Source organism: Clostridioides sp. ES-S-0190-01 (genome assembly GCF_020658275.1).
Taxonomy (GTDB): Bacteria; Bacillota; Clostridia; order Peptostreptococcales; family Peptostreptococcaceae; genus Clostridioides.
The window spans coordinates 115343-173013 of sequence record NZ_JACVWA010000023.1 but is presented as its reverse complement, the minus strand read 5'-3'; the positions used below and the strand labels follow the sequence as shown (position 1 = coordinate 173013).

The 57671-nt window shown below is 27.4% G+C and carries 76 protein-coding genes and 1 pseudogene (1 of these 77 cut by a window edge); 66 read left to right on the top strand and 11 right to left on the bottom strand.

Features of this window, described 5'->3' with window-relative positions:
- Positions 1-8 precede the first annotated feature (8 nt).
- A complete protein-coding gene (locus IC214_RS08435; protein WP_227866488.1) occupies positions 9-2396 on the top strand; it encodes a cell wall-binding repeat-containing protein in 2388 nt (795 codons plus the stop codon).
- A gap of 223 nt (positions 2397-2619) precedes the next feature.
- Here the strand turns inward: IC214_RS08435 and IC214_RS08430 are convergent, their stop codons facing one another.
- A complete protein-coding gene (locus IC214_RS08430) occupies positions 2620-2853 on the bottom strand; it encodes an ATPase (RefSeq protein ID WP_227433254.1) in 234 nt (77 codons plus the stop codon).
- A 276-nt stretch (positions 2854-3129) separates the two neighbouring features.
- On the opposite strand from IC214_RS08430, the gene IC214_RS08425 reads away from it, so the two are divergent.
- Together IC214_RS08425 and IC214_RS08420 are read left to right on the top strand one after the other, a co-directional pair.
- The gene (locus tag IC214_RS08425; protein WP_227433255.1) at positions 3130-3720 is read left to right on the top strand and encodes a TetR/AcrR family transcriptional regulator; all 591 of its coding nucleotides are present in this window, start codon (positions 3130-3132) and stop codon (positions 3718-3720) included.
- 113 nt (positions 3721-3833) lie between these two features.
- Positions 3834-3974, top strand: coding sequence for a hypothetical protein (locus tag IC214_RS08420; RefSeq protein ID WP_413926652.1), 141 nt, complete (start codon positions 3834-3836; stop codon positions 3972-3974).
- Between the two features lie 4 nt (positions 3975-3978).
- On the opposite strand, the gene IC214_RS08415 is transcribed toward IC214_RS08420, so the two are convergent.
- The 9 genes from IC214_RS08415 to IC214_RS08375 all read right to left on the bottom strand — a co-directional run bounded on the left by IC214_RS08415 (position 3979) and on the right by IC214_RS08375 (position 10462).
- Positions 3979-5361, bottom strand: a complete 1383-nt coding sequence (locus tag IC214_RS08415; protein WP_227866487.1) for a recombinase family protein — start codon at positions 5359-5361, stop codon at positions 3979-3981.
- A gap of 64 nt (positions 5362-5425) precedes the next feature.
- Positions 5426-5830, bottom strand: a complete 405-nt coding sequence (locus IC214_RS08410; RefSeq protein ID WP_021366618.1) for a type II toxin-antitoxin system HicB family antitoxin — start codon at positions 5828-5830, stop codon at positions 5426-5428.
- A gap of 34 nt (positions 5831-5864) precedes the next feature.
- Positions 5865-6296 (bottom strand): hypothetical protein, encoded by a 432-nt coding sequence (locus tag IC214_RS08405; protein ID WP_054277937.1) that lies wholly within the window; start codon positions 6294-6296, stop codon positions 5865-5867.
- Positions 6278-7099: a nucleotidyl transferase AbiEii/AbiGii toxin family protein gene (locus IC214_RS08400; protein WP_227866486.1), complete on the bottom strand. Its 822-nt coding sequence runs from the start codon at positions 7097-7099 to the stop codon at positions 6278-6280. Before IC214_RS08400 ends, IC214_RS08405 begins: the two co-directional genes overlap by 19 nt.
- A gap of 96 nt (positions 7100-7195) precedes the next feature.
- Complete coding sequence (locus IC214_RS21155; RefSeq protein ID WP_227433315.1) at positions 7196-7639, bottom strand: ImmA/IrrE family metallo-endopeptidase; 444 nt, start codon at positions 7637-7639, stop codon at positions 7196-7198.
- Between the two features lie 162 nt (positions 7640-7801).
- Entirely contained in the window at positions 7802-8389 is a 588-nt protein-coding gene (locus IC214_RS08390; protein WP_227866485.1) for a helix-turn-helix domain-containing protein, read from the bottom strand.
- 35 nt (positions 8390-8424) lie between these two features.
- On the bottom strand, positions 8425-9144 hold the full coding sequence (locus IC214_RS08385) for a helix-turn-helix domain-containing protein (protein ID WP_227433260.1): 720 nt from the start codon (positions 9142-9144) through the stop codon (positions 8425-8427).
- Positions 9145-9146: 2 nt separating this feature from the next.
- Positions 9147-9914, bottom strand: a complete 768-nt coding sequence (locus tag IC214_RS08380; RefSeq protein WP_227433261.1) for a helix-turn-helix domain-containing protein — start codon at positions 9912-9914, stop codon at positions 9147-9149.
- A gap of 41 nt (positions 9915-9955) precedes the next feature.
- Complete coding sequence (locus IC214_RS08375) at positions 9956-10462, bottom strand: helix-turn-helix domain-containing protein (RefSeq protein ID WP_227433262.1); 507 nt, start codon at positions 10460-10462, stop codon at positions 9956-9958.
- A gap of 141 nt (positions 10463-10603) precedes the next feature.
- Here IC214_RS08375 and IC214_RS08370 point away from each other — a divergent pair, with 141 nt between their 5' ends.
- From IC214_RS08370 to IC214_RS08360, 3 genes are read left to right on the top strand one after another with little or no spacing between them, the layout of a single operon-like run.
- Positions 10604-10804 carry a hypothetical protein gene (locus IC214_RS08370; protein ID WP_227866484.1) on the top strand — a complete coding sequence of 67 codons (201 nt, stop codon included), beginning with the start codon at positions 10604-10606 and terminating at the stop codon, positions 10802-10804.
- 27 nt (positions 10805-10831) lie between these two features.
- Positions 10832-11014 (top strand): hypothetical protein, encoded by a 183-nt coding sequence (locus tag IC214_RS08365; protein WP_227866483.1) that lies wholly within the window; start codon positions 10832-10834, stop codon positions 11012-11014.
- Between the two features lie 36 nt (positions 11015-11050).
- On the top strand, positions 11051-11200 hold the full coding sequence (locus IC214_RS08360) for a hypothetical protein (RefSeq protein ID WP_227433265.1): 150 nt from the start codon (positions 11051-11053) through the stop codon (positions 11198-11200).
- A 198-nt stretch (positions 11201-11398) separates the two neighbouring features.
- On the opposite strand, the gene IC214_RS08355 is transcribed toward IC214_RS08360, so the two are convergent.
- Entirely contained in the window at positions 11399-11782 is a 384-nt protein-coding gene (locus tag IC214_RS08355) for a helix-turn-helix domain-containing protein (protein ID WP_227866482.1), read from the bottom strand.
- 95 nt (positions 11783-11877) lie between these two features.
- Here IC214_RS08355 and IC214_RS08350 point away from each other — a divergent pair, with 95 nt between their 5' ends.
- The 60 genes and pseudogenes from IC214_RS08350 to IC214_RS08055 form a co-directional block, all read left to right on the top strand.
- A complete protein-coding gene (locus tag IC214_RS08350; RefSeq protein WP_227866481.1) occupies positions 11878-12057 on the top strand; it encodes a hypothetical protein in 180 nt (59 codons plus the stop codon).
- An 80-nt stretch (positions 12058-12137) separates the two neighbouring features.
- Positions 12138-12287, top strand: a complete 150-nt coding sequence (locus IC214_RS08345; protein WP_227866480.1) for a hypothetical protein — start codon at positions 12138-12140, stop codon at positions 12285-12287.
- 14 nt (positions 12288-12301) lie between these two features.
- Positions 12302-12571: a hypothetical protein gene (locus tag IC214_RS08340; RefSeq protein WP_227866479.1), complete on the top strand. Its 270-nt coding sequence runs from the start codon at positions 12302-12304 to the stop codon at positions 12569-12571.
- A gap of 33 nt (positions 12572-12604) precedes the next feature.
- Complete coding sequence (locus IC214_RS08335; RefSeq protein ID WP_021393851.1) at positions 12605-12805, top strand: hypothetical protein; 201 nt, start codon at positions 12605-12607, stop codon at positions 12803-12805.
- Between the two features lie 271 nt (positions 12806-13076).
- Positions 13077-13859 carry a hypothetical protein gene (locus IC214_RS08330; RefSeq protein ID WP_227866478.1) on the top strand — a complete coding sequence of 261 codons (783 nt, stop codon included), beginning with the start codon at positions 13077-13079 and terminating at the stop codon, positions 13857-13859.
- Between the two features lie 82 nt (positions 13860-13941).
- A complete protein-coding gene (locus IC214_RS08325; RefSeq protein WP_227866477.1) occupies positions 13942-14967 on the top strand; it encodes a phosphoadenosine phosphosulfate reductase family protein in 1026 nt (341 codons plus the stop codon).
- A gap of 14 nt (positions 14968-14981) precedes the next feature.
- Positions 14982-15296, top strand: coding sequence for a hypothetical protein (locus tag IC214_RS08320; RefSeq protein WP_227866476.1), 315 nt, complete (start codon positions 14982-14984; stop codon positions 15294-15296).
- Complete coding sequence (locus IC214_RS08315; RefSeq protein ID WP_227866475.1) at positions 15289-15753, top strand: hypothetical protein; 465 nt, start codon at positions 15289-15291, stop codon at positions 15751-15753. Before IC214_RS08320 ends, IC214_RS08315 begins: the two co-directional genes overlap by 8 nt.
- Positions 15737-16213 carry a hypothetical protein gene (locus IC214_RS08310; RefSeq protein WP_227866474.1) on the top strand — a complete coding sequence of 159 codons (477 nt, stop codon included), beginning with the start codon at positions 15737-15739 and terminating at the stop codon, positions 16211-16213. Before IC214_RS08315 ends, IC214_RS08310 begins: the two co-directional genes overlap by 17 nt.
- Before the next feature lie 26 nt (positions 16214-16239).
- Positions 16240-16521: a hypothetical protein gene (locus IC214_RS08305; protein ID WP_095897439.1), complete on the top strand. Its 282-nt coding sequence runs from the start codon at positions 16240-16242 to the stop codon at positions 16519-16521.
- Positions 16522-16606: 85 nt separating this feature from the next.
- The gene (locus tag IC214_RS08300; protein WP_227866473.1) at positions 16607-17179 is read left to right on the top strand and encodes a Holliday junction resolvase RecU; all 573 of its coding nucleotides are present in this window, start codon (positions 16607-16609) and stop codon (positions 17177-17179) included.
- A 30-nt stretch (positions 17180-17209) separates the two neighbouring features.
- Positions 17210-17662 carry a hypothetical protein gene (locus IC214_RS08295; RefSeq protein WP_227866472.1) on the top strand — a complete coding sequence of 151 codons (453 nt, stop codon included), beginning with the start codon at positions 17210-17212 and terminating at the stop codon, positions 17660-17662.
- Positions 17663-17677: 15 nt separating this feature from the next.
- The gene (locus IC214_RS08290; protein WP_227866471.1) at positions 17678-17857 is read left to right on the top strand and encodes a hypothetical protein; all 180 of its coding nucleotides are present in this window, start codon (positions 17678-17680) and stop codon (positions 17855-17857) included.
- 4 nt (positions 17858-17861) lie between these two features.
- On the top strand, positions 17862-18287 hold the full coding sequence (locus IC214_RS08285) for a hypothetical protein (RefSeq protein ID WP_227866470.1): 426 nt from the start codon (positions 17862-17864) through the stop codon (positions 18285-18287).
- Positions 18288-18310: 23 nt separating this feature from the next.
- Positions 18311-19063: a ParA family protein gene (locus tag IC214_RS08280; RefSeq protein WP_227831033.1), complete on the top strand. Its 753-nt coding sequence runs from the start codon at positions 18311-18313 to the stop codon at positions 19061-19063.
- A 41-nt stretch (positions 19064-19104) separates the two neighbouring features.
- On the top strand, positions 19105-20112 hold the full coding sequence (locus tag IC214_RS08275) for a ParB/RepB/Spo0J family partition protein (RefSeq protein ID WP_227831032.1): 1008 nt from the start codon (positions 19105-19107) through the stop codon (positions 20110-20112).
- Positions 20067-20306: a hypothetical protein gene (locus IC214_RS08270; RefSeq protein ID WP_227831031.1), complete on the top strand. Its 240-nt coding sequence runs from the start codon at positions 20067-20069 to the stop codon at positions 20304-20306. Before IC214_RS08275 ends, IC214_RS08270 begins: the two co-directional genes overlap by 46 nt.
- Positions 20307-20349: 43 nt before the next feature.
- On the top strand, positions 20350-20937 hold the full coding sequence (locus IC214_RS08265; protein ID WP_227831030.1) for a hypothetical protein: 588 nt from the start codon (positions 20350-20352) through the stop codon (positions 20935-20937).
- 545 nt (positions 20938-21482) lie between these two features.
- Positions 21483-22184 (top strand): BRO family protein, encoded by a 702-nt coding sequence (locus IC214_RS08260; protein WP_227866469.1) that lies wholly within the window; start codon positions 21483-21485, stop codon positions 22182-22184.
- Between the two features lie 77 nt (positions 22185-22261).
- Positions 22262-22687, top strand: coding sequence for an HNH endonuclease (locus IC214_RS08255; protein ID WP_227866521.1), 426 nt, complete (start codon positions 22262-22264; stop codon positions 22685-22687).
- 168 nt (positions 22688-22855) lie between these two features.
- On the top strand, positions 22856-23293 hold the full coding sequence (locus tag IC214_RS08250) for a P27 family phage terminase small subunit (RefSeq protein ID WP_095897430.1): 438 nt from the start codon (positions 22856-22858) through the stop codon (positions 23291-23293).
- A 9-nt stretch (positions 23294-23302) separates the two neighbouring features.
- Complete coding sequence (locus IC214_RS08245; RefSeq protein ID WP_227866468.1) at positions 23303-24982, top strand: terminase TerL endonuclease subunit; 1680 nt, start codon at positions 23303-23305, stop codon at positions 24980-24982.
- Positions 24969-26222 carry a phage portal protein gene (locus tag IC214_RS08240; protein WP_227866467.1) on the top strand — a complete coding sequence of 418 codons (1254 nt, stop codon included), beginning with the start codon at positions 24969-24971 and terminating at the stop codon, positions 26220-26222. The genes IC214_RS08245 and IC214_RS08240 overlap by 14 nt, the downstream gene beginning before the upstream one ends.
- A complete protein-coding gene (locus IC214_RS08235; protein ID WP_095897428.1) occupies positions 26215-26922 on the top strand; it encodes a head maturation protease, ClpP-related in 708 nt (235 codons plus the stop codon). Before IC214_RS08240 ends, IC214_RS08235 begins: the two co-directional genes overlap by 8 nt.
- Positions 26923-26935: 13 nt before the next feature.
- Entirely contained in the window at positions 26936-28282 is a 1347-nt protein-coding gene (locus IC214_RS08230; protein ID WP_227866466.1) for a phage major capsid protein, read from the top strand.
- Positions 28282-28560, top strand: a complete 279-nt coding sequence (locus IC214_RS08225) for a head-tail connector protein (RefSeq protein WP_095897427.1) — start codon at positions 28282-28284, stop codon at positions 28558-28560. Before IC214_RS08230 ends, IC214_RS08225 begins: the two co-directional genes overlap by 1 nt.
- Positions 28560-28898, top strand: a complete 339-nt coding sequence (locus IC214_RS08220; protein ID WP_095897426.1) for a phage head closure protein — start codon at positions 28560-28562, stop codon at positions 28896-28898. The genes IC214_RS08225 and IC214_RS08220 overlap by 1 nt, the downstream gene beginning before the upstream one ends.
- Positions 28899-29282, top strand: coding sequence for an HK97-gp10 family putative phage morphogenesis protein (locus IC214_RS08215; RefSeq protein WP_095897425.1), 384 nt, complete (start codon positions 28899-28901; stop codon positions 29280-29282).
- Positions 29283-29291: 9 nt separating this feature from the next.
- Complete coding sequence (locus IC214_RS08210; protein WP_095897424.1) at positions 29292-29612, top strand: hypothetical protein; 321 nt, start codon at positions 29292-29294, stop codon at positions 29610-29612.
- 18 nt (positions 29613-29630) lie between these two features.
- Positions 29631-30236 carry a major tail protein gene (locus IC214_RS08205; RefSeq protein ID WP_227866465.1) on the top strand — a complete coding sequence of 202 codons (606 nt, stop codon included), beginning with the start codon at positions 29631-29633 and terminating at the stop codon, positions 30234-30236.
- A 67-nt stretch (positions 30237-30303) separates the two neighbouring features.
- Positions 30304-30831: a hypothetical protein gene (locus tag IC214_RS08200; protein ID WP_227866464.1), complete on the top strand. Its 528-nt coding sequence runs from the start codon at positions 30304-30306 to the stop codon at positions 30829-30831.
- A 12-nt stretch (positions 30832-30843) separates the two neighbouring features.
- On the top strand, positions 30844-32655 hold the full coding sequence (locus IC214_RS21150) for a phage tail tape measure protein (RefSeq protein WP_227866463.1): 1812 nt from the start codon (positions 30844-30846) through the stop codon (positions 32653-32655).
- 104 nt (positions 32656-32759) lie between these two features.
- On the top strand, positions 32760-32993 hold the full coding sequence (locus IC214_RS08190; protein ID WP_227866462.1) for a hypothetical protein: 234 nt from the start codon (positions 32760-32762) through the stop codon (positions 32991-32993).
- A gap of 200 nt (positions 32994-33193) precedes the next feature.
- Positions 33194-33892, top strand: a complete 699-nt coding sequence (locus IC214_RS08185) for a hypothetical protein (RefSeq protein WP_227866461.1) — start codon at positions 33194-33196, stop codon at positions 33890-33892.
- 223 nt (positions 33893-34115) lie between these two features.
- Positions 34116-38798, top strand: coding sequence for a phage tail tape measure protein (locus IC214_RS08180; RefSeq protein ID WP_227866460.1), 4683 nt, complete (start codon positions 34116-34118; stop codon positions 38796-38798).
- Positions 38798-39670 carry a phage tail family protein gene (locus tag IC214_RS08175; protein ID WP_227866459.1) on the top strand — a complete coding sequence of 291 codons (873 nt, stop codon included), beginning with the start codon at positions 38798-38800 and terminating at the stop codon, positions 39668-39670. The genes IC214_RS08180 and IC214_RS08175 overlap by 1 nt, the downstream gene beginning before the upstream one ends.
- A 13-nt stretch (positions 39671-39683) precedes the next feature.
- Positions 39684-40781 carry a siphovirus ReqiPepy6 Gp37-like family protein gene (locus tag IC214_RS08170; protein ID WP_227866458.1) on the top strand — a complete coding sequence of 366 codons (1098 nt, stop codon included), beginning with the start codon at positions 39684-39686 and terminating at the stop codon, positions 40779-40781.
- Positions 40782-40785: 4 nt separating this feature from the next.
- Complete coding sequence (locus tag IC214_RS08165; protein ID WP_227866457.1) at positions 40786-41724, top strand: hypothetical protein; 939 nt, start codon at positions 40786-40788, stop codon at positions 41722-41724.
- A 16-nt stretch (positions 41725-41740) separates the two neighbouring features.
- Positions 41741-42874 (top strand): kelch repeat-containing protein, encoded by a 1134-nt coding sequence (locus IC214_RS08160; RefSeq protein ID WP_227866456.1) that lies wholly within the window; start codon positions 41741-41743, stop codon positions 42872-42874.
- A gap of 19 nt (positions 42875-42893) precedes the next feature.
- Positions 42894-43259 (top strand): hypothetical protein, encoded by a 366-nt coding sequence (locus IC214_RS08155; protein ID WP_227836258.1) that lies wholly within the window; start codon positions 42894-42896, stop codon positions 43257-43259.
- A gap of 2 nt (positions 43260-43261) precedes the next feature.
- A complete protein-coding gene (locus IC214_RS08150; RefSeq protein ID WP_227836257.1) occupies positions 43262-43396 on the top strand; it encodes an XkdX family protein in 135 nt (44 codons plus the stop codon).
- Between the two features lie 211 nt (positions 43397-43607).
- Positions 43608-44288, top strand: coding sequence for a hypothetical protein (locus IC214_RS08145; protein WP_227866455.1), 681 nt, complete (start codon positions 43608-43610; stop codon positions 44286-44288).
- A 17-nt stretch (positions 44289-44305) separates the two neighbouring features.
- A complete protein-coding gene (locus IC214_RS08140; protein ID WP_227866454.1) occupies positions 44306-44596 on the top strand; it encodes a hypothetical protein in 291 nt (96 codons plus the stop codon).
- The gene (locus IC214_RS08135; RefSeq protein ID WP_227836255.1) at positions 44596-44754 is read left to right on the top strand and encodes a hypothetical protein; all 159 of its coding nucleotides are present in this window, start codon (positions 44596-44598) and stop codon (positions 44752-44754) included. The genes IC214_RS08140 and IC214_RS08135 overlap by 1 nt, the downstream gene beginning before the upstream one ends.
- Positions 44755-45069: 315 nt before the next feature.
- Positions 45070-45471, top strand: coding sequence for a phage holin family protein (locus tag IC214_RS08130; RefSeq protein ID WP_227866453.1), 402 nt, complete (start codon positions 45070-45072; stop codon positions 45469-45471).
- The gene (locus IC214_RS08125) at positions 45472-46281 is read left to right on the top strand and encodes an N-acetylmuramoyl-L-alanine amidase (RefSeq protein WP_227866452.1); all 810 of its coding nucleotides are present in this window, start codon (positions 45472-45474) and stop codon (positions 46279-46281) included. It abuts the gene before it with no gap.
- Positions 46282-46355: 74 nt separating this feature from the next.
- Entirely contained in the window at positions 46356-47102 is a 747-nt protein-coding gene (locus tag IC214_RS08120) for a DNA-methyltransferase (RefSeq protein ID WP_227866451.1), read from the top strand.
- A 172-nt stretch (positions 47103-47274) separates the two neighbouring features.
- A pseudogene (locus IC214_RS08115) lies at positions 47275-48018 on the top strand (ABC transporter ATP-binding protein); the annotation flags it as partial.
- Positions 48015-48698, top strand: coding sequence for an ABC transporter permease (locus tag IC214_RS08110; RefSeq protein ID WP_227483155.1), 684 nt, complete (start codon positions 48015-48017; stop codon positions 48696-48698). The pseudogene IC214_RS08115 and the gene IC214_RS08110, both read left to right, overlap by 4 nt.
- Complete coding sequence (locus IC214_RS08105; protein ID WP_227851049.1) at positions 48695-49411, top strand: ABC transporter permease; 717 nt, start codon at positions 48695-48697, stop codon at positions 49409-49411. The genes IC214_RS08110 and IC214_RS08105 overlap by 4 nt, the downstream gene beginning before the upstream one ends.
- Before the next feature lie 96 nt (positions 49412-49507).
- A complete protein-coding gene (locus tag IC214_RS08100) occupies positions 49508-49762 on the top strand; it encodes a helix-turn-helix transcriptional regulator (RefSeq protein ID WP_227483153.1) in 255 nt (84 codons plus the stop codon).
- A complete protein-coding gene (def, locus tag IC214_RS08095) occupies positions 49743-50198 on the top strand; it encodes a peptide deformylase (protein WP_227435871.1) in 456 nt (151 codons plus the stop codon). The genes IC214_RS08100 and def overlap by 20 nt, the downstream gene beginning before the upstream one ends.
- A gap of 51 nt (positions 50199-50249) precedes the next feature.
- A complete protein-coding gene (locus IC214_RS08090) occupies positions 50250-50711 on the top strand; it encodes a pyrimidine dimer DNA glycosylase/endonuclease V (protein ID WP_227435873.1) in 462 nt (153 codons plus the stop codon).
- Between the two features lie 49 nt (positions 50712-50760).
- Entirely contained in the window at positions 50761-51663 is a 903-nt protein-coding gene (locus IC214_RS08085) for a radical SAM protein (RefSeq protein WP_227483152.1), read from the top strand.
- Positions 51664-52014: 351 nt separating this feature from the next.
- Positions 52015-52845, top strand: coding sequence for a class I SAM-dependent methyltransferase (locus IC214_RS08080; protein WP_227483151.1), 831 nt, complete (start codon positions 52015-52017; stop codon positions 52843-52845).
- Between the two features lie 244 nt (positions 52846-53089).
- Positions 53090-54316, top strand: coding sequence for an RtcB family protein (locus IC214_RS08075; protein WP_227483150.1), 1227 nt, complete (start codon positions 53090-53092; stop codon positions 54314-54316).
- Between the two features lie 239 nt (positions 54317-54555).
- Positions 54556-55011, top strand: a complete 456-nt coding sequence (locus tag IC214_RS08070) for a MarR family winged helix-turn-helix transcriptional regulator (protein ID WP_227435888.1) — start codon at positions 54556-54558, stop codon at positions 55009-55011.
- A 106-nt stretch (positions 55012-55117) separates the two neighbouring features.
- The gene (locus IC214_RS08065) at positions 55118-56461 is read left to right on the top strand and encodes an MATE family efflux transporter (RefSeq protein ID WP_227866450.1); all 1344 of its coding nucleotides are present in this window, start codon (positions 55118-55120) and stop codon (positions 56459-56461) included.
- A gap of 213 nt (positions 56462-56674) precedes the next feature.
- Positions 56675-57460: a PhzF family phenazine biosynthesis protein gene (locus IC214_RS08060; RefSeq protein ID WP_413926656.1), complete on the top strand. Its 786-nt coding sequence runs from the start codon at positions 56675-56677 to the stop codon at positions 57458-57460.
- Between the two features lie 195 nt (positions 57461-57655).
- Positions 57656-57671, top strand: partial view of a YjdF family protein gene (locus IC214_RS08055; protein ID WP_227483147.1) — the 5' portion only. Its footprint extends 404 nt past the window's final position; the window shows 16 of its 420 coding nt (coding positions 1-16); the start codon lies at positions 57656-57658; the stop codon falls past the right edge of the window.

Sequence of the window (57671 nt, the reverse complement as noted above, 5' to 3'; positions counted from 1 at the left end):
GAGAAAGTATGAAAAAGTTTGCTTCAAGAAAAGTATCAAGGTTTATTGCATTATTTTTAATTTCTATTTTAGTAATGTCAACGATTCCTGTGTCAGCTGAAAATGGAAATACATTGAATCAGATAAAAAAAGCTGAATACAGTGAGACCTATAAACAATATCTAGAAGATGCTAAAAATGGACGTACAGAAAAATATAATGGTATTATACCAAATCCATATCAATTGGAAGGTACTAAAGTTCAAAGCAAAGGAAGAACAGCTCCAGCATCTTATGACCCAAGAAAGTTAGGATTAATGACATCAATAAAAAATCAAGAAAATCTTGGAATATGCTGGGATTTTGCAGCTATGGCAACTTTGGAAAGTTTCCTGAAATTGAAGAATTATGGAGACTATGATTTATCAGAAGAACATTTAAGATGGTGGGCTTCAGAAGGTGAATATGGATGGACTGTAAATGATATGGATGGTGCTTTAAATTATGAAGCTATGGGATACTTAACATCTTGGTCAGGTCCTAAATTGGAAAAAGATATTCCATATAATGGTAAAATATCTAAAGCACAAGGAGCAACAAAACCAGCTAATATGAATACAGCACCAACTGTCTTTAATGTAACAGATGCTGTATGTGTAAGTAATGATATGAACTCTACAAAAAATGCTATATTACAGTATGGAGCAGTAACATCAGGTTATTATGAAGATATTAGGTATCAAAGTGAAGACCAAAATTCATATTATTGTCCAACAAAAAGTTTTAACACTAACCATGCTATTTCAGTTGTAGGTTGGGATGACAATTATTCTAAGGATAACTTTAATTCAAGCAATAGACCATCAAAAAATGGTGCATGGCTAATAAAAAATAGTTGGGGAGATTATAATTCTGAACGTGGATACTTCTGGATATCTTATGAAGATAAGACTCTTATGTCTGATATAGATAATTTCTCAATCAGAGGAGGTCAAAAACCAAATGATGATGAAAAAATGTATCAACATGACTATGCAAGTATTGTTCCTTTAATTTCAAACAAGATAACAGCTGCAAATGTATTTGACTTTAATAGGGGAGATGAGACTCTAAAGTCTGTAATGTTTTTAACTGAGAGTATAGGAGCTAAGTATGAAATATATTATGCTCCAGTAGTAAATAGCATACCTCAAGAAAATAACATGAAAAAATTAAAAGAGGGCACTACACAATATTCGGGATACATAACAGTTCCAATCGATTCTTTTGATATACCAGAAGGAAAAGGTGCTATAGTAGTTAGCATAGAAGATAAAAGTGGAGAATCAACTATAGGTTCAGAATCAAATGTTCCAGGTTACGATACGTTTAAAGCAAAAGCAAACTTAGGAGAAAGTTACATTATAGATAGTACTGGAAAATTCTATGATATAAATAGAGATAGCAAGTTTTATCCATGTAACTTTACTATAAAAGCTGTTACAGAAAAATCTTCTGGGGAAAGTATTCCAAATGAATCTTTAATTGGTAGTGATAGATATGAAACTGCCATTAAAGTTAGTCAAAATGGCTTTAGTTCTTCAGAAAATGTAGTTTTAGTAAATGGAAGTTCAATAGTGGATGCATTGGCAGCAACTCCTTTTACATCTGCTATCAATTCACCAATACTATTAACACAAAAGGAAGCTTTGAATTCAAAAACTAAAGCTGAAATACAGAGATTAGGTGCAAAAAAAGTATACTTAATAGGTGGAGAAAATTCCATAAGTAAAGAAACTGAACAACAATTAAAAAACTTAAATATATCAACTGAAAGAATATCAGGAAGTGACAGATATAAGACAAGCTTGCTATTAGCTCAAAAACTAAATAGTATAAAAAATGTTTCTCAAATAGCTGTTGTAAATGGTGTAAAAGGTTTGGCTGATGCAATTAGTGTAGGTGCAGCCGCAGCAGAAAATAATATTCCAATTATACTTGCAAATGAAAAAAGCGAATTACAAGGAGCAGATGAATTTTTAAACTCACTAAATATAGAGAGGTCTTATATTATTGGTGGTACAGTATCTTTATCAACTAGTTTGGAAAGTAAACTTAAAAATCCCACTAGATTATCTGGTAGTAGCAGAGACGAAACGAATTCAAAGATAATAGATAATTTTTATAAAAAAGATACTTTGAAAAATGCATATGTAGTTAAAAATGGAATCAAGAGTCAAAATGATTTAATAGATGGATTAGCAGTTGGCCCTTTAGGAGCAAAAAATGCGTCACCAGTAATTTTGGTTGGTGATAAATTAGCTGATAGTCAAAAAGATGTTCTTAAAAATAAAACTTTAGAAAAAGCAACTCAAGTTGGTGGAGGTGCAAATCAAAACGCCTTTAAGGAGCTAGTAAAATTAAAAAGTGCTAAATAAGATAGATACTAGTAGATTAATATATTTCTAGTAGAGAGTGTCAAATGTAAGCTGTAAATAGTTATTTTAATTATTGATAACTGAAACAATCAATAATTATAAGATTCTATTTACAGCTTTAAATATATGTATTAATATTTTAAGTGTATAAATAGAAAAGGGTTATTTTTATATAGAAAGTCTTACATCCTATATAAAAATAACCTGTATTTAATTAACCTTTTTATATAGTTCTAATAGCTATTATAGAGCTAAGTGGTAAATATAGTGTGTAAGTCTCGTTTAAAGATGGATTAGATTCGTCTATATATCTTGAACAAAGTGTAATTGATAAGCTGTCTGCTTCTATAATTTCCCCATATAAAGGGCAACTGCTAAAATAAGAATTTACTTCAACATATTTATTTAAGTTTTCTTGAACAAAATCATAAAAACGATTTTTTGTAGTAGTAGTCATAAAATCAACTCCTTCATTTTTTATTAAAAATGGAACTTTTAAAAAGATAAATATGATTACTGCTATTAGAAACTAAGTTAAAAAATAAGCAAATAGATATGAAAATAGAATAATATATTATTTATACTTTAATTATAACATTATAGCATAAAAAAAGCTAGATAAAATTCAGAATTTTCGAAGATTTTTAATGGAATTAAGAAATTTATTGACATTAAAGTGGAAATGAATTATATTGACTGTAAAGATTAATTTAGTCAAATAGGAGGTGAAAGGATGCCTAAATCATATTCTGATAAAGAAAGAGAATACATAGTTAAAAGACTTAAAGAAGAAGCTAGTTTGTGCATTGAGCAATATGGTATTAGAAAAACTACTGTTGATGAGCTTGTAAGACGAGCAAATATTCCAAAAGGAACTTTTTATCTGTTTTTTCAATCTAAAGAATTACTTTTTTTTGAAGTATTGAGAGATATACATGATTCAATACAAAATCAAATGTTATATGAATTAGAAAAACTTGATGACAGTGTTACATATGAGCAGTTGACAGATATATTTATGAAATTTTATAAGTTAGTTGATGATACTTCAATTTTAAATCTGTTAATTAATGGAGAATTTGAAATACTAATGCGAAAATTACCAGATTCTATAATTGAAGAACATTTTAAACATGATGATTTTGAAATTAGTAAGATGATATCTTATATTCCAAATGCAAAAAATAAAAGTGTAGAAAACTTTAGTGGTGCGTTTAGAGCAGTATTTCTTACTATGTTATACAAACATGAAGTTGGTGAGAATTGCTTTGATGATGCTTTAAGATTGATGATAAGAGGTCTAGTTATACAACTTATGGAATAAATTTTTAAACTTGTTTGCTAATATTTTTACTAAAAAGTATTAACAAACAAAAAAATTGGTTTTTATTGACTATATAGTTAAAATAGTCAAATATATAAAAAGGCGGGATAAAAATGATTAAAGTTGATAATTTATCATTTAGTTATACAAATAAAAAATTTTTACAAAATATTAATTTTGAAGTAGGGAAAGGAGAAATACTAGGATTTTTAGGACCATCAGGTAATGTTGTGTTAGTACAAAAAATAAAATGAATTATTATAAAAAATTGATGGTAAGGTTCTTATTTTCATCAATAACTATAGTATCTATAATACTAGTCCATAAGGTTCTTTTTTCTTGGTCGCTTAAATCAGAGTATATTTTTTCGAAGTTAATTTCTAAAAAACTTCTTATGTTTTTTAAATTTATTATAGATTTTTTTTCTTCACTATTATCATTTTCTAATTTAATTAACTGTGTATTAAGTTTTTGATACTTAAGTTTGTAATCTTCTTTATCTATTAAGTCGTCAAAATATAAATCTTGAAGTTTATTTATTTGTTTTTTTATCTTATTCTTAAGTTGATTGTTATTATTTTTATTTTTACTTTTATTGTTATTAGATTCATATCCAAAAGCAATTTCTTCTAATTGTCTCCTTACATTTTTCAATAAAAAAGCTTCAAGTTTTTTTTCTGATAATCTCTTTGTATTGCTACATTTTTTAGTAGTCTGAGATACATGACATCTATAATATTTATAGATTTTTTTATCAGAGCTTAAACAATATGTACCACTCATTTTACGACCACATTTACATATTACCATACTAGAAAAAATGTACTGCATTCCTAAACTATTAAGATATTTATTATTATAAACTTTAGTATTTTTTGATAAAAGTTTCTGGACAGTATTAAATTGTTCAGAGCTTATAATTGCATTACAAAAGTTTTCTACAACTAAATCATTGTGAATATATGTACCTGTGTATATATTATTTTTTAATAATTTATAAATAAAATTATAAGAAAAATTAGCATCAAAAGAGTTGTTTATATGTTGTAAAACTTTTATCATAGAAGTTAATTTCTCATAAGAAATAAAACATTCTCTTACTATTTCAGCTTTTTCCTCATCAATTACTAAGTGTTTATCAACAATCTTATATCCAAAAGGTGTACTTCCACTAATAACTTCGCCACGTCTAATTTTATTATTAAAAACAAATTTTATTCTTTCACTTGTTTGTGAAGCTTCATTTTCAGCAACTGATAACATTATATTTATATGTAGTCTACCAGCAGCAGTTGAAGAGTCGTAGTTTTCTAAGATAGTTTTCCAGTCACATTTATGTTTTTCCAATGTTTCCATTATTTTATAGTAATTTTTGACGCCACGACTTAATCTGTCAATTTTAGTTATCATAACTAAATCTATTTTGTTGTTTTTCACATCTTCAATCATGCGTTGTAAATTAGGTCTTTTTAAGTTTGTTGCAGAAGAACCTTCATCTATGTATTTATCTACTATAATAAAATTATTATCTTTTGCGTATTGTTCTAAAGCTTCTGTTTGTGTTCTAATACTATCTCCATGCAATACTTGTTCTTCTGTACTAACACGTATATAAAGAGCAACACGTTTTATTTTATCCATTGTAAAACCCTCCCAACTTATGTCTAGTGCCTAGTGTAAATTCACTAGGCACAATTAAATAGAATTAATTAATATTAAGTTTATTTTTCAAAGCTTCTTGCAATAACTGAGAAAAATTTATATTATTTTTTTCAGCTTCTTTATTTAGCCACGAAGGTATAGATAAAGTTTTTTTAATTGACTTACTATCATATTCTTTTATTGTTTCTTTTAAATTAACTTTTACCAATATAGCAGTTTGATTTTCTTTAGTACTAATATTATTTAGTTGTGTAGGTTTTGGAATTTCTAAACCATCTGAATATAAATCAAATAGTTCCAGTTTTAAAGCATCCTCTGCCATAAGGAAAGCTTTTTCTAAGTTCTCACCACAAGTTATTATATTTGAAAAATCATAAAAATTAACTTCATAGTCACCTTTATCATGTTTTGCTATAACTGCTGGAAATATATATTCATTTTTATACATATTTTCACCGCCTTTATAAAATTAGTTACAAATATTAATTTTCTTCATAATAATCATGAGATTTTGCAAAACTTATAGCATCCAATACTTTTTGTTCTATATTGTAATATCTAGCTACATTAAGTACCTCATTATAATGTTCTTTTTCATTCTCATTATAGAAAATGTAATAGTCTAGAGCTTCTTGAATAAAACTATACTCGCTATCATACCTTATCATATCACAAATTGTTCTTGCAGGATTTGTTATCCAAACACCTTTTCTAACTTCTTCTACATAAGATAAATCTAACTTTTTAACAGGATACACTGTAAAATAATCTGTATCAATCTCTTTATCTATAAAAGCAGATTGAGCTATTATATGATTGTCTGGAAAATTAGTTATTCCTAATAAGCTTCCTGCATATTCTCCACATAGTACAACATTATTGAAAGAGTTTCTTATTACTCCTGTAAAGTCCACCTATCATTCCTCCAAACATAATTTTTATTTGATTTTGATGCTATAAATGTGTGTATTGGAACTATAAAATTGCTTACTCTTTTATAAACAGTTGCAAACTCAGGCTTAGATTCAATACCTCTTAATCTATTATATCCATGCTCTAAAGTATTAAAATTCTCTAATTGGAACATGTACATTTTTTCTGGTATATTTTTATATTTATCTATATACAATCTTACTAAATCATTGCTATTATATCCTTTTAAGTAACTTAGCGAGTATATATCAAATAAATCTTTTAACCTTCTATTAATTTGTTTACTCTCACAAGCATGTATTTTGTCAACCAATATTAATTCTGGTGTATATCCATTAATTGTAACTAATCCACCTAGTGAATATTTCTCTGAGTCTAAAGTAGACCACTTAAAATTCACATCTATACTGAATCTGGTTATTAATTCAGCAGCTCTATAAACACCTATGGTTACACTTTCATTTTTAGTAGCTTCACTTGTTGTTATTTCTTTTATAACTTTATATATTACTTCAAATCTACTATACTGAGAGCAAGATATTATATCTTTTTTGAAATTAATCCATTTATTATAATCAGTTCCGTGTATATCTATATCTTTTGTTAATCTTCTATTCCCATAATTATATTTTTTAAAAGCACATAATAATGTTATTCCACCTTTAAAAATCATATCATTAAAACTATTGCTATGACTCATACAATAGATAAAGTCCTCTATATAATCTAGTGTGCTATTATTATCATGAAAATTGTTACTATTACTCCACTTATTATTAATCAACAGTATCATTTCCTCCTTTCTCTAACTATATTTATATTATAACAAAAATATTAATACGTATCAATACGTATTAATATTTTAGGAATTTATTTTTATTTAGTAATAAGTGTCCTTTCTTCTATGCTTTAAATAATTTTTTATGAATTTATAAAATTGTTTTTTAATTAAATTTTCTATGTTAGTTATACAATTTGAAAGCTTTGTTTTTTTTATATAATGACTTTGTATTAAAGCTGTTTTTTTATCAACTCCGCATATATACATAATTTCATAAATATTTGTGATATTACAATATAACAAAATTATATCTGGACATAAAAGATATTGTGTAAAAATCTCGGCTTCTAATTCAAGTAATTTACTTCTAGAATTTAACTTTACAATACTTGCCTTTTTAGTGTGACCTAGTACTATATGGGCTATTTCATGTGTAAGTGTCCAATGAACAGAGTAAAAAGAGTAGTTGTTATTATAACAAATTATATGTTTATTATCTTTTTCACTCCAAAAAGCAAAGCCTTGACAGTCGTATTTCTCTATTATAAAATCAATATCTTTTTTTATTACTTTTGAGAATTCTATATATGTATAAACCTTGAAGTCATCAGAATTACTGATAATCTCAAGGGGACAAACTGGGTAAAGTCATTATCTTTTTATCTAAAATAAATTTGTAAGCCGATTGCCTTAAATAATCTTGCACTAATCCTTATTAACTGCTTTATCAGAGAAAGAAAAGAAATATTTTTTTATTACATTTCTTTCATCTTTTGATAGTTTTAAGTAATTTCTAAATATATCAATATCTGACTCATCTAGGTTATATTCTATTGCAACTTGTTGAAGTATGTCATCATGTTCTACAAACATGTTTCCTGTTCCAGTTCGCAACCATTCCTCATTAATATTAAATTCAAAACAAGTAATTTTAATAATTTTATCTGTTACATTTCTATAACCTTTTTCAATATTTGATAGATAATTTTGTGCTATTGTAAGTCTTGACCCAAAATCTTTTTGTGAAAGATTAAAATACAGTCGAACAAGCTTAAGTCTTTCATTTATATCTGTTTTTATAAACATATCACCAGAGCCAAATCTAATCCAATCTTCATTTACATTAAATTCAGAGCAAATTTTAGATATGTGAATATCTTTTGGAGTTCTTGTCCCAATTTCCCACATAGCTAAAGTAGAATGTCCAACTTCAATTTTTTCACTAAAATCTCTTTGACTTAAATTTAATTCATTTCTTAATAATTTAATTTGTTCATTAATTTTTTTATTCATTAAATTTATCCTTTCAGATAGGTGTTATTTTCTTATTAATCATTTGAGAAATGATGTGAGTCAGATAATTCTTGAAGGTTTTCTATATTTTCATTTCTGGTAATGAAAGATGTTGCACTATTTTCCACACAGTTGTCTCTGGAATCAGTATATAATTCTTTTGATTTGTTATTTTTTACTAAATTTCTAATAAATATTGAATCAACAATTTGATTGACAATTTCTTTTTCTGATGATGATAATATTCTATATTTTTTTAATAAAATTTTTTCTTCTTTAGATAAATAACTATGTTCATTTGATGGTTCAATGCTTTTATTTTCAATTCCCTTAGTAATCCAAATTGAGTTAACAGTAAGAGCTTTTGCAATTGATTCTAAAACAGGTAATTTTAACTGACTTATTTCTCCTTTTTCATATCTTTGTATAGTAGAAGTTGCAACACCTACACGGTCAGCTACATCTTTTAACGTTAGACCTATATTTTCTCTAGCATCTTTTATCCTTTTTCCAATATCTTTATTTTTGTTTAAATCTTCTGTTCTTTCTATTTCAACATCACAACCCATCAACCAGGCTTCATTTACATTAAGAGCTTTTGCTATTTTATATATATTATCTTGTTTAGGTTTGTATTTACCAGAAATATACGAACTTAATGCACTTTTTGGTATTCCCGATTTTTTAACCAAATCACTTTGTGTCATGTTTCTTAATTCTAATCCATTTTTTATTCTTTTTGATACAATATTCAATATTACACCTCTATAATATAATTATTTTTGAGAGAATTATCAGCATTATCATATAAATTTATTGTTTCTTCTATATTTTCAGTATTGCCATTTTGAGAAGCTGATTGTTGAGCATTTTCTTCGATATATTCACTTCTATAGTCTTGATACAATTCATCATCTTCTAATATTGTATCAACAAGTGAGTATACATATTTTTTTATTACTTTTTTTTGTTCTCCAGTTAAATTTAAATAACTTTCAAGTATTTTTACATCTAAATTATCGAGATTATATTTATTAGAAAGCTCAGATATTATTGTATTATCATTTTCTATAAAAATATCACCAATTCCATGTCTTAGCCATTTTTTATTTACATTATATTTTTCACATATTAAAGAAAAATTTCTATCAGTAAGATTTCGTACACCTGTTTCTATTTGACCAACTGTAGCTTGCTTTAAGCCTATTTTACTACCAAAATCTGATTGGTTTAAATTAAGATATTTTCTGAGTTCTCTAACTCTTGTGTTTGGATTCATTTTATCATCTTCAAATGAATTTTCTGATTCAATACTTTCATTTGGTGCTTTATCTTTTCCAACAAGAACATCCAATGACATATTAAGTGCATCAGCAATTAAAATAGCATTTGAAATAGCAGGACTTTTTTTACCTTTTATATAGTCTGACATTAATGATGTTTGTATGCCAGTCATTCGGCATAAGTCGGCTTGTTTAAGTTGTTTTTTTTCTAGTATGTTTCTCAAATTTGTGGAAAAATCCATGTTATCACCTCAAAACAATATTAACATTTCTAAAATATAAATTATTTTTTGTAAGTTTCTTCTGATGAATCATAAAGTTCAGTTAGTTCTGATATATTTTCAGTATTACCATTTCTTGCAGCAGACTGCTGTGCATTTTCTTCGATATTTTCACTTCTGTAATCTTGATACAATTCATCATCTTTTAGTATTGTGTCAACTAATGAGTATACATATTTTTTTATTGCTTTTCTTTGTTCTACAGAAAGATTTAGATAACTTTCAAGTATTTTTACATCTAAATTATCAAGTTTATATTTATTAGATAGTTCAGAAATTATTGTATTATCATTTTCTATAAAAATATCACCTTTTCCATGTCTTAACCAATTTTCATTAACTGAAAATTCCCTGCAAATATCTGATATAACTCTATCCGTTACTTTCACTCTATCTATTTCAAGACTTCCTAAATTAGAACGGGATATGTTAATTTTTTTTGAAAAGTCTTCTTGGGTCAATTTTAATACATCTTTTCTTAATTCCTTTATTCTTTTATAAATAGGCATTTATTTAGTCACCTCCTAGGAGGATTATAACATATAGAAAAAAGTGTGTAAAGCACAATGAGATGGTAAAAAATGGTTGACAAGCACAAAATATAGTTGTAAAATGTGATTAAAACACAAAACAAAGTGGAGGTGTTGAATATGAATAAAGTTATTGAAAATAAAACTCAAAAACTAATTGAAACAAAAGGAAGCTCAACAAATGAATTTATTAGTAAAAAAATTGATAGTGATGATTTAATGAAAGAAATTGTAAAAATGCCATACGAAGAAAGAGTAAAAATGTTTTACATAATAAAAGGTGCAAATATTACAAATGGTTCAGATGTATCAATCATGTAATGGAAATAAAGAATCGAGGTGATAGAAATGGATGAAAAAAAAATTGAAAATCAAACAAAAACAGATAAAGAAGTATTAGAAAGACTTATACAAGAAATGAGTATCTTAGAAGAAAAAGCTATTCCAAGTACAAAAGAAATTATTACTATGAAAATTGAACTTTCAAAAGAGATAAGAAGCTTAATAGAATTGCATAGAAAAATAAAATAATAATATAAAAAGAAATAAATTTATGGGGAGAAAAAGATGGAAGAGAAAAAAGAAGTAATAACTTTAAAAGTGAGTATAGAAATAGATGAGGAACTTCTAAATCAGAAAATGATTAAAATTAAAGGCTTGTATGAAGAACTTAAAAATGAATTGAACTCATTTTCTGATTTGATAAAAGCTAGATAAGAGGTGATAAAAATTGAAAAACTGTTTGTTACTGTTGCACAATCAAGACACTTAGGTACGATTATACCTTTGTGTCTAATTTTTACCTTCTAAGGCGAAAACAACTTGTGTAAGATAAACAATTTTGGGTTGTGGCAAAATTGTAAACAAGCAATGTAGGAATGCATACACATACATTGCTTGTTGGTATTGTGTGGATTATTTTTTATCATCCATACCTAGTGATTTTTTTACACTATCTAATGAATTGGCAAAAGCTAAAAGAGCAGCCACTTCATCATCTGGCATCTTTTGAATTTTTTTAAGAAACTCTATTTTAGCAGCAGAAAGTGATGGTGTGGAATTTTTCTCGCCTTCTCCAGTTATTATCCACTGTACAGAGTATCCATAAGTTTCTTCTATGAGTTTGGCTAATGTATCTGAGATATTTAATTTTTTTTCATTTACTAACTGATTAACATAGTTTGCACTTACACCTAAAGTTGATGCAAAATCTACCTGTTTAATATTCCGTTCAGATAATATAATTTTTATTCGTTCACCTAGTGTCATTGCTTTCACCTCAATTCTAAAATAAATCATAACATAAAAATACAACTAAGTCAAATAAAAAACATGCTTGACATTTGACTTAGTTAGATATATACTTTGATTAAGTCAAAGAAAGGAGGAAAAATATGAATACTAAGTTAGATAATAGAGCAGCTTTAAGTAAAATAGCAGAGAAATTAAATGAAAGTGATATGAAGCAAATATTGGCTTTTTTAGCAGGATATGAATCAGGCAAGTTAAATTCAGTATCAAATTATGTGCCATTTCATCAAACAGAAAATAAGACCTCAAATCAGAATACATAATCTTATAGACATCAGAGAAGGTGTGATTACATAGTAAAAAGATAATAAAATGAAAATAAATAAGTATATGGGCATAAAAAATGAAAGTGGGAAAAGAAGTAATAACTTTAAAAGTGAATATAGAAATAGACGAGGAACTTCTGAATCAGAAAATGAGTAAAATTAAAGGCTTGTATGAAGAACTTAAAAATGAATTGAACTCATTTTCTGATTTGATAAAAGTTAGATAAGGAGTGATAGAAACATGAATGATTTAGATGTAGAAATAAAAATAAATGAATTAGAAAAATATGGTTACTTTAGAGTAGATAAAGATTACATGTTACAAAATATAAATAAAAAAAGTGCTTTATATAGAAAGCATGTTGAAGAATATCCAAATGTAAATTTTAAAAAAGAACTTTTAATTGCAATGAAGTGTGAAGGAAATTTTTATTTTTATTCAAGAGAATTTATAGAAAAAAATAGTGTTCCTGAAATACTAGAAAGTACTAAAAAGCAATTTGTAAGATAAATTAATAAAATATTAAAAAATGGGGGAATACATATGTCAAAACCATATGAAAAAGTTGAATTTAAAGGCGAAATGAATATGGATTACTTTTGTAAAGGATTAGCAAGAGCAAAGGAAATGATGATAAAAAGACTTTTTGACGTAGATTTAGAAATAAAGTGTACATATAGAAAGAAAACAGAGGAAGAAATGAAAGCTGAAAAAGAGAAGAAGCTAGAGAAGGAAGTAATTTAATTGAAATTTAATAATTATGTAAACAAAAAGTGTCTTATAATTCGCAGTTATAAGACACTTTACAAAATAACTTTGTTGTCAAAGCTATAAAATCATATCTACTTTTTATTATAGCAGATAAGACAATAGAGTTCAATAAATACGCCAAAATGGAGCGATTAACGAGCTTGTAATAGGTATTAACATTATAACGATATAAAGTATCTATACAAATATATAACACTAGATACTAATATATAGATGCTAATAAAAGACTGAATGAGGTACTGCTATGAAAAGTTTTATAAGAGAGAAAAAGATATATTGTAATGACTATTTAGAGGTAGATATAATACCAAGAACAGATGTACAAACAAAAGGTAAGAGAGGCAAAAGAGAATACATATCTAAACCAAAGCAAAAGAATTTGAATGATAAAAATGCTAAAAGGTATTTTACACAATCAGTTAATACAAATTTTAATAATAAAGACTTAGTTATACATTCTACATATGCACCAGAATATCTTCCAGAAACATTAGAAGAAGCTGAAAAAGAGGTTAGAAACTACATAAGAAGGATTGATTATAAAAGAAAGAAAGAAGGGCTTGAACCAGTAAAATATATGCTTATAACAGAATTTGGAGAAAAGAAAGATGGAACTAAAAGAGTTCACCACCACATTATTATGAATGGTGGATTAGATAGGGATATAATAGAAAGCCTTTGGTCTAAAAAGCAAAAAGGTAGAAAAGAAGGCGAAAAACTTGGATGGATAAATACACATAGGCTTCAACCTAATGAATATGGATTACAGAATCTATGTAATTATTTGATGAAAGACCCAAAAGGTAAAAAGCGATGGAGTTCTTCTCGAAATTTAAAGAAACCTTTTCAAGTTTGTAATGATAGTCGATACAGTAAAAGAAAAGTAATGGATATAGTAAGAAATGATTTAGACAATAGAATGTTTTGGGAAAAACAGTATAGAGGTTACATATTTACAGAGTGTAAAGCTAGTTTTAATGAGATAACAGGAGTTAGCTTGTATATAAAAATGCGAAGGCTAAAATGAGGTGATTACATGTATTTAAGAGTATGTAAGTTCTGCAAAAAGAAGTTTGAAACAAATGTGTATTTAAAAAAATATTGTTCTTATGTTTGTAAAAATAAATTCAAAAAAGAAAAAAGAAATCAGAAAGAAGGTAATAAGAATGAGTGATAAGCTATCAAAAGAATTTAAAGAAATGGCATTAAAACAGAAACAATCTTTACCTCTTGAAGCAAAAATAATATTAACCAAAAGGAGACTTAAAGAATGGTATGAGTATTGGGAAGGTGATATTTATATAAGTTTTAGTGGGGGGAAGGATAGTACTGTTCTTTTAGATATTGCTAGACAAATGTACCCTAATATAGAAGCTGTATTCTGTGACACTGGTTTAGAATATCCAGAAATTAAAGCGTTTATAAAAACAAAAGAAAATGTAACGATAATAAAACCTAAAATAAATTTTAAGAAGGTTATATCAAAATATGGTTATCCAGTTATAAGCAAAGAACAAAGTCATTACATATCTAAAGTTAGAAATACCAAGAGCGAAGTAATAAAAAATAAACATTTAAATGGAATTAATAAGGATGGAAGTAAGAGTCAATTTGTTATCTCAAAAAAATGGAAATACATGATAGATGCCCCTTTTGAAATTAGTGATAAATGTTGTGAAATTATGAAAAAAACACCTTTTAAGGAATATGAGAAAAAGACAGGTAAAAAAGCAGTTATAGGAACTATGACACAAGAAAGCAATTTAAGAAAAAGAAATTATTTGGAACAAGGCTGCAATGCTTTTGGAAGAGATAGACCAGTTTCTACACCTTTAGCATTTTGGACGGAACAGGATATATTGAAATATATATATATATATAAATTGATGATTTCTAAAGCCTATGGTGAGGTTAAAAAAGAAATAGAATCTAATTTAATAGAAGAAATAGAAACATATAAGACTACCTTATGTAAGCGTACAGGATGCATTTTCTGTATTTATGGATGTCATTTAGAAAAAGAACCTAATAGATTTCAGATGTTAAAAAAGACACATCCTAAGTTGTATAAATACTGCATGGAAGAATTAAAACTAAGAAAAGTATTAGATTATATGAAATTGAAAAGTGAATAGGGGGTTCAATAAAAATGGATAAAGAAATAGAAAAAATATGTATTGAAGCTGGTAAATATATTTGTAAAATATGTAAATTTAATAATACTTGTAGAGTTGAAAATAGAAATGGGTGTATGTGTTGTCACTTTAAAGAAAAAAGTAAGATAGAAAAATTACTAGAAAAGAGTAATTTTATAACTGCTATGGATTTTAGATTAAAAAATATAAGTATGAAAGAAGTTGAATCTTACTGTGAGGAAAATAATAAAAAAATAGGAATTTGTGGATGGGGAAAAGAACAAATAATGATATTTACAGATAAGGAGAGAGTAAAAACTAATGACTAATAAAGAGAAAATAAAAAGCTTTGTGCTAGTTGATTTATGTCAAGAGGACTATAGTAAACGAAGAGGTAAAAATGCTTATTACACAGGCAAAAAACACACTTTTAATTATGATTTATACCCTGCGATAACAAAGGATATAAATAGAGCAAAAGTATATAGAACTAAAAAAGAAGCTAAGAGAGAGCTTGAAACATTAAATAAAAAGTGTATTCATAATTATTTTGAAATTGTTAGCTTCAAAAAATCTATTAAAAATATGAGTAATAAAGAAATGCTAGAATTTATATCTATGAAAGAAAATAAAGCATATAAAAAGTATTCTAAAGAGATTTGTAATATATGCAAAAGTATAAAATTTAATTGTGAAAGTCTTTATTGTGAAGAAGCCTGCAACGATTGGTTAAAAGAAAATGCATGGGGCAAAAAAGGGGTGATAAAAAATGATTTACAAGGATAAAAGATTGTTGTCAAGATTATTAAAAATAATTTCAAATAAAGAGAAAAAAATACAAATGCTAAAAAAAGAATTAGAAGCTTACAAAGAACTCGCAGCAGAGGGAGAACTTAATTTTTATTTTGCCGAAGAAGATGGTGAATATCATATAGAACTTTATAACCTCAACGAAAATTTTGGGGAGTTTTCAAGAGATGTTATATTAACTAGAAGAACTTTACAAAAAGAGCTAGAAAAAGAAAAAAATTTCAAAGGAAAAATATTTAAACGAACAAAAGAGTCAACTATATATGACAATATAGATTATATTATAAAAAATAACATGTTTGTTAATATGAAAGATTGTTTTTTGGAAGGTATTGATACAAGTATATTAGAAAAGGTTTGTGGAGCTGATAAAGAATATGAAGTCATAACAAGTATAAAAGGAGAGAGTTTTATATTTTTTAAAGATAAATATTAAATAAAAATAAAGAGAAGGTGTTAAAAATGACTAATGAAGAATTTGAAAAAATAGAAGAAATATATCGTAGATACAAAGAGTTAATTAGTACAAAAGAAGAAGCAAAAGAAATAAAAGAAATTATTGAAAGTAATGATGTTTCAAATTTTAGAATGATAAGCTTTGATTTTGGCTGGGATGAAAATTTAGAATTTAGTGTTAGCGAAGAAACAAGAAATTATATAAAAAAAGAAGTTATAAATATGCTAGAAAAAGTAATTCAAGATTGCAGTGAAAAAATAGAAGCTATTAAGATACCAAGAAATTAAAAAAGATAAAGTAATCTATTTTAATTAATAATTAAGCGATAAATTATAATATAAAATTCCTTGTAGGAAAAAAGGAGCATAAAATATGGATGATAAAAAACTACAACAAAGATATAAAAATAAAGTTGCTAATGCACAAGGTCAACACTTTGAAAATTACATAAATTCAGCTTGTATAATTTATAGAAATGATAATAGAGCTGAAATAGATAAGACACCAGAACCATTTAGAGTATTAAGCAAAGATAAAACAGGGAAATTTACAGGTAGATTTATAGCTAATGCACAGCCAGATTTTAAAGGTGCTTTAAAGACTGGTATGTGTATATGCTTTGAAGCTAAATACACGCTTAAAGATAATATAAAAAGAAGCGTTTTAACAAATACACAGTTAGAAACATTAGATAGATATTACCACATGGGAGCAATAACAGGGGTTTGTATAGGTATACAAGATAGATTTTACTTTATACCTTTTCTTGTATGGAAAAATATGAAAAATTGTTTTGGTAGACAATATGTAAAACAAGAGGATATAAAAAGATTTGAAGTAAAATTTTTCAATGGAGCTGTATTGTTTTTAGACTATATAACTAAAGACGAGAAAATATTAAATGAAAATTATAGCTTATTAAGAAAAAAATTGAAAATGAAATAGATGATAGTATTAAAAAAGTGAGGGGATAAAATGTTTTTAAACTTATATACTAAAAAAGATTTTGATGAAATAAAAGCAGAATATGAAATAGCTATTGGTAGAATAGAAGAACTAAAAGATAAATGTTCAAAGAAAGAAAAAATAATTTCAGACTTAGAAAATAAAAACGCTGCACTACATACAGAAAAAATGTCTTTAAAAATTAGATATGAAAATGACCAAAATATAAAAAAAGGGATGGAAGCTGGAGCTGGAATTTTAAGAAAAGAAATAGAAAAATTAAAAGAAGAAAATGAGATTTTGAAAAAAACAATAGAAACTTTTAACAATAAAGTCAAAGAAATAGAATTAAAATTTAAAAAGATGCTAAATAGTAAAATAACTAGACTTGAAGCTATAAAAGCAAGAACGAAGAGGTTTAGAAAAAAGAAAAAAATAGAAAAAATTATTGAGGAACTAGAATTAAAAAGTTTCTTAGAATAAAAAAGGTTGATTATTATGTTATTAGCTAATAAAAATAAAATAATACAGCTTGCAAGTAAAATGGTAGAACTATACAATGTTGAAGATTTAGAAGCAACAATAAAAGCTATACAGTACTTAGAAAAAGTAGAAGTAAATGGAGTTATACAGGAAGAGGAATATAATAAGCTTCTAAAAAAAATAATGGGGAGCTGAGTAAATGCAAAAGAAAGTTATAAATCATTTTATAGACTGTATCAAGAAAAGTAGACAAAGAATGTTAATTGAAAAAGGAGATAAATATTATTTAACTGATGGGATTTGTATATTCATAATTGATAAGAAGGAAATGTTATTAAATCCTAAAATGTTCTTGTTTAACAGTGAAAAAGCTAAAAAAATAGTTGGAGATATAAAAGAAACTGGGTACCAAGAAGTTGTTTTAAAATATTATATACCAGTTCATGGCATTGTATATCATAAATATATATGTGCAGATTTTGAAATTTATTTAAATGAAGCATTCGTAAAGGTATTTGATAAATTTGATAAAGTTGAAGCTATAGACTCAAAGTCTCCAGCAAAAATTTCTATGAAGGGTCACATCTTAGGTTATTTGATGCCAGTAACAATAAAAGAAAATTAAATATAAACAATGGAGGTAAAGCTATGAAAATCATATCTATTTTAAGCTTCAAAGGAGGTACAGGTAAAACAATAACAAGTGCAAATATGGCAGACATTTTATCTGTAGTACATAAGAAAAAGGTGTTGTTAATTGATGCAGATAAACAAGGTAATTTATCACAATACTTCTCAAAATTTGAGGAAAAAGGAAAAGGTACAGCAGAAATGTTGCTTGAAGATAATGCAAACATACATGAATACATATGTAAGACTGAAAATAAAAATATAGATATTATAACTAGTAATATGTATTTATATCAGGCTGATAGAATGTTATTTGATAGTGATAGAGATAAATTTAGTATATTAAAAAGATTGCTAGAAAAAGTTGAAAATAAATATGACTTTTGCATAATTGATAATGCACCAAGCACGGATATAGTAACAGTCAACTCTCTAGTAGCGTCAGACGAAGTAATTATAACAGTAAGAGCGGATAATTTTTCTCTTAAAGGAATAAAGGAATTACTAGAACAAATAGAAAATGCTAAACATGTAAATAAAAAATTAAAATTTAAAGGATGCATAATAACACATTATCAAAACAATGATGTAAATAATCAATTTTTAACTTTACTACAGAATATATGTAAAGTATTTAAAACTGTAATAAGATTAAATAAAAATGTATCTGAGAGTACATTTTATCAAAAAACAATAATGAAATACAACAAAAGATGTGGTGCGACAATAGACTATAAAAAGTTAGTTAATGAGTATCTAAATATAGAATAAAAAAATGTGTCCGAATTGGACACATAGAAAGGAAAAGTAAAATGGCTTTTAATATGTTTGAAGCAATTAATAATAGCAATAATAGAAAACTAGAAAATAGCAATCAAAATATTGAAAATGAAAAAACAGAAATAAAAAATATAAGTGTTTATGACTTAGTACCATCCGAAGAAAATTTTTATTCTGTTGAGGATATAGAAGATTTAAAATCTTCTATAGAAATGTTTGGAATAAAACAAAGCTTATTAGTAAAAGAAAATAAAGATAATAAATATACAATAATAGCAGGTCATAGGAGAAGATTAGCAGTATTAAAGCTATTAGAAGAAAGCAAAGAAAATGAAAGATTTGAAATGATACCTTGTATGATAGAAAAGGTAACTGGAATAAGGGAAAAGATTTTATTAATAACAACTAATTCAACTGCAAGAGAATTAACAGATTTTGAAAAAATGAAGCAGGCAGTAGAAATGAAGAAGTTATTAGAAGAACTAAGAGCAGAAGAAGATATAAAAGGGAAAACTAGAGACTTAGTTGCTAAAATGTTAAACACATCAGCTGGTCAAATAGCAAGGCTAGAGAACATATCTAAGAAGTTAATGCCAAATCTTAAAAATGAGTTTGAGAAAGAAAATATAAATGTATCAACAGCTTATGAATTATCAAGATTGGAAGAAGCTGAACAACAAAGTTTATTTGAAGAATATCAAGCCAAAGGAAGTTTAAGTATCAAGGATGTCACAGAGAAATTTGAAAATGAGAATCATGGAAAAGATGAAGATGAAATTAAGATTGAAGAAACAGAAGAGATTGAAAATATAATTAGTTTTCCAGCTACAGAAATAGAAGAAGGAAAAGTTTTTAAAACAGTTTTTGAAATATTAAAAGATATGAAAATTAGAAAACTGGCTGAATTTATTTGTTCACAATGTGATGTAAGTGGAACATTTTGTGATTACGCATTAGAATGTAATGATAAAAGTGGAAAGGGGAATATAGATATATGTGTAAGATGGCTAAAGACAGAAGTACAAGAAATAGAAAAATAGATTGTGATTTAAAACATAATAAGAGTGGATATATGGATAGCACAGCTTACAAAGCTATAAAGAACATAAATGATGAAGAAAAGAAAGTTAATAAAACCATTAAATTAATGAAAGATATAGCTAAGATTTCTGGATTTGAGGTAATGAATAGGATTGAACTTAAAAATGAAAAAACTGGGAGTGAATATAGATAAAATATGTATTGAAGCAAATAATATATAGAAAGGAATATATTATATGGGGAAGAATATTATAGTAGATAATAAAGGAACAAATATTAATTTAGTGATTGAAAGAGTAGCAAAAGAAGCAGCAGAAAAAGCTATACAAATATATAAAATAAAATCAAATGAAGAAGCTATTGAGCTATATAATAGAAAAATAAGAAATACTAAATTACTACTTAAACATTATAGAGAGTTTAAAAAGCATATTGATAATTCTGTTTTTAAAATCTCTTGTAAAAATGGAAATGCTATTGAAGTGTTGACTACACTCGCAGATAGATATGTAAGTGAAGATTTATTTGTAGAAAGTATTAGTAAAAGTGTATCTAGGACTAATGTAATAATTGCACATATAGATATAATGTTAAAAATATATAAAGAGTATTGTAATAACTCTAATGATATAGAGCAAAGACGATATAGGATAATAGAAGAAAGATTTATAAAAGAAGTAAAACATAAGAAAGATAGATGTAGTATAAACAAGATAGCTAAAAGAGAAAACATAGATACTAGGACTGTATATAAAGATATAGACCAAGCATGTGAAAGACTAGCAGCTCTAATCTTTGGCGTAGATGGAATAAAGAAGTATTGAAAAAATGTTAAAAAAGTATATGTGAATGGGCATGTTTTTATATATAGATAGGTTTAAATAAGATACATATTGATATATAATAATATCAGTAATTGCAAATGATTAAGTGTATAATAAGAGAAGTATTAATTTATAAAGATATAAAGAATAAAAGGGCAATAAGTGTTCATATACAAAACAATTTCAAAATGGTAATATATAAAGTGTAGAATTGTCCTTCTGATATAAAAGGGAAATCAGAGGGAAAAGTGAGGGTAAATATAGGGAAAAGAAGATGTTATAATGATAATATGGAAAAGCTATATATAAGAACTAAATAAAAATATTTATATTAAAAAACCTAGCAAATAGACTAGGTTTTTTATTTTATATGTTTGTCTTAGAAGACTTAGATTAATTTCTAGGTCTTTTTTAATGAAAAAACTTAATAAATTTCAGATATCGGTAATTCCGACATCTGAAATTTATTAAAAATGCATAATACATATTATTCAGATATGCACACTATGCATATCTAAAATTCAAATATTTAGGAGGTTGATTTTATGAAACTAAAACTTGTTAAAAAAGGAAAATTTTTAGGGACAACATGCGACTTTTACATGAATGAAGAAAAAGAAATATTTATGAGCAGAACACAATTAGGTCATGCTCTTAAATATTCTAACCCAAGTAAAGCAATAGAAAATATACATAACAGAAATTTTGAGTATATGAGAGGAAAATCTATTGAAATAACGGGGGCTCAAATTGAGGGGTCGATATATAAAAACAAAAATGCTAAGAGAATATATATGTATAATGAAAAAGGAATCTATGCTATAGTAAGAAAATCTAATATGCCTGTTTCTGATGAGTATTTTGATTGGGTATATGAAGTTATACATTCTATAAAAGAAAATGGATATTATATAGCTAATGAAAAAGATGAAAACTGGTTAGGTATAAGAACAGAAGGTAAAAAAGTTAGAAAAGATTTTACAGATGAAATACAAGAGTTTGTATATTATGCAATGCAAAGAGGCAGTAAGAAACCAGAAATGTATTACAAACATTTCACAGGATTAGTTAGAAAGAAATTAAGTATACCAAAAGGTATTAAAAGAGATGAATTGAATCAAGGAGAACTATTTGATATACAAGCATTAGAAAGAGTTATAACAATGAAGCTGGATAAATTAATAAATGAGGATATGAACTATAAAGAAGTATATAAGAAGATAAAAGAATTAATTGAACTCATATAAAACGATTATTAGAGTATTAAATTGTTTATTATCTCAAGACAAATTAAAGATGAAAGTTATGGTGAAGCTATGTGCCAATGAAACGAATTTGCAAATGTGGTAAGAAGATTGATTATGATAAGAAAATGTGTGAAGAATGTTATAAAAGATATAATAAGGTAAATAAAAATATATATGATTATAAAAAATATAATAAAAAATATAATGAAGAGAAAAGAAATAATCAAGAGTTTTATGGTTCTAAGAAATGGAGAATAGCAAAAGATAAAGCCAGAGTCAGAGACAAGAATTTATGTAGGCTATGCTATGATAATAAAATCATAAAGAAGGCTGATTTGGTACACCATATTGAAGAGGTAAAAGAGTGTAAAGAAAAAATATATGATACTAATAACCTTATATGTTTGTGTGAAAGATGTCATAGAGAGGTACATTTATTATATAAAAGTAAAGCAAGTATAATAAAAGAAAAATTGAAAGATTTAGTGGAAGAAGGGTTTTAAGGTTATAGGAGTTTTAGATATAATCTTATATTAAGAAGAAAAACAAAGCTCTTAGAATCGAAATTAGAGGTAGTAGGGGGGTGCAAAAAAGTTTTTAAAGGGGGATACGAGCGATAAGGGTATACACAACTGTGCAACCAAATATAATTTTTCAAAGGGGGTGGTTTCTTGGAGAATGTCATGGGGGAGGGGGTAACCCCAAAAAATGAGATTAAGAGTTATGAAATTATACCTAGAGCACCAGCGATTTTGTCTAAATTAGGAAAAGAAAAATATAATGAAATTGCAAAAAGTTTAGTAGACGAAGAAAAATGGAAGGTTGGAGATGAAATAGCTTTGACTGCATTGTGTGTAAATTACCAACGTTGGATGCAAGCTGAAAAAGCAATTAAAACTAATAAGGATTTATGTTTTGAAACAGAAACAGGGTACAGACAACAAATACCAGAAATTTCAATTGCGAATAACTGCATGAAAATGATGTTAACATTTATAAAAGAATTTGCTTTAACTCCAAGAGAAAGAGTAAAGTTAAAAGAACTTGTTTTAAATCCTACAGAGGTAGAAAATATAGACAAAGAACTAGATGACATGATTCAGAAATAAGGTAATTATATGAATGAAAAATTAAAAGAAATAATAGATAAACAATTGACTTGGAATCTGGATGATGCCATTAGGGAATTAAAAAATAAGTGGGATAATGAAAAATATTACTATGATGTAGAAGAAGCTAAGAAATTTCTTACCTTTGCAAGCAAATTAGAACTTGATAAAGGTAAAAAAGGTAAAAAAATAAAGTTAATAAAATTTCAGTTTGAAATATGCACTAGTATTATTTGTGTTAAAAGAAAAAGTGATAATTTAAGAAGGTTTAGAGAAGCACATATAAACATACCTCGTAAAAATTCTAAGTCATTCTTGATAGCTCTTATAGCTAGTTACTTATATTTCTGTAAAAATGAGTTTGGAAGTGAAACAATAATAACCGCAAATAGTAGAGACCAAGCATCATTACTTTTTAATACAATACATCACATGGTTAAGACCAATAAAACCTTAAAAAAATATGTAAATATACTTGAAAGTAGAAAGTATATGTTTAAAAAGAATATGAATGCATATCTAAGGGTTTTATCATCAGATGCAGGAACAGCAGATTCATATGCTGGCTATGTTTGTATAATTGATGAAATACATGAAGCTAAAAATAGACAATTATACGATAAGCTAAAGACTGGAGCTGGAATTTGGGAAGAACCTTTAATGTTAACAATAACTACTGCAAGTAGTGGTGATAATCCAGAGAATTTAGAATTTGAATTATATTCGTATTCAAAAGAATTAATGAAAGGCGAATTTGAGGATGATTCCTTTTTTTATGCAATTTATGAAGCAGAGGAAAAGTGTGAATTGTTGGATGAAGAACAATGGTTTAAAGCTAATCCAGCTCTTGGGACATTTAGAAGTTATGAAGAACTGAAAAACCTTGCAATAAGAGCTACGAGATTAAAGACACAAGAAGCAGCATTTAGAAGGCTATATCTGAATCAACATGTTGCACTTGATGGTGAAGGTGCAATAAATATGGAATTGTGGGAAAAAGCTGAAAGAGAAATAAATCTAAAAGAATTAAGAAATATGAAAACTTGGGATGGAATGGACATGGGTTCAACCCAAGATATAACAGCCTATGTAATGGTTTTCTATGATGAAGATACTAATAAGTATATAGTTTACCCATTTTTATTTACACCAAAAGATACAATTGAAGAAAGAAGTGAAAGGGATGATATTCGATATGATATTTTAGTACAAGAAAAAGAATTGATTGCATTGGAAGGTCGTTCTATTAACTATCAATATATGCATGATTATTTAGAAGAAACTAAAATAAAATATGAATTAGAAACTCAAGAAATAGGCTTCGATAGATGGGGTTCTATAGGCATAAGAAATAAACTAGAAGAAGATTATGACGTTTTGCCCTTTGGGCAAGGATATAGTTCTATGTCACCAGCAGTTAAAGACTTTGAAAATATCTTGTTAGATGAAAGAATAATAATAGCCAAAAATAGTCTTTTTAGACGAATGGCAAAGAATGTTGTTGCAGTTATGGATGATGCTGGGAATATAAAATATTCAAAGAAAAGAAGTAAATATAAAATAGATGGTATTATAGCAATGCTAATGGGAATATCAAGAGCAATTTTTAATAATGAGGGTGAACAATTTTCAACACAAAATAATGTCGATAAATTTTTAAATAAAGTAATGGGAGGTGAAGAAGATTAATGCTGTTAATAAAATAAGAAAATATATAGCTAATAAAATAGACCCTACACCCAAAAGTGTAGGTGATAGTGATATTTTAACATGGTTAGGAATTGATGAAACCAGTAAAAATGTAAGAAGTGAAATAACATATTTTACATGCTTGAAGATTTTATCAGAAACCCTTGGAAAACTGTCTTTGAAAACATACAAAAGAACAGAAAAAGGAAGAGAAGCAATTGAATTATCAGATATAAATAGAGTTTTGAAAGTAAGACCTAATGAGTATACAACACCAGCCATTTTTTGGTCAACTATAGAGCAGAACAGAAATCATTTTGGAAATGCGTATGTGTGGTGTAGATGGAGTGGAGCTAAATTAATTGATTTATGGATTATGCAAAGTGATTGTGTTGAAATATATGTAGATAATCATGGTTTCTTTGGTAAAAAAAATAAAGTATGGTATGTATATAATGACCCTAAAAGTGGAGAGAGACATATCTTTCAAGGAAAAGATGTTTTACATTTTAAAACAAGTCATACACTAGATGGGATAACAGGATTACCAGTAAGAGAAATATTAAGAGATACTTTAGAGGGGAATTTAAATAGCCAGCAATACATGAACAAACTATATAAGCAAGGTTTAACAGGCAAAGCTATATTACAATATACTGGCGATTTAGATAAAAAAGCACAGAGAAAATTAGTATCATTTTATGAAGAATTTTCAAATGGGATTGATAACACAGGAAAGATAATTCCTGTACCTATAGGAATGACTTTGCAACCATTAAATATAAAATTTACAGATGTACAATTTTTTGAACTTAGAAAATACTCTTCTCTGCAAATCGCTGGAGCTTTTGGAATAAAACCTAATCACATAAATGATTATGAAAAATCAAGTTATTCAAATTCAGAAATGCAACAGTTAAGCTTTTATGTTGATACATTACAGTTTATATTAAAACAATATGAAGAAGAAACAACATTTAAACTACTTACAAATAAACAAATAGAAGAAGGTTGTTTCTTTAAATATAATGAAAGAGCTATTTTAAGAGCTGATACAAAAACGCAGATGGAAACATTAACAGCAGGTGTAAACAATGGTATCTATACTCCTAATGAAGCTCGTGAATTTGTTGATTTACCAGAAAAGGAAGGTGGCGATATTCTTATAACAAATGGAAACTATATACCAATTACAGAGGTTGGTAAGCAATATGAGAAGGGGGGTGTAAATAATGAGTAAGAAAAATAAAGATAATTTAACAAGTATATTACAAATAAAAAATTCTACTGATAAAAAAGCGGAATTGTATTTTTATGGTGATATAGTATCCAGCTCATGGGGAGCTTGGGAAGAAGAAGACCAGTATCCAGAATCAATAAAAAACTTTTTAAAGGGTCAAGAGGATAAAGACCTAGATATTTACATTAATTCTGGTGGTGGAAGTGTATTTGCTGGTATGGCTATCTACAATATGTTAAAAAGACATGCAGGATTTAAAACAATAAAAATAGACGGTATTGCTGGAAGTATAGCATCAATAATAGCACTTGCAGGTGATAAAATAATTATCCCACGCAATGCTTTTTTTATGATTCACAAAGCGTGGGGAATTGTGCAAGGAAATTCAAAAAAAGTTATTGAATATGCAAGTTTGTTGGAAAAAATAGACAAAACAGCATTAGAAATTTACAAAGAAAATTTAAAAAATGAAAATGATATTGAAAAGATAAAGCAAATGATAGAAGAAGAAACATGGTTAACAGGAGAAGAAGCAACGAAATATTTTAATTTTGAATTATCTAGTGAAGTAGATGCAGTTGCCTGTTCTGGTGACATATTAGATAAATATAATAAAACACCTAAAGTTATTAATAACATAAAAGTAAATGACATTGAAGAAAGAAAAAATAATTTATTAAAAAGAATAGAAAGAATCTAGTGGAGGGCAAATAATGAAAAATAAAAATAAGTATAATACAAACTTAAAGGTATATATGTCAACTGATATAAGAGAAGTAAAAGCATCTATTGATGAAAATATAGAAAAGATAAAGAACTTAATTATAGAAAATAAGCTTGATGAAGCTGAAAAACTAACTGCTGATACAGAGAAACTTAAAAAAATTTATGATGGTTTAGTTGAATTAGAAGAAGATGAACTTGATAACATAAAAAACAAAATAAATAATTCTAAGGCAACTAAAATAAAAAATATAGAAGAAAAAGCAAAATATGATGGAAACTTATTTTGTAAAGTAATTGCTAATACTTTATTAAAGCAGAAAGAAAAAAATGAATTTTCAGCAACAAGGGAACAATTTGAATTTACTGACTCTGAAAGAATGGCTATTTCTGAAAATATAGACGAGGATGGTGGATATGCAGTTCCAGAAGATATTTCTGTAAAAATCAATAAAAGATTAAAAGATTCTATTGATTTATCTACCCTAGTTGATTCAGAACAAGTTTATACTAGAAGTGGTCAAAGAACTTATGAAAAAAGAATGAAACAAACACCACTTGGAAAATTATCGGAATATAATTCAAGTACTCAAACGTATGGCAAAATAAAAGATACTGATAATCCTAAACTAGAAAGAATTTCTTTTAACTTAATAGATTTTGCTGGGATGATAACTATTCCTAATGACTTGTTGAAATTTGCATCAAAGGAATTAGAGAACTTTATAATAGATTGGATAGTTGATAAAGTAAGAGTAACAAGAAACATGATAATATTAAATGGATACAAAGATAATGATGGTGATGAAATTGAGGGAATATTCTCAGATACTACTAAGTTCAAAAAAGTAGATTTGAAGAGTACTTCAACTATTAAAAACTTTAAAAAATTGAAAAATGTAACTTTAAATTCTGTATTTAAAAAGAGTTCTAAGTGGATAGTGAATCAAGATGGGTTTAATTATCTAGATAGCTTAGAAGATAAAAATGGAAGGAGCTATTTACAACCAGACCCTAAAAATGAAACTGAATATAAATTTTTAGGTTTACCAGTAATAGAGATAAATAATGAAACACTAGAAACTGAAACAATTAAGAGTGGGTCAGAGGGAAGTGAAACAACAACAAGTATATCTCCTATTATATTAGGTGATTTGAAAGAAGCATACAAGATATTCCATGATGGCAAATATCAATTAGCTACAACTAATATAGGGGCTGGTGCTTTTGAAACTAATACAAACAAAGCTAGAGTAATAAATAAGCTAGATGGTTCTGTAAAGGATGATGAAGCAATAATAATAGCTAAATTAACATTACCAGAGGAAAATGCTTAATGTTAGAAGAAATTAAATTATATCTAAGAGTAGATTCAGAAGATGATAATAATTGGATAGAAAAAACTTTAATTCCAGCTATTAATACATATTTTAAAAATGCAGGTATTAATATTGATACTGTTAAAAATGAAGAACTTTACAAGTTGGCTGTAGAAATGATGGCTTGTCATTGGTATGAAAATCGTGGAATTGTTGGAGATACAAAAGGAATTGATTTTGGATTAAAGACTATCATGTTACAATTACAATTTTGTTATGAAGAAGGTAATATATAATGAATGTTGGAAAATTAAATAAAAGAATTACTATACAAATAAAAGAACAAACAAATGATGAAAATGGATTTACAGTAAATGATTGGATAGATTTTAAAATTGTTTGGGCTAATATAAAGAATATAAATGGAAAAGAGTTTTTTCAAGCACAACAAGCTCAATCAAAAGCAAATAAAAAAGCAACAATTAGATACTTAAAGTATTTAGATAGTTCTATAGATGTTAGAGTAAGTTTAAAGTATAGGGTGAAATACAAAGAAAACACTTATAATATAATATATTCAGATAATATACAAGAAAAAAATCAATATATAGAATTATTGTTAGAAGGTGAATAAATGGGATTAGAATGGAATGGATTTAATACAGTGCAAGCCAAATTAGATGAACTAGGAAAGAAAGCTGGTAAAGAAATAACTACTAAAGCATTAGATGAAGGAGCGAATGTCATACTTAATGGTCAAAAACAAACAGTGCCTGTAGATACTGGAAATTTAAAGAGTAAGTTAGGAAAGTTTGATTTTAAAGGTTCGGGTTCAAATGCAAGAGTTGATGTTGGTATATCTAATAATGAAGATAGAGCAGCTACTTATGGTTACATACAAGAATATGGAAGAACTAAAATGAATGGTAAAAAATGGATGAAAAGAGCTTGGGAAAACACAATAAAAGAAGCTAATGAGACTATAAAAGAAAGTTTAATAAAAAATCTGCTTAAGTAGGTGGTAATTTTGAATAAAAAGATAGCAGAAACATTAAAAAAAATTGGTATTCCTGTTTTCTATCAAGAAACAAGTGATATGTTAGATAAATATATAATATTTTCAATATACAATGAAAAAGATAGTATGTACACTAATGATATTAATTTATCTGAAACGTATTCAATTACTTTGAATTACTGGTATAAAAGTAATCAAGACTTAGGTATATATAAGAAAATTAAAGAAGTGATGAAAGAGAATGGATTCATATTTACAGGAGCTAAGGACTTGAAAGAAGGTTCTTACTTTGGTAAAAATATGGATTTTTTTTATGAAGAATTATTATAAAAGGAAGGATGATAAGATATGCAAAAATTACTAGTAGGATTAAAAAATATTCATAGAGCTAATTTGAAAGATGGAGTTTATGAGACTCCAGTACCAATTAAGTATGCTAAAAAAATATCTAACAAATTAAATTTTGAATCTACTCAAGAGTGGGCAGATGATACAATAGTTGAGGATTCAGCAAATTATGCTGGAGGGGAAGGAACAATAACAACTCTAGGTTTATTAGCAGACGAATATAATTTACTTTTTGGTAGTGAGCTTATGAAAGGAGGAGTGGTTGTTTCGGAATCTGATGTAGCACCATCAGGTGCATGGCTATTTGAAAAGCAAAAGAAAAAATCTAATCATAAAAGATTATATGCTATATATAATGCTACATGCCAGCCGATAGATATAAATGCAGAAACCATAGTAGAAGGTAAAGCAGAAGCAGAAGAAACAGAAATAAATTATACTGTAGGTTCTTATACACATACAAATGGGAAGACATACATATATGCGTTTATAGATACAGATGACCCTACTGTGGATGCAGAGCAAATAACTAATTGGTATAAAGAAGTACAATTCCCAATTGCAAGAACTGTAATTCCACCAGAAAATAAAATGTTGAAAAAGTAATTATACTTATTGACCTCTTGAAATTTTTTAAGAGGTCAATAAATTTTATCTAGAAAGTTGAGGGGTTATGAATATAGTTAAAATAGAATTGAATGGCAAAATATTTAAAGGTACATTAGATTTTTATGTCATTAGACAAGTTCAAGAGGATTTGAAAGAAAATAATATAGAATCAAAAGTACATGAGATATTTTTAAATATTTCTAATTTAGATAAGTTAAGTGAGTATTCTACTCAGTATACTTTAAGTTCGCTACTATTATATTCAATACTTAGAGTTGAAAATATAACAGATAAAGAATTTGAGGGAGAATTTAAATTAGAAAAAGATAGTATTAAATTATTTGAAAATATATTTACTTATATAAATAAGCTGATGAAAAAATGTATTCAAAAAAGTAATGAAGATGAGAGTGAGTTTGAAGAAGAATATATATCAAATAAAGATTGGAATTTCGCACATATGGAGTATCTTTGGTATTCAGTGCTAAAAAGAACAGATGATTTTTATAGAGCTACTCCTAAAATGTTTTTTGAACAAATGGATGTACTTGAAGAAGTAAATGGAACTAATAAAAACATTGAAGTTCTATAAGGTGGTGGAATAGTGGCTAATAGTGAAGAGATAGCAAAACTTAGTGTCAGTTTAGCACTTGAAGCTAGTACTTTTACAAAACAAATGAGTTCAATAAACAAAGAAATAAAAAATTTGGATAAAGATTTTAAGAGTGCTGGAAAAGGTGTAGATGGATTTGAAAAAACTTTTGTAGGGCTAGATGCTAAGATACAAAAAACTACTAAACAAATAGATTTATATAATAAGAAGTTAGAATCACAAAAAAAAGAATATGATAAACTTTCTCAAACAGTAGAAAAACAAAAATCAAAGTTAGATGAAATAGAACAAAGTTTAGGGAAAGGCTCAAAAGAGTGGCAAAAACAAGCACAATTAGTACAGAAAAATAGTGAAAAATTAAGTGGTCTTGGTTCAAGTATAAATCAGACTGAGAGTAATCTGAATCAACTATCAAGTGAATTGAATAGTACAGTCAGAGAATTTGAACAATTAGGAAATAAGACTAAAACGATTGAGGAAAAGCTTGCATCTGTAGGGAGGCAAGCAGATTTATCTGAAAGTGAATTTAATAGACTTGGTACAGAACTACAGACATCAGGAAGTTACTTTCAAAGGCTTGGTAATGATATAAATACATTAGCATCAAAATTACAAAGTGGTGAGCAGAAGCTAAATATATATCAACAAGAAATTCAGAAACTAGGTAGTACTTTAGAAAAAAGTAAAACAGAACATCAGCAACTTGCACAAGAAATAAATCAAACTGAAAACAAATTAAATCAAGCAAAGTCAGCATATGGTGCTAATTCAACAGAAGCACAACAATTACAACAAAAGTTGTTGCAACTTAAGGATAGATACAATCAGGTTGAAAATGAAATAGAACAAAACACAAATGAGCTAACGCAATATAGAACTGAACTTAATAATACTCAATCTGAAATAAACCGATTATCAAATGAACTTAGAACTATGCCATTTGATAGAATCGGTTCAGACTTACAAAAAGCTGGAAATAATATAAAAAGTGTAGGTCAGACTTTGACAATGGGAGTTACTATGCCATTAATTGGAGTGGGAGCAGCTGCTACTAAAGCAGGTGTTGACTTTGGGACTTCAATGAGTAAATTACAAGCTACAGCTGGCATAGCAGATAAAACATCTGAATCATATAAAAAACTTGAAACTAAGGCAAAAGAAATGGGGAGTTCAACTTCTTTTAGTGCCACAGAAGCAGCTGACGGACTTACTTATCTAGCACTTGCTGGATGGGATGTAGAAACATCTATCTCAAGAATAGAACCTGTTCTTAGAGCTGCCGAAGCAGGAGGCATGGATTTAGCTACTTGTGCAGATTTAGTAACTGATAGTATGTCAAGTGCAGGTGTTGCAAGCGAAGATTTTGGAAAGTATTTAGATATAACAGCACAAGCACAAAGAAAATCTAATACAAGTATGCAACAGATGTTGGAAGCTTATGTGGTTGCTGGGGGGATGTTTGATGCTTTAAATATACCTTTATCAGAATCAGGGGCATTATTAGGAATACTGGCTAACAGAGGGACAAAAGGCTCAGAAGCAGGAAATGCTTTAATATCAGTATTTTCAAACCTAATAACTGAAACTGGTCAAGCAGGAAATGCTCTAGAAAAAATGGGAATATCTTTGTATGATTCGGAGCATAAACAAAAAAGTATGACTGATGTATTAAAGGAATTAGCTATAAAACTTGGAGTTACAGCTGATGGAACATCAAATCTTACAGAACAACAAAAACAACAATATGCAGCAATGCTTGGTGGTGAATGTTTTGCCACAGCTATTTGGAAACTTATAGCTTAGAATCGAGCAAAATCGGTGGAAGCTAAGTTAATTATTTATTAATAAGTATTATAAATGTATAATAATGTATTATGAAAGCGTAATTTAAGTTAAGGAGGTTTGTTTTGAGATATTGGACTTATGAACAAGTAAAATATTTTGTTGAAAATGAAAGTGGTTGTAAATTATTATCTACAGAATATATAAATAATCGTACAAAGATGCTTTTCATTTGTAAGTGTGGGAAAAAATTTATTACTAGTTTTGAAAAATTTAAACATAGAAATAAGAGGCAATGCAATGAATGTGGAAAAAAGACAAATATAAATAATCGAAAATTACCTTATACATATATATAAAATACTATAAATAACTTTGGTTATGAGTTATTAGATAGTGAGTATGAAAATAATTCAGGAAAGTTATCCTTAGTAGATTCCTTAGGATACAAGTATTATATGCCTTATGCTAGTATAAGAGATAAAAAAAGGGTAAAAAATTTCATTCGTCAAATTTATATACAATTGAAAATATACATCTTTGGCTAAGTTTAAATAAAATGGGATATAAACTACTTTCTGAAAAATATATAGGTAATGGTACTAATAAAGGGAAAAGAAAAGAACAAATGTTGAAATGGTTATGTCCTGAAGGTCATGAATTTTATGCCATTTGGAATGATATTTATAATGGTCAGGGCTGTAATGTCTGCAATAAACATACAAAAACCTGTGAAGAATTTGAAAAAGAGATATCTATCAAATATGGAAAAGAGTATACTTTACTTGGTAAGTATGAAAAATCTAATTTACCTATATTAGTTAGACATAATAAATGTGGCACTGAGTGGTATATAAGACCTGTTAATTTATTAAATGGGTATGGATGTCCTAATAATGAATGTTGCCATGCAAGAGGAGATAAACATTACAGATGGAAAGAAAATCTTACACATGAACAGCGATTATTAAATGAGAGTAGAACATCTAGTATAGAATATAAAAAATGGAAAGTCAATGTGTTTAAAAAATATGATAGGAAATGTTATATCTGTGGAGAGAAACATACTAAAGATAATAAGTTAATACCACATCATTTAAATTCTTGGGATAAAAATATAAGCGAAAGATATAATGTTGAAAATGGAGTTTCATTATGTGAGAAACACCATAAAGAGTTTCATAATACTTATGGATATGGGAATAATACAAAAAAACAATTTGAAAAATTTGTTAAAGATAAATTGAAATTAAAATAAATAATTAATAAGCTAATACCGAGGTAACTAATTAGATTGCTAAGTAGGCTAATTAGCACTGTAGAGCGTAGGAAGTGAATAAATATAATCTTCCCAAGAGTGTTCGACACCCTAATGTATAATAACAAGGGTGAAAATGTACGCCGAACTGAGTATGAAATGACATACTATAATGCGAGGAAACTCCCAGAACTAATGGATAAAAAGCCTTTAGGATAACAATTTGAAAACACAGTTCGACACGTTAATGAAGCTTTTATCAGGGGTTTCAAACGAATATGACACATTACAAGCAAGCTTAGAAAATTCTGATGGAGCATTGGCTGAAATGGCAGCTACTATGAAAGATAATCTAGGTGGTGCTATAGATGGAATGGTGTCAGCAATAGAAGGAGCATTAATTGATGCTTTTGAATCTTTAGAGCCCGTACTTGAAGATGTAATTAAATGGATAACTGATGCAGCGAACTGGTTTAATGATTTAGATAGTGAGACACAAAAGAACATAATAGGAATAGCAGCAATGGCAGCAGCATTGGGACCATTGTTAATTGGTGTTGGTCAGTTAATTATAGTTGGTGGAAATCTAGTTACTTTATGGAGTGGAATTTCATTAGCAATGGCTGGAAGTTCTGTAGCATCAAGTGCTTTAACAGGAGTACTAGCTGTTTTAACTGGTCCAGTAGGAATTGGAGCATTAGCACTTGCGATAGCAGGTATCATAACTAAATTTGGAGAAAATGAACAAGCATTATCTACTTTGCAAGATAAATTTGGAGCATTTGGAGAATTTTTAAGTACTATATGTGAATTTATAGCTGGAACAGTACAACTTACTTTTGGAAATTTATTAATTTTACTAGAAGGTGTTGGAAAAAGCATTTTAGCAATATTAACAGGTAATGTATGGGATATAGAAGGTATATGGGATGAAACTTGGGCTAAGATGGAAACTAACACTTCAAAAGCTTGGTCAAATATAAATGCAGAGTCAAGTTCAGCACTTTCAAAATTAAAAAGCATGAGTGAATCAGAACTAACTGGTGTTAAAGATGCTTTTACATTAATGTTAGAACAGTTACCTAATTTAACAAGAGATAATGTTGGAGAAGTAGCAAATATATTTGCTACAGAATTGGAAGGATTAGATAATAAATCAATTGAGATTCTTAGAGGAACATCAGATACAATGGCAGTTCTAATGGCTGGTATTTATGAAAATATGTCTAAAGATGAAGCAACAAAGCAATTTACAACTAATCTAAATAATATGGTGGCATCAGGAAAATATAGTACTGCTGAATTACAACAAGATGTAGAAAAGGCTATGAACTTAATTAATAAAAATATTGGTGACGGTTCAACACAATTGAAAAAGACTGCTACAGATATGTTCAATGGATTTAAGGAAGCAGCCCAAAGAGGAATTGAACCTGCTGTAACTGGTGTTGTAAGGCAACTTGAAACACTAGACCAAGAATCATTAAGTCAGCTTATGAGTATGGGAGATACTTGGTCTCAAGCATTTAATGGAATTTCATTAGATGGTTCAATGTCTAGCGAACAAATGAAAAATGCAATACTAAATAATTTAAAATCTATGGGCATTGATGCAAATGAATTAATTTCTAAATTAAGAAATGAATCAAGTTCACATTGGAAGGCTTTAGAAGAAGATGCAAATAATGCAGGAGAAGTTGTTGCAAAATCATTTGACCAGATTCCAAAAGAGATAGTTACAACACTTAAAAACAATGGTGCTGAATCTAATGCTGAAATAGTAAAGCTTAATGCTATGTATGATAGTTTACCAGAAGAAATACAAACATATATAAAAGCAAATAATATGGATGCATTAACAGGTGCTGAAAATGTAAATGATGTTTTGGCAAAAATCCCTACTGAGACTATAGTTAATGTTCTTAATAATGTTCAAGGAACTGAGAATGTGGAAATGGTGCAAGCTTTACTAGCAGCATTACCAGAAGAAGAAAGAGTCAAACTTGAAACAAATGTTATAGGAACAGAAGCATTAGATGGTGTTGGACAAAAAATACAAGAACTACCTAAAGAAAATAATATAAATACTACAGTCAATACTGGTGATAGTAATATTAAGTTAGATGAGCTTAATCTAAAAACAAATGAAATAAATAATAAAGAGAGTATAGTTAGAATAAATGCTGATGTAACTCAGGCAGACCAAAACATATCTATGTTAAAAAACAATACAGAGTCTAATTTAAATAGTATGGTCATGAATTCAGATACTATTACGAAGATGCTAGAAAATAAGGTAGATATAAATACTAAAAATGCAGCTAATAAATCTAATATAAATACTAAGAAAATTGAAACTGATGTAGATAAAAATACCAAATCAGCAAAAGATAAAGCTGATAAAAATACCAAGGATTTAGAAAATAGTACAAATAAAAATACTAAAAGTGCTGCTGATAAAGCAAAATCTAATATGAGTTTAGGTGCAGATGGAGTTGGTACAGCAGCTAATAAAATGGCACAAAGTGCAAAATCAGGTACTGAAAAAGTGGCTAAAAATACTGATGCAGATTTTAAAAAAGCAACTAAATCTGTGCAACAGGAAGCCACAAATATGTATAATGGTGCCAAAACATCATTTGAAAAGTTAGCTCAAATAGCTAAACAAGCAGGTTCTGATGCATATAATGGTATGAAGACATCATTCGAAAAACTATCAAGTACAGTAGGTACTGCTATGAGTAACGCAGCCAAAGCGGCAAATGATGCTAAAAGTAAATTTAAGTCAGCTGGTTCAGCAGCAGGACAAGCTTGGATAGATGGTTTTAATAGTAAAAAGAGTGCAATGTCAAATGCCGTATCATCTGTTCCAAGACCAACCTCACTTTCAATACTTAGAAGGTCTAGAGAAAGTAAAACAAAATTAACTAATGATGTAAGTAATAATAAAGGTTTAGAGCGTAGTTCATTGTCATCAAGAAGTAGTTTTTCTGATAGTATATCAGAAACTTTAGGAGGAGCAGCCAAATCTATAGATGTATCCTCGGCATTTCGTAAAGCTGGTGAAAATTCAGCGAAAGCATATGTGGAAGGATTATCTTCTATTGAGAAAGGGTCAAATGAAACAATAAATAATTTTATTAACTCTTCTCAAGAAAATCTTTCAAAGGAACAACAACTGTTTAGTGAAAATGCAAAAGAACTGGCTAAAATTCAAAAAGAAAAAAATGAAAAATTACAATCCTTAGAAGATGAACATAATAAAAAGATAAAAGAACTTATCCAAAAAAGAGATAAAGATATAAAAGAAGCTAATGAAAAATATGCTAAAGATAAAAAGAAAAGAAATGCTGCTATAAAAAAGATTAATGAGACCTTTAGAGATGGCGAAGTAAAAGCTAATGAAGATTATCAAGAAAAAATACAAAGTACTAATAAAAACTATGCAGAGAAAGAACTTAGTTTAAAAGAAAAGCAAACAGAAGAATTAAAAAAATTGTATGAGACACAAGCACAAGCAGAAAAAGACTTTTATAAAAATATGCAGGATTTAAAAGAAACTTATAATAAAAAGTTAAAAGATTTAAATGAAAAATATATATCAGATGAGAAAAAACTGAACGAAGAATATGAAAAAATATATGATTCTAAAGTTAAATCATTAATGGGCTTTGTAGATTTATTTTCTGAGGTGACAAGTAAAAATATATCAAGTGATAAATTAATGAAGAATTTAGAGGGTCAAGTTGAAGTGTTTGAAAAATGGGATAAAGACATGAATCAACTTGCTGGTAGAATAGGGAAAGATTTATATGAAGAATTGCTATCTAAAGGAGCAGGTTCATATAAAGAGATTGAAGCCCTCAATGGAATGTCAGATGAAGAACTAAAAAAATATGAAGAATTATATAATAAGAAAAAAGAGTTAGCAAAAAAAAGAGCTGAACAAGATACAAAAGATGAAAAAGCTAGGATTGAAAGACAAATAGAAGAACTTAAAGAAACCTATTCAAAACAGTATGATGAATTGGGCAAACAAATGGCTGATGATGTAGAGAAACAATTAGAAACAGTCAAGGGCAAGTTTGGAGTTTTACCAAATCAGTTATTTGAATTTGGTAAAAATGCAGTCCAACAATTTATGTCAGGTATAAATTCAGAGAAAGATAATTTACTGGAAGGCTCAGATATATTTATAAATAGCATATTAGGAAGAAGCTCATCAGATGATAAAACAGAACCTATTAAAGAAAATATAGATAGCATTTTTAATAATATAAAAACTTCTTTTAAAGATATGGAAGATGTTACAAAACAAACTACTTCAAATATGCTTAAAGACATAAAACAAAATTTTAGTAATATGAAAGAAGAGAGTAAAAGAAATACTACTGAAATGTCTTTAGCAGTTAAAACAGAGTCAGATAGCATGTCAACTAATGTAAAGAATGTTGTTACAAGTATGGCTGATAGTGTTACAAACAGTACAAAATCTATGGCAGATAAGGCTATAGCTGATTGGGAAAGAATTAGAATGGCTTACAGTAAAAGTATATCTGGAACTATTACAATAACAACAGTACATAAGTCAGTTAATGAATCAAGTGAAATGGGAGAAAGAAGTTTTGTTATGCCAACACCACCAGATATGAGTAATTATAAGCTTAGAGGTGGATACTACTCAAGTTCAAGTAATGAATCTAGGAAAATAATAAGTAAATCTAAATATAATGATGAAGCTATCTACAAGTTAGATGATAAATTATCTGAAATTGTAGAAATATTATCTGAAAATAAAGTTGTTCAAGAAAATAATATAACTATAAACGCTAGTCAACCACTAAGTCCTAGTCAAGTAGCTTGTAAAACTAGAAGAGAATTAGAAAGGATGGGAAGGTTAATATAATGAGTTTTATATATAGAAATGAAAAAGGAGCAGAGGTTATTTTAACAACTACTAAAATAAAGGTTGCAGATATAAAAGGCTTAGATGGATTAAAAAATGATATAGGAAGTGTTAAGGGATATAATCAACATGGGTCAACATATGTAAGTAATACTGTGGATGAAAGAGATATAGATATAATTCTAAAAATTATAACTGATGATGAGGACTATAGAAGAATAAAACGAAATTTGTTATCAATATTTAATCCAGATACAAAAGGAGATTTAATTGTAAAAAGTGTAAATGGTGAGAGAGAAAGAAAAATATCTACAAGAGTAGTGGAATCTCCTAAGTTTAAACAAAGTAAATCAAAATATAAAAATATGAGAGAATGTGAAATCGGTTTAATAGCACTAGACCCTTATTGGAAGGATAAAAGTGAAACTAAAACAGATATAGCAATATGGAGAGGAAAGTTTTCTTTTCCATTAGTAATTAAAGAAAATGGGATTATGATGGGTTATAGAGAACCTTCTCTAATAGTTAACACTAAAAATATGGGTGATGTTAAATGTGGTATGAAAATACTATTCAAGGCAAAAGGAACTTTGGTTAATCCTCAACTGGTTAATATAGAAACTCAAGACTTTGTAAAAATAAATAAAACTATGAAAAAAGGTGAAGTAATTGAAGTCACTACAGATTTTGGAAATAAAAAAGTCAGCTATAGCAAAAACGGAGTAGTTGAAAATGCTTTTAATTACTGGGATTTGTATTCTACATTTCTACAGTTAGAAGTTGGTGATAATCTATTTAGATACAATGCAGATGAAGGAATAGATAATTTAGAAGTTACAATTTATCATACTTCAAGATATTTAGGTATTTAATAGGAGTGAAAATATGGAACTATATGTATTTGATAGAAATTTAAATAGATTAGGAATGATTGATAAGTTTGAGAGTTTTATTTGGGATAGAAAAGCATGTGATGTTGGAAAATTTGAATTGCATTGTTATGTAGATAAAGATATTGTATCGCTTATTGAAAAAGATAATATTATTGTTAAATCAAATGATTTAACTGAGTGTGCTTATATAGAGAATAAGTACTTTGATGAAGATAATGAAGGTAAAGAAACTCTAAAAGTTACAGGTTCTTTTGTATCTAATTATATAGATAGAAGGATTATCTGGAATACTGAAATTATTAACGATACTATTGAAAATACAATAAGAAAATTGATTGATAATAATTGTATTACTACTGATGAACAAAGGGTAATACCTTTTTTAGTTTTAGGCAAATTAAGAGGATATTTAGAAGAAGTTAATTATCAAGTAAGCTATAAGAATCTAAAAGAAGAGATAGTAAAATTGATAAAAGATAAAGATTTGAATTTTAGAATAATTACTGATTTAAAGAATAAGGTACATGAATTTGATATATATAAAGGTGTTAACAGAACAGCTAGTCAAAATACAAATCCTAACTGTATATTTTGTAAAGAATTTGAAAATGTGCATGAACAAAGCTATACATATGCTTCTGATGATTATAGAAATCTAGCTAAAATTGGAGGTGAAGGCGAAGGTGACGCAAGGGTATTTACAATCATAGGAGAAAGTACAGGTTTTGATAGAAGAGAGATTTTTATTGATGCAAAAGATATAAAAAGCAAAGATAACAATGATATTGAATTAAGTGGAGAAGCTTATATAGAGTTTATCAAGCAAAGAGGATTTGAAAAATTATCTGAATATAATGAGGTAAGAAATTTTGAAAGTAAAATCAATGTGACAAATTCTAATTTATTATATAAAAAAGATTTTGATTTAGGGGATATTGTTACTTGCATAAATAAAAAATGGGGTGTAGTTATTGATGTGAAAATTATTGAAATAGAAGAAGTTTATGAGAAAGATGGTTTTGAAATTAATATAAAGTTTGGTGAAAAAATACCAACATTAATAGATAAGATTAAAACTAGAATGGAGTGATTTTATGGCAGAAGAATCTAGTTTTTTTAATGCTGAGATAGTTAATGGTGTTCCAGATAGAGAGTATTTAGCTGAAAGATTTGCTAGATATTTTAGTAGTTTTATAAAGAATGGAGTATTCCCTAATCCAAGTACAAACTTACAGGTTATAGCCATTGATAATAATATGACTATTAGGGTTAGAGCAGGTTTTGGATGGATAAATGGTTATTTTTATGAAAATACAGATGATTTAATTTTGAGGTTAGATAATGCAGATGGTGTAGTAAATAGAATTGATAGGATAGTTCTCAGATTAGATTTTAGAAATAGGGAAATAAGAAGTCATGTTAAAAAAGGTAATTTTGCAAGTTCACCTACAGCACCAGACCTACAACGTGATGAAGATGTATATGAACTTGCACTAGCAGATATAAATGTAAACGCAGGTTTCATAAATATAACTCAAAGTTCAATTACTGATTTAAGACTTAATAAAAATTTATGTGGAATTGTAAAAGGAACAATTGAAGAGATAGATACAACAACCTTACTAGCACAGTTAGAAGCGTGGAAAAGTGAAGAAGTAGATGACTTTAATACTTGGAGGTCGAATCAAGAGAATATATATAATACTTGGTATAATACAACAACAACAAATTTTGCAACTGAATTCAATGTTTGGTTTGAAAGTATAAAAGGTATTTTAAGTGGAGATGTGGCAGGAAATTTATTAAATGAAATAAATAAAGTGAAAGAAGATTTAGCGAGTATTGAAATAACAGCAAAGAGAGCTACTGTTGAAGATAAAGAAAATCTATTTGAAGTAGATGAAGAAGGAACTAAAAATGTTGAAATCGCATTAAATCAATTAGCACATAGGTGTAAAAATTTAGATGCAGAAGTAAATGGACAAAGAAGCAAAGGGATTACTATAGTAAACAATTTAATAGACATGATTTAAAAAAGGAGCGTGAAAGATGGCAACAAAATTAGAAGAAAATGCAAAACTAAGAGAAATGATAGATACATTAGAAACTGCAAAAAATGATTTACAGGTAGGTAAAAATAATATAGCTAATACATTAGGAAGTCCTTTTATTTCAACCGATTCATTTAGCACAACTAAAACAAAAATACAAACTTTCAAAAGTACATTAGCGACTAATTTAACAAGGAAGGGTATTTCAACTTCTTCAAACGAAACAGTTCAAGGCATGGCAAATAAAGTTAATAATATTGAACTTGGAAATACAGACATACCAAACTGGTATAAACCCCAAAATATAATTTTAGATGGAGTTTCTTCAAGTTTAAAACCATATCCACCTTGTATAGCTGTAGATAATTATGTATATTTTCTTAATAATAATAAAAGTGCAGGAATGTATTTTATACGTTATGATACACTAACGAATACTAGTTCTTCTATAGTTGCGCCAATATTTCGTGATGAAGCTTCAATGATTTATTATAATGGATATATTTACGCTATAGGAGGATACAACAATGGCTCAGCCATTTCAAGTTGTCAAAAATACAGTATAAATGCAAATTATTGGTCATCTATTCCTAATATGATTACAGCTAGAGGGGGAACCTGTGGAAATTCCTATTCTGATGAAATACATGTACTGTATGGTTATATAGATACAAGTAGTTCAACGACAACAAGTAATATTAGTGAATATTACAAAATTAGTACAAATACTTGGTCAACTAAATCAACTTTAATAGCTTCTAGATATAGAAGGTTATTTGTATGTGTAAAAACAAATACCTATAATTTTTGCGTAACAGGAGGAACAGACCCCCAGGGGTATTGGAGTCATTCTATAAATGTTTACAGACCTGATATTGGTAGTTTTACAAAACTAGATAGTTGGAATGTTGAATTTGCAGTAGGAATTAACGATATGTTATATACAGCACATAAGAGCAATACAACTTTTTATATTAAAACATATAATCATAATGGATTAATGGCTACCAAAAATTATGACCTCAAAACTACGATACCTAATAATGTTTCAATTAAAGCAGTTTCGGTGAAAGATAAATTTGTATATTATTATGACAATAATAGGTATGAATGCTTTATACCCGAATTATAAAAAAGGAGGAATAAAAAAAATGATAAAAATATGGGATAAAAAAGAAAAAATAAATGGAGTAGAAGCAGAAGAAATTTTAAAAGGTAATTATGATTTCCAAACTAGCGAAGTGTTTTTAATATTAGATGATTATGGAAGAGTTACAAATATAGAGTCGGTTAATACAATTAAATCTATATATAAACTAGACAAGAGCTTGACAGCTTTAGAAACAGCAGAAAAATATTTAGAAATGCAGAAGAAACAAGAAGAGGAAATAAAAGCACATGAGGAACTAGAAAAAAATTCTAAAAGTGCGACTATAGCTACACAAGAAGAAGTAAAAGCATTAAGAGAAGAAACAGCAATGTTGACTTTTGCTATGATTGAAAAGGAGTTGATATAGAAATGTGGTACAAAATAATAAAAAAATACTATGAGGATGAATTATGGACTAAGGAGCAAGTTAAAACAGCAGTAGAAAAGAATAAGATAACAGAAAATGAATATAAAAATATTGTTGGAGAGGATTATATTGTATAGTCCTTTTTTAATTTTATATAGTAACTATTTGTCAAGAAAGAGTTACTAAAAATCCTTATACTTGTTTGTTTTACTTGTTTTTCTATTAAAAATAAAATTATTTATACTATATATGTTTTATAAAAATTGCTTAAAATCAATCACTTTTCTATTTGAAAAAGTAACCTATCCTTGACAAATGGTTACTAAGAAATAGAAAGGTGATATTTTTATGATAGAAAAATTAAACGAAAATGCAAGTTTAAGCGAGTTAATAACTACATTTGGGCAGGTGAAAAATGAATTGCAAATAGGTAAAAATAATATATCTAGTGCATTAGGAAGTCCTTTTGTCGGAACAGACAAGCTAGATGTAACTAGAACAAAAATAGTAACATTAAAAAATGCCTTTGCAACGAATTTGATAAATAAAAATGTTTCTGCTGCCGGAAGCGAGAGTATGCAAAATTTAATTAATAAAGTGTCAAGCATAAAAAATATAATAAAAACAGCAAAGAGCGGAAATAATTTTGTTTCAATGAGTTCAAAATATTTCTTTCCATATGGTCAGACTGAAGGTTTAGTAAAACGTGTCACTCTTGAGATTAATTCGTTGTCTTTTAGACCTAATTTAGTTTTTATGACTGTAAAAGATAGTTATAGCAACTACACAACTATTGCTTTTGACTCTACAATGAATTTAATGCCTGATTTAATACTATGTATCAATGAAGAGTATAGATCTAGTATTAGACAGTATATTTCTAGATTTCAAAATGACACACATGACACAGATACTTATTCTAATAATAGTGCAACTGGATTTTTTACTAATGGATTTAGAATACCAATTGATTTAAATGATACTGGTATATATGCAGCTGTTAGCTGGTTTGCTATAAAGTACGAATAAAAAAAGGAGGACTAAAAATGAAAATAGGAAGAAGAATAATCTTTGACCAAGACGGAGAAATAATTGCAATCTTTGGAGAAATGGAAGGGGATGTCATACCAAGAAAGATTATAACAAAACTAGATTATATTGACATCCCTTTTAAATCAATAGATGATAATTGTTATATAGAAAAGATAGATGTAGTTAATAATGTACCAATCATAAAAGAAATAAAAATAGAATTAACAGAAGAACAACAGAGAATGCAAGAGTTAGAAAATCAATTATTGATTGCAGAAAATGAAAAAGTGGGAGGATTGTTGTAATGAATATAAACAATGTTGTAGTAAGGATATTATCAGAAAGAGTATTAAACAAAGGATTAAATCCTTTAAAAAATAGAGATTTTGAATTAAATGACATAACTAATACAGAATATAGAAAAGCAGTAGAAAATTATATAAATGAATTGAATAGTAAATAAAACAAAATCTATTATTTTTTTAGTGACTATATAAAATAATAGATGATGATTGCTATATAGAAAAAATAGATACAAATAATAATGTACTAATCATAAAAAGACTAAAAGTAGAATTAACAGAAGAACAAAAAAGAATACAAGAGCTAGAAAATCAATTATTATTATCAGTAAATAAAGAGGTTGGAGGAGGTATTCTATAATAAATAAAAATGAACAAAATATAAAAATATTAGAATTTAAAAATAGAGAAATATTATAAAAGAGTAAACAAAGAAAACTATGTTTGCTCTTTTTATTTATAAATAAGGAGAGAATATGAGTATATATGATGGAAAATTGAACACAATTATTGCTTTAATAGGAACATATTTCACATGGATTTTTGGAGCATGGGGGGAAGTATTAGCAATTTTAATAACTTTAATGGTAGCAGATTATCTATTTGGGTTAATCAAGGCTTTTGTATTAAAGACATTATCCAGTAGTATAGGATTTAGAGGAATAGCTAAGAAAAGTGGCATATTGGTAATTGTAGCGGTAGCAGCATTATTAGATAGATTAATAAATGGTGGTGATTGGATATTTAAGACATTAGTGTGTTATTTTTACATCGCTAATGAAGCACTAAGTATATTGGAAAACTGTAGTGTAATAGGTTTACCAATACCAGCAAAAATAAAAGATGCATTAGAACAACTTAGAAAGGAGAATAAATAAATGAAGATAGGTGTAAATTGTGGACATACAAAAACAGGAGCAGGAAGTGGAGCTGTAGGAATAATAAATGAATCTGTAGAGACAAGAAATGTAGGATATAAAGTAATAGATAAATTAAAAAAAATAGGTAATAAGGTAGTCGACTGTACCATAGATAAAGCGTCTACACAATCTGAATGTTTGTCTAAAATAACTTCACAAGCAAATAGACAAGACCTTGACTGGTTTATAAGCATTCACTTTAATGCTGGAAAAGGGCGAGGGTGCGAGATTTATACATATAAAGGTAAACAGTATCAAGATGCCATAGATGTTTGTAAAAATATATCTAAGCTAGGATTTATAAATAGAGGGGTAAAAGATGGAAGTGGGTTATATGTAGTAAATAAAACTAAAGCTAAAAGTATGTTAATAGAAGTATGCTTCGTAGATAGTGAAGATGCGAATAAATATTTGGAATTAGGAGCTGATAAGTTAGCTACTGCAATAGTAGAAGCAATAACTAAACATATAAGTTCATCAGAGGAAAATAATTATAATAGATATAAACATACCGTAGTTTATTCTGGAGATGATAAAGTAGCAGCAGACATTTTAGGTTTATATTATAAGAGAGCAAAAGAAAGTTATCTAGTTACAGATATAAAAGACTATAAGCCACATCAAACACAAAATTTGTATACTGTAGGTGGTGGAGCTAGTAAAAAAATGGAAGAGTTAACTAAAACTACAGGAGAAAAATTCACTCAGATATATGATAGTGATGTATGGGAGACTATTAAAAAAGCTATCTTGTTTATAAAAAAGTAAAATATTAAGATAACAATAAATGCTATATCCAGATTCAACTTTAAATATAATACATAATATAGGAGGACTACAATATGTTAGACATACAAAAATATCAACTTTTCAATGGGGAATGTATTGAGGTAATGAAAACAATAAAAGATAAATCAATTGATTTGATTTTATGTGACCCTCCGTTTGGAATGACTAATTGCAAGTGGGATAGTATTATAAATTTGGATGAAATGTGGAAACAATATAATAGAATAATAAAAGAAAGAGGTGCTATAGTTTTATTTTCTGCTCAACCCTTTACAACTAAGCTAATTTATTCAAATTTAAGGAATTATAAGTATAGTTGGTATTGGGTAAAAAATACAAGAACAGGATTTGCGTTTTGTAAATATCAGCCTTTACGATGTGTAGAGGATATAAATGTTTTTTATAAGAAGGCCCCCTTATATATACCACAGAATTTAAAAAAGCTGGATAAGCCAATTAAAAAAGTAAGAAAAGAAGGTAGTCAAGGAGAAATATATCATGGTGGATTATCTGGAAAAGAATATATACAAGAATACACTAATTATCCCAGTAATACATTGCATTTTAATAAAGAAACTAAATGTATTCATCCAACACAAAAACCAGTTGATTTATTAGAATATTTAATAAAAACATATACTAAAGAAAATTATATTGTATTAGATAATTGCTTTGGAAGTGGTGCAGCTGGTGTTGCTTCTGCAAATACTGGAAGAAAATTTATAGGTATAGAATTAGATAAAGAGTATTTTCAACAAGGTAAAAATAGAATAGAAAGAGCATACAAAGAAAATTTATAAATAAAAAAAGAAGGTAACAGTCAAAAGCTGTTACCTTCTTTTTTATGCTTAAATTTATAATTAAGATGTTAAAAGTTAGCTATATAAAGTATCGAAGAAAGTTTTCTAAGTGTCTTAAAAACGATTTTAAAAGGTTGTTTTCTAATGATATTTTTGTATTAATATATTATTACCATCTGGAGCAGGTAAATCAACGTTACAAAAAATTCTAATTGGTATGACAACCAATTATGAAGGAAGTGTATTTGTAAATGGAATAGAAAGCAAAAAACATTCAAATAAATTTTATGAGAATATAGGCGTTGATTTTGAATTTCCTAGTTTATATGAAAAATTAACTGCAATAGAAAATTTAAAATACTTTGGATCTTTATATTCTAAAAAATTATTACCAATTGATGAACTACTAAAATCAGTAGGATTAGAAAGTGAAGCAAATAAAAAAATATCAGAATATTCAAAGGGTATGAAATCAAGACTAAATTTTATAAAAGCTTTATTACATAATCCAGATATATTGTTTTTAGATGAACCAACAAGTGGACTTGACCCATCAAATAGTAAGATTATGAAAAATATGATTTTGTCAGAAAAATCTCAAGGTAAAACTATTATTTTAACAACTCATAATATGTTGGATGCAACAGAACTTTGTGATAGGGTAGCATTCATTGTAAATGGGAAAATATCTGCATTAGATACACCACATAATCTTATTATGTCAAAAGGTGCTGTTAAAATTAGATATACATATTTTGATAATGAAGAAAAAACTTCTGAATGTTTTTTAAATGATACTAGTAATGACAAAAAATTAAATATGCTTATTAAGGAAAATAAGCTCTTATCAATACATAGCAGTGAACCGACATTAAATGATATTTTTATTGAGATAACAGGGAGGAATTTACAATGAGATTAAAAAATCTTATCTTAGGAGATGTAAAGTTTCAATTTAAATATGGATTTTATTTTTTATATGTTACTTTAAGTATTGTATATATTTGTTTGCTTAATGCCTTTCCACCATTATTGAGAGAAAAGGTAGCTATAATTATGATTTATTCTGACCCAGCAGCAATGGGACTATTTTTTATGGGAGCAATTGTACTTCTTGAGAAGAGTCAAAGAGTTTTAAATTCCCTAGCTGTATCTCCCATAAAAATATCAGAATATATTTTATCAAAGGTGATTTCATTGTCAATAATATCTAGTATTGTATCTATGGTAATTGCAATTACAGCAAATTTAAATAATATTTTGATAGTAATTATGGGAACTTTCTTTGCATCCATAATATTTTCATTACTTGGGCTTATACTTGCAAGTAGAGCATCAAGTTTAAATCAATTTATTGTTTTAACTATTCCTATTGAGATTGTCTGCTTTGTGCCACCAATAATTAATGTATTGATGGATTTAAGTGTATTCACCAACTTGTATCCTTTTAATATATGTATTTCTCTTATTAGTGGAGATAAAAATTCTTTAGTAACTAATATATTAATTTTAATATTGATGACTATAATAGTTTACTTTATAACATATTATTTTGTTTGTAGTATTTGGAAAAAGGTAGGTGGTATAAAGTTATGATAAAAATTATTAATGCTTTTAGACAAGAATTTGAGCAAATAAAAGGTGATGCTATGCTTTTTGTAGTATGTATTTCTCCAATATTATGTGGAGGACTTATAAAAGTTGGAATACCATTAATTCAAAATATATTAATTGATAGTTCTTATTATAAATTAACTTTAGAACCATATTTTTTAGTATTTGACTTGCTTTTAGCTTTTATAACACCTTTTATGTTCTTTTTTGTTTCTACTATGGTTATGTTAGGAGAAATTGATGATAATATTTCAAAGTATTTGATAATCACTCCTATTGGAAAAAGTGGTTATCTTATTTCAAGACTTGGAATACCAGCTATATTAGCCTTTGCCATTACAGTAATTTTATTATTAACTTTTTCGCTAACTAAAATTTCTTTTTTATTAAATTTGGCAATTTCTTTAGTATCTTTGACTCAGGGAATTATTATATCAATATTAATAATTTCTTTATCATCAAATAAATTAGAAGGTATGGCACTTACAAAGTTATCAGGACTTTTTATGTTAGGTATTACAGCACCATTTTTTATTTTAAATAAAATACAATATATTTTACTTTTCTTACCATCATTTTGGTTAGCAAAGGCATTTAAAGATAGTAACTACATATATATTTTTATCTCATTTATTGTATCATTAATTTGGATTGTTTTATTACTTAAAAAATTCAATAAAAAAATATCTAGTTAAATAGATTATCAAAATAAATGTAAGGTTGACTTGACATAAAAATTAGAAAATGTTACAGTTTAAATGTAAGGTTAACATTACATGAATGGAGTATATATGAAAAATAAAATCAAGGTATTAAGAGAAAAATTGGGGTTAACACAAGAACAACTAGGAGAATTAGTTGGAACATCTAGGCAGGCTATAAATGCTATAGAGACTGGAAAAAATGAACCTTCAATATGGTTAGCATATGATATTTCAAGAGTTTTTAATGAACCAATAGAAAGTATATTTTTATTTGAACAAAGTGAGAGAAAATCAAGAGCTCAGATAAGTAGGGGGGAATATTATGGCTCTAAGAGAGATTAGAACTTTTGACGATGAAATTTTAAGAAAAAAGAGTAAGAATGTAGAAAAAGTAGATAATAAGATAAGAGACCTATTAAATGATATGGCAGAAACCATGTACAATACACCAAATGGTGGGGGTTTAGCTGGATGCCAAGTGGGAATATTAAAACGTTTAGTTGTTATAGATTTAGGAGAGGGACTTATTAAACTTGTCAATCCTGAAATTATTAAAGAAGAAGGAGAGCAAATTGTTGTTGAAGGTTGTTTAAGTTTTCCTGATGTATGGGGAAAATTAAAAAGACCTAAAAAAGTTACAGTTCAAGCTTTAAATGAGAATGGTGAGAAAATAATAATTAAAGGTTCAGGACTTATGGCAAAATGTCTTTGTCATGAGATAGACCATTTGGATGGCATAGTTTTTACAGATAAAATTATTGAACGTGTAAAACTATAAGGTAATTTAAGTACTAAATTTAGATAATATTTTATAGTGAGGAGTTAGATTATGAGATTATGGCATAAAGATTTGATTGATGTATTACCAAAAAATCAATTAGTAAGTCAATGGAGAGAACTATTCGCTATAAAAGGTTCTATAGAGAAAAAAGGTACTCCAAATCATCTATTAGTAAATAAAGTATTAAATTATAGTATTGATGAATTTAAGTTTTATGCTAAAGTTGTACATGATGAAATGGTAAAAAGGGCTTATAGACCTAATGAAACTAAGTTTATAGAAATGCTAAAATGGAACAATAACAATTTCTCAATGGATGTATCTGTAGTATATAATCTAAATTTAGAAAATTTATATAGAGATTGGCATAATGAAATATATTTAAAGCAATGTCTATATAATTTAGAAGAAAAAGCAGTGTGTGGAGGAATATCCATGAATGAATGGGATATATTACTTTGTAAATACGGTGATGACTATGAATTATGGCATGGTAATAACTTACTTTAATTACTATAATTTAATATTATGATATTATTAGATGTAAAGAGGTGATTGTTTGTATAATAAAGTAAAATATATTCCAATAAATTGTGAAACTGCTTGCAATAAACTAAAAAGAAGTATTCCATATAAATGGGATTTAAATATTTATCGTGGATGTGAACATGCATGTAAATATTGTTATGCTATCTATTCACATAAGTATATTAATTCTAATAATTATTTTGAAGATATCTATGTAAAAACAAATATAGTAGAAATGCTTGAGAAACAATTGAGTAGCAATAAGTGGAAGCGAGAAGTAATTAATATAGGTGGAGTGACAGATAGTTATCAACCTATAGAAGCTGAGTATAAAATTATGCCAGAAATATTGAATCTATTAATCAAATATAAAACCCCAGCAATTATTTCTACAAAATCGGATTTAATTTTAAGAGATTATGATTTGGTTGATAAATTATCTAGAATTACATATATTAACATAGCATCTACAATTACGACTGTAGATGAAAAGACACAAAAGCTCATTGAGCCAAATGGAGTAGATTCAATGAGAAGATTTGAAATGTTAAAAGAATTTAGAAAAACTAACGCTTCAGTTGGTCTTCATATTATGCCAATCATACCTTATATTACAGATAATTTTGATAACATAAATTCATTATTTAGATATGCAAAAGAAAGTAATGTACACTATGTGCTACCTGGAACTCTGTATTTAAGAGGTATAACTAGAGGTGTTTTTTTTGAATTCATTAAAAAAGAATTTCCTGATTTATTTGATAAATTATCAGTATTGTACAGTACAGGTTCAGCTAATAAAGAGTATAAAAACCAACTTTATAAAATGGTCAATCAACTTAGAAATAAGTATTCTTTATCAAGTAGTTATGACAAAGTAATGAAAGAAAAATTAAAACATTCAAGCGATATTCAGTTGTCTTTTTTTGATTAATTTTAGATACAATAGTGTACTTTTTAATTTAATATTATAAATTATTTAAACTGAAATTTATTGACAAATAGAGATAGTAAGTATACAATACATCTATAAAATAAAAATATGAAAGGATGATGTTGTTCGGGGTACTTGATATCATAAAATCGTTGATGTAAGTATTGCTGGAAAAGAGTAAATAAAATCAAATTTAATAAGTAAACAAAATAAAGCGATAGTTTTATTGTTGTGCTTAAAAATATTTGATTCTATTTTACTCTTATTTAAACTCATCTTTTTGAAGTTAAACCACAGAGTAAAATCTGTGGTTTTTTTATTTTATAAATAAATTTTAAGGAGTGGTATGTTTTGTTAAACAAATTATGCATGTATTTAGAAAAACCAGAACTTTATAAGGAAAGTAAAGTTAATTTTTGGGATGATGAATATATCTCAAAACAGTTATTAAAAGCACATTTAGATGTTGATTTTGAAGGAGCAAGTAGAAGTCTAGACTTTATTAATGATTCTGTAGATTGGATAGTTAAAGTTGCATCTCCAGATAAGTATCCAAATTTAATCGATTTAGGATGTGGTCCAGGATTATACTCAGAAAGATTTGCACAGAAAGGTTATAAAGTAACTGGAATTGATTTTTCAAAACGTTCTATTAATTATGCACAAAGTAGAAATGAAAAGAAAAATCTAAATATAACATATTTATTTCAAAGTTATTTAAATATGAATTACAGTGAAGAATTTGATATAGCTACTTTAATTTATTGTGATTATGGAGCTTTATCAACTAAAAACAGAAGTCTATTGATGGAGAATATTTACAAGAGTTTAAAACCTGGAGGAAAGTTGATATTAGATGTATTTACAATAAATAAATACGATGATTTTAAAGAAGTTAAAACATGGGAAATAAATGAAAATGGAGGCTTTTGGAGTAGTGAAAGATATATGTGTATACAAGATAATTGCAAATATAGTGATTACAATACATTAGAACAAACTCTTGTTATAACAGAAGGAAGTGAAAATGTATTTTATATTTGGAATAAATACTTTTCAAAAGAGAGTTTTTTTAGAGAAATTAAAGATATTGGCTTTAAATCTATTGAAATTTTTAATAATGTCAAAGGTGAAGCATATTCTGATGATAGTATGACTATGGGATTGGTTTTACAAAAATAGTAAAAAAATAATGAATATATTTAAATGAATAAAAACTTGAAATCTACAATGATATCACATAAGAAAAGTATATATATTGAAAGATGGACATTTTTATGTTATTTTTAATACATTATAAATTTGATTATATAAAAATAAAAGCAATATTTTTGTTATTATTTTTTATATAAAATTTATTTGAATATATTTTTTTAACAGAATATGATATTAAAATTAATATATAGTTTAGAAGGATGTGGTATTAGTGCTAGAGATTCAAGGAAAATACAATAAAGCAAAAATATTTACAGATAATGTAGATAGTACAACAATAAGTCAAATAATAGAATTATGTAATCAGGAATTTACAACAAAATCTAAGATAAGAATAATGCCAGATTGTCATGCAGGTTCTGGCTGTGTAATAGGTACTGTAATGACAATACAAGATAAAATAGTCCCAAATCTTGTTGGAGTAGATATAGGGTGTGGGGTTATATGTGTAAATCTGGGTAAAGTTGATTTGAATTTGAAACAGATAGATGATTTTATAAGAAAAAAAATACCTCATGGATTTAATATAAATAAATATAGTAAAGCAAACTATAAAAAAGAGATAGAATCATTATATTGTATAAAAGGTATAGGAAAAGCTACAGAGGAATATAATCGAGCTATTGGAAGCCTTGGAGGGGGAAATCATTTTATTGAGTTAAATGAAGATAGTGAAAAAAATAAATATTTAATAATACACTCTGGTAGTAGAAATCTTGGCAATAGGGTAGCAAAATACTACCAAAAAAAAGCTTATGATTACTATGTCAGAATTAGCAATAGCTTTGATGAAGACAGTAAAAGACTTGTTGAGCAGTACAAAAAGGAAAATAGAGAAGAAGAAATTCAGGATGCATTGATAACGCTTAAAGAAGAACATAATTTTACCCCTAAAATACCAAAAGATTTATGCTATTTAGAAGGAAAATTGATGGAAGATTATCTTCATGATATGGATATTATACAAAAATATGCTGAACTAAACAGAAATACAATGGCTAAAAGAATAATTGAAGAATGTATAGGTCTTAAGTTCAATGATTTAGACCATTTTCAAACTATACATAATTATATAGAAATTGAAAACAGAATACTAAGAAAAGGAGCTATAGCATCGTATGAAGGAAGAAAGTTATTGATTCCTATAAATATGAGAGATGGTGTTATCTTGGGAGTAGGAAAAGGAAATTTAGATTGGGTTAATTCTGCACCTCATGGAGCAGGACGTATACTTTCAAGAGGAGAAGCCAAAAGAAGTATAAATATGAAAGATTATGAAGATTCTATGAAAAATGTATTTACAACGAGTGTAAATATTAAAACCATTGATGAAGCACCTCAAGCGTATAAGCCAATTGATGAGATTGTAGAAAATATAAGAGAAACAGTTGACATAATTAATATATTGAAACCAATTTATAATTTTAAGTCAAATTAACAATTTGGAAGATTAAGATAATATAGTAATCTTAATCTATATAAAAAATAAAATTTATAAAAAAGGAGTACAAAAAATAGTACTCCTTTTTTATATGGAGGTTCAGAAATAAGGATTCATTCAATTATGAAAATAAATCCTTGGATATTTCTTAAAGAGAAACTTGACAATTGATAAGTAAAGATATAATATGTATAGTAACTAAACAGTAATGAAACTAAACAAATAGAGGTGAAAGTATGAGAGATTATTCTAAACTAATTACATTGATGGAACGTATTATTCACAAATACAATCAGTGGGAAGATAAAAAGCGAACTTATGGAACAGAGATTCTATTATCAAAATCAGAAATTCATACAATATCAGCTGTTGGTGATAATCCTGGAATAAACATTACATCTCTTGCAGATGTTTTGGGTATTACAAAAGGAGCAGCTTCTCAGATGATTTATAAACTAGTAGATAAAGGAACTGTAGTAAAAAAAGTATCTCCTGATTCTGATACAGAAGTAGTTTTGAGCCTTACAGATGATGGAATGAAAAATTATAAAGCTCATCAAGAATATCATAAGCAAACTAATGATGAATCACTAAAACTGTTAGATGATATGCCAGAGCCTTTTTATGAGTATATGTTGAGTTATTTTTCTGCTTTTGAAGAAAGTATTGATAAAAAATTAGAAGAAAAGTAATAGCTGTGTGTGAAAAAATTGCTATCGTAGAGGGTAGCAATTATTTTTGAAAATATGTTTAGTAACTATACTGTATTGAAACAAAACATTTGAAAGGATGATTGATATGAATGGAAATCAAAAAAGAATCTATCTTTTAGAAAAAGAAGATGTAAGGAAATCACTGTTAAAATTAGGAATGCCTACTATGATGGGGATGATAGTATCAGCATTATATAATATTGTTGATGCTTTCTTTGTAGGTCTTTTGGGGACACTGCAAACTGCTGCAGTATCCTTAGTATATCCATTAACTATGGTTGGTACTGGAATAGGATTGCTTTTTGGAAGTGGTGCAGGTTCTTATATTTCAAGGCTTCTTGGTAAAAAAGAATATGAGGAAGTAAAGGCTTGTAGTAGTATAGCTTTCTTTTCAGGTATATTTTTAATCACTGTTTTGGTTACAATTATGCTATTATTTTTTAATCCTCTTATGAATATTTTAGGGGCAACAGATAGCACACTTTATTATGTAAGAGAATATGGTTTGATATATATTTTGGGGCTTATATTCAATGTTTTAAATATAATGATGAATAATATGATAGTTGCAGAAGGGAGTTCTTCATTTAGTATGACTGCTATGTTGCTTGGTGGATTAACAAACTTCATATTAGACCCAGTTTTAATATTTGGATGTCATATGGGAGTTTCTGGTGCAGCTATTGCAACATTAATTTCACAACTTGTATCTACCTCATTTTATGGATTTTATATTTTAAAAGGGCATACATTTTTGAAAATTTCTTTTAGTTATTTTAAAATCAAGCGTACTATTTACACAGAGATTTTCAAAATCGGTCTACCAGTTTGCTTCTTCCAATTTTTGACTGGTGGGGCAGTGAGTTTAACTAATATTGTTGCTAAACCATTTGGAGAAGCTGCTATTGCAGCTATGGGAATTGTTAACCGCCTTATGTCTTTGGAATCAAATGCTTTATATGGTTTTTTAAAAGGTTATTCTCCTCTGATTGGATATAACTATGGTGCAGGAAAAATAGATAGAGTTGAAAGAGCTACTAAGACAGCAATATATTGGAGTACTGTTGTAAATGTATTGTTTGGAGCTTTGTGCATTTTATTTTCAAAGCAATTTATTTATATATTTAATCAAGAATCAGTTAAAGTATTGGAAATTGGAAGAACTGCTTTAATTGTTGATGCTATTTCATTTATGACATTAGGGATTCAAATTGTCATAGGAAATTACTTTTTAGCAATTGGAAAAGCAAAACAAGGTGGTATGCTAAGTATATGTCGTCAAGGTTTGCTGTTCATTCCATTTTTGTTGATCTTCACAAATTTATGGGGTATGAAAGGTCTTATTGCAACTCAATTGGTAGCAGATGTATGTGCAACAATTATTACTGTCATAATGTGGTTTAAAGAAAAGTCACTACAATTAGTATAGAAGAGATTTATAGAAGAGATTTTATCAGAAAAGAAAATATTATTGAAATATTGATAAAGAAGTATTCTAGTGTTGTATTTCAATAAATACTTGTCGAGAGTAAGATATTGAATTATATAAATTCATAAGAAATAGTAATTTGTTTTGATTATTTAAATATGGGATAATATAATATGAATGTATTCCTAACTTTAAATTAGAAAGAAGGTGTGAATAATTAAATATTATGTAGTTGATTCATTTACAAATAGATTATTTAAAGGAAATCCTGCTGGTGTTTGTGTTCTTGAAAAGAGGTTATCACTAGAATTAATGCAGAAAATAGCAACAGAGAATAATCTTCCAGAAACAGCTTTTGTAGTTAAAAATAATGGAAATTATGACTTACGATGGTTTACACCTAAAGAAGAAATTGATTTATGTGGTCATGCAACTTTAGCTGCAGCTTATGTTATATCCAATTTTATTGATATAGATATTAAGAAAATTTGTTTTTTTACTCAAAGTGGAACTCTTGAAGTTACACGAAATGGGAATCTATATGAAATGATATTTCCAAACAGAGAACCTATTGAAATTGAATTATCAGTACAACAATGTAGTTTACTGGGTTGTACACCAGTGGCTATCTACTCTTCAAGAGATTTAATATTGTTACTAAGTAATGAACAAGAAGTTATAGACTATACACCTAATTATCAAGATTTACGTAAATTAACAGGTTGGCTAGGTGTTATAATTACATCACAAGGAACTGATACAGATTTTGTATCTCGATATTTTTGTCCAGAATTAGACTCAGAAGATTCTGTTACAGGTTCATCTCATTGTAGTCTTATACCATATTGGGCTGAAAAGTTGGGAAAAGATAAAATGATAGCATCACAACTTTCTAATCGTGGTGGCATTATTCAGTGTGAATTATTAAAAGATAATGATGTAAAAATTTCTGGAGAAGCAGCTTTGTTTATGCATGGAGAAATAATGGATAATATTTAAAGTTGTTAATAGCAATAGTAAGGAAGATAAATTTATGTCAACATTGACAAATTAAAATAAAAAAGTTAATATTTAACTGATGAAGATAAAAACACAGTCTGGTTGGTAGTCCAGACGCAGCAATTGCTGTCAGTAACCTGCCTCCTTGGTTGTCCATTCTTTAGAAATAAAGCAAATAAATAGGAGGAACTAGCAATGGATAATGTTAGTG

What these genes read in the sequence shown, in the direction of transcription:
- IC214_RS08435 (WP_227866488.1), top strand. Translation starts at nt 9, where the DNA reads ATGAAAAAGTTTGCTTCAAGAAAAGTATCAAGGTTTATTGCATTATTT.
- IC214_RS08430 (WP_227433254.1), bottom strand. Translation starts at nt 2,853, where the DNA reads ATGACTACTACTACAAAAAATCGTTTTTATGATTTTGTTCAAGAAAAC.
- IC214_RS08425 (WP_227433255.1), top strand. Translation starts at nt 3,130, where the DNA reads ATGCCTAAATCATATTCTGATAAAGAAAGAGAATACATAGTTAAAAGA.
- IC214_RS08420 (WP_413926652.1), top strand. Translation starts at nt 3,834, where the DNA reads ATGATTAAAGTTGATAATTTATCATTTAGTTATACAAATAAAAAATTT.
- IC214_RS08415 (WP_227866487.1), bottom strand. Translation starts at nt 5,361, where the DNA reads ATGGATAAAATAAAACGTGTTGCTCTTTATATACGTGTTAGTACAGAA.
- IC214_RS08410 (WP_021366618.1), bottom strand. Translation starts at nt 5,830, where the DNA reads ATGTATAAAAATGAATATATATTTCCAGCAGTTATAGCAAAACATGAT.
- IC214_RS08390 (WP_227866485.1), bottom strand. Translation starts at nt 8,389, where the DNA reads ATGAATAAAAAAATTAATGAACAAATTAAATTATTAAGAAATGAATTA.
- IC214_RS08380 (WP_227433261.1), bottom strand. Translation starts at nt 9,914, where the DNA reads ATGGATTTTTCCACAAATTTGAGAAACATACTAGAAAAAAAACAACTT.
- IC214_RS08375 (WP_227433262.1), bottom strand. Translation starts at nt 10,462, where the DNA reads ATGCCTATTTATAAAAGAATAAAGGAATTAAGAAAAGATGTATTAAAA.
- IC214_RS08370 (WP_227866484.1), top strand. Translation starts at nt 10,604, where the DNA reads ATGAATAAAGTTATTGAAAATAAAACTCAAAAACTAATTGAAACAAAA.
- IC214_RS08365 (WP_227866483.1), top strand. Translation starts at nt 10,832, where the DNA reads ATGGATGAAAAAAAAATTGAAAATCAAACAAAAACAGATAAAGAAGTA.
- IC214_RS08360 (WP_227433265.1), top strand. Translation starts at nt 11,051, where the DNA reads ATGGAAGAGAAAAAAGAAGTAATAACTTTAAAAGTGAGTATAGAAATA.
- IC214_RS08355 (WP_227866482.1), bottom strand. Translation starts at nt 11,782, where the DNA reads ATGATTTATTTTAGAATTGAGGTGAAAGCAATGACACTAGGTGAACGA.
- IC214_RS08350 (WP_227866481.1), top strand. Translation starts at nt 11,878, where the DNA reads ATGAATACTAAGTTAGATAATAGAGCAGCTTTAAGTAAAATAGCAGAG.
- IC214_RS08345 (WP_227866480.1), top strand. Translation starts at nt 12,138, where the DNA reads ATGAAAGTGGGAAAAGAAGTAATAACTTTAAAAGTGAATATAGAAATA.
- IC214_RS08340 (WP_227866479.1), top strand. Translation starts at nt 12,302, where the DNA reads ATGAATGATTTAGATGTAGAAATAAAAATAAATGAATTAGAAAAATAT.
- IC214_RS08335 (WP_021393851.1), top strand. Translation starts at nt 12,605, where the DNA reads ATGTCAAAACCATATGAAAAAGTTGAATTTAAAGGCGAAATGAATATG.
- IC214_RS08330 (WP_227866478.1), top strand. Translation starts at nt 13,077, where the DNA reads ATGAAAAGTTTTATAAGAGAGAAAAAGATATATTGTAATGACTATTTA.
- IC214_RS08325 (WP_227866477.1), top strand. Translation starts at nt 13,942, where the DNA reads ATGTTTGTAAAAATAAATTCAAAAAAGAAAAAAGAAATCAGAAAGAAG.
- IC214_RS08320 (WP_227866476.1), top strand. Translation starts at nt 14,982, where the DNA reads ATGGATAAAGAAATAGAAAAAATATGTATTGAAGCTGGTAAATATATT.
- IC214_RS08315 (WP_227866475.1), top strand. Translation starts at nt 15,289, where the DNA reads ATGACTAATAAAGAGAAAATAAAAAGCTTTGTGCTAGTTGATTTATGT.
- IC214_RS08310 (WP_227866474.1), top strand. Translation starts at nt 15,737, where the DNA reads ATGATTTACAAGGATAAAAGATTGTTGTCAAGATTATTAAAAATAATT.
- IC214_RS08305 (WP_095897439.1), top strand. Translation starts at nt 16,240, where the DNA reads ATGACTAATGAAGAATTTGAAAAAATAGAAGAAATATATCGTAGATAC.
- IC214_RS08300 (WP_227866473.1), top strand. Translation starts at nt 16,607, where the DNA reads ATGGATGATAAAAAACTACAACAAAGATATAAAAATAAAGTTGCTAAT.
- IC214_RS08295 (WP_227866472.1), top strand. Translation starts at nt 17,210, where the DNA reads ATGTTTTTAAACTTATATACTAAAAAAGATTTTGATGAAATAAAAGCA.
- IC214_RS08290 (WP_227866471.1), top strand. Translation starts at nt 17,678, where the DNA reads ATGTTATTAGCTAATAAAAATAAAATAATACAGCTTGCAAGTAAAATG.
- IC214_RS08285 (WP_227866470.1), top strand. Translation starts at nt 17,862, where the DNA reads ATGCAAAAGAAAGTTATAAATCATTTTATAGACTGTATCAAGAAAAGT.
- IC214_RS08280 (WP_227831033.1), top strand. Translation starts at nt 18,311, where the DNA reads ATGAAAATCATATCTATTTTAAGCTTCAAAGGAGGTACAGGTAAAACA.
- IC214_RS08275 (WP_227831032.1), top strand. Translation starts at nt 19,105, where the DNA reads ATGGCTTTTAATATGTTTGAAGCAATTAATAATAGCAATAATAGAAAA.
- IC214_RS08270 (WP_227831031.1), top strand. Translation starts at nt 20,067, where the DNA reads ATGTGTAAGATGGCTAAAGACAGAAGTACAAGAAATAGAAAAATAGAT.
- IC214_RS08265 (WP_227831030.1), top strand. Translation starts at nt 20,350, where the DNA reads ATGGGGAAGAATATTATAGTAGATAATAAAGGAACAAATATTAATTTA.
- IC214_RS08260 (WP_227866469.1), top strand. Translation starts at nt 21,483, where the DNA reads ATGAAACTAAAACTTGTTAAAAAAGGAAAATTTTTAGGGACAACATGC.
- IC214_RS08255 (WP_227866521.1), top strand. Translation starts at nt 22,262, where the DNA reads ATGAAACGAATTTGCAAATGTGGTAAGAAGATTGATTATGATAAGAAA.
- IC214_RS08245 (WP_227866468.1), top strand. Translation starts at nt 23,303, where the DNA reads ATGAATGAAAAATTAAAAGAAATAATAGATAAACAATTGACTTGGAAT.
- IC214_RS08235 (WP_095897428.1), top strand. Translation starts at nt 26,215, where the DNA reads ATGAGTAAGAAAAATAAAGATAATTTAACAAGTATATTACAAATAAAA.
- IC214_RS08230 (WP_227866466.1), top strand. Translation starts at nt 26,936, where the DNA reads ATGAAAAATAAAAATAAGTATAATACAAACTTAAAGGTATATATGTCA.
- IC214_RS08225 (WP_095897427.1), top strand. Translation starts at nt 28,282, where the DNA reads ATGTTAGAAGAAATTAAATTATATCTAAGAGTAGATTCAGAAGATGAT.
- IC214_RS08220 (WP_095897426.1), top strand. Translation starts at nt 28,560, where the DNA reads ATGAATGTTGGAAAATTAAATAAAAGAATTACTATACAAATAAAAGAA.
- IC214_RS08215 (WP_095897425.1), top strand. Translation starts at nt 28,899, where the DNA reads ATGGGATTAGAATGGAATGGATTTAATACAGTGCAAGCCAAATTAGAT.
- IC214_RS08205 (WP_227866465.1), top strand. Translation starts at nt 29,631, where the DNA reads ATGCAAAAATTACTAGTAGGATTAAAAAATATTCATAGAGCTAATTTG.
- IC214_RS08200 (WP_227866464.1), top strand. Translation starts at nt 30,304, where the DNA reads ATGAATATAGTTAAAATAGAATTGAATGGCAAAATATTTAAAGGTACA.
- IC214_RS08185 (WP_227866461.1), top strand. Translation starts at nt 33,194, where the DNA reads ATGGGATATAAACTACTTTCTGAAAAATATATAGGTAATGGTACTAAT.
- IC214_RS08175 (WP_227866459.1), top strand. Translation starts at nt 38,798, where the DNA reads ATGAGTTTTATATATAGAAATGAAAAAGGAGCAGAGGTTATTTTAACA.
- IC214_RS08170 (WP_227866458.1), top strand. Translation starts at nt 39,684, where the DNA reads ATGGAACTATATGTATTTGATAGAAATTTAAATAGATTAGGAATGATT.
- IC214_RS08165 (WP_227866457.1), top strand. Translation starts at nt 40,786, where the DNA reads ATGGCAGAAGAATCTAGTTTTTTTAATGCTGAGATAGTTAATGGTGTT.
- IC214_RS08160 (WP_227866456.1), top strand. Translation starts at nt 41,741, where the DNA reads ATGGCAACAAAATTAGAAGAAAATGCAAAACTAAGAGAAATGATAGAT.
- IC214_RS08155 (WP_227836258.1), top strand. Translation starts at nt 42,894, where the DNA reads ATGATAAAAATATGGGATAAAAAAGAAAAAATAAATGGAGTAGAAGCA.
- IC214_RS08150 (WP_227836257.1), top strand. Translation starts at nt 43,262, where the DNA reads ATGTGGTACAAAATAATAAAAAAATACTATGAGGATGAATTATGGACT.
- IC214_RS08145 (WP_227866455.1), top strand. Translation starts at nt 43,608, where the DNA reads ATGATAGAAAAATTAAACGAAAATGCAAGTTTAAGCGAGTTAATAACT.
- IC214_RS08140 (WP_227866454.1), top strand. Translation starts at nt 44,306, where the DNA reads ATGAAAATAGGAAGAAGAATAATCTTTGACCAAGACGGAGAAATAATT.
- IC214_RS08135 (WP_227836255.1), top strand. Translation starts at nt 44,596, where the DNA reads ATGAATATAAACAATGTTGTAGTAAGGATATTATCAGAAAGAGTATTA.
- IC214_RS08130 (WP_227866453.1), top strand. Translation starts at nt 45,070, where the DNA reads ATGAGTATATATGATGGAAAATTGAACACAATTATTGCTTTAATAGGA.
- IC214_RS08125 (WP_227866452.1), top strand. Translation starts at nt 45,472, where the DNA reads ATGAAGATAGGTGTAAATTGTGGACATACAAAAACAGGAGCAGGAAGT.
- IC214_RS08120 (WP_227866451.1), top strand. Translation starts at nt 46,356, where the DNA reads ATGTTAGACATACAAAAATATCAACTTTTCAATGGGGAATGTATTGAG.
- IC214_RS08110 (WP_227483155.1), top strand. Translation starts at nt 48,015, where the DNA reads ATGAGATTAAAAAATCTTATCTTAGGAGATGTAAAGTTTCAATTTAAA.
- IC214_RS08105 (WP_227851049.1), top strand. Translation starts at nt 48,695, where the DNA reads ATGATAAAAATTATTAATGCTTTTAGACAAGAATTTGAGCAAATAAAA.
- IC214_RS08100 (WP_227483153.1), top strand. Translation starts at nt 49,508, where the DNA reads ATGAAAAATAAAATCAAGGTATTAAGAGAAAAATTGGGGTTAACACAA.
- def (WP_227435871.1), top strand. Translation starts at nt 49,743, where the DNA reads ATGGCTCTAAGAGAGATTAGAACTTTTGACGATGAAATTTTAAGAAAA.
- IC214_RS08090 (WP_227435873.1), top strand. Translation starts at nt 50,250, where the DNA reads ATGAGATTATGGCATAAAGATTTGATTGATGTATTACCAAAAAATCAA.
- IC214_RS08070 (WP_227435888.1), top strand. Translation starts at nt 54,556, where the DNA reads ATGAGAGATTATTCTAAACTAATTACATTGATGGAACGTATTATTCAC.
- IC214_RS08065 (WP_227866450.1), top strand. Translation starts at nt 55,118, where the DNA reads ATGAATGGAAATCAAAAAAGAATCTATCTTTTAGAAAAAGAAGATGTA.